This window comes from Corynebacterium tuberculostearicum (assembly GCF_046097465.1).
Lineage (GTDB): Bacteria > Actinomycetota > Actinomycetes > Mycobacteriales > Mycobacteriaceae > Corynebacterium > Corynebacterium tuberculostearicum_I.
In genome coordinates this window covers 457,054-514,056 of the sequence record NZ_CP175799.1, presented here as the reverse complement: position 1 = coordinate 514,056, position 57,003 = coordinate 457,054, and the positions used below count along the sequence as shown (strand labels likewise).

The following is a 57,003-nucleotide window of genomic DNA, read 5'->3' as shown; positions in this document are numbered from 1 at the left end:
TTCTTAGCGCTCTATTTACTTGAACGGGAAGCCGAGCTCGCGCAGGAGCTTGCGGCCCTCGTCGTCGTTAGTAGCGGTGGTAACGACGGTGATGTCCATACCACGAGGGCGATCGATCTTGTCGATGTCGATCTCGTAGAACATGGACTGCTCGGACAGGCCGAAGGTGTAGTTGCCGTGGCCGTCGAACTGCTGATCAGACAGACCGCGGAAGTCACGAATACGTGGCAGCGCGATGGTCAGCAGGCGGTCCAGGAACTCCCACATACGGTCGCCGCGCAGGGTAACGCGTGCGCCGATGGGCATGCCCTCACGAAGCTTGAAGTTCGCGATGGACTTCTTAGCGCGACGCAGCTGTGGCTTCTGACCGGTAATAGCGGTCAGGTCCTCGAGAGCGCCGTTGATGACCTTGGAGTCACGTGCAGCTTCGCCAACACCCATGTTGACGACGACCTTGGTGACACCAGGGATCTGCATGACGTTGTCGTAGTTGAACTCGTCATTCAGGGACTTGCGGATTTCCTCGCGGTAGCGAGTCTTCAGACGCGGGGTGTAGTTCTCGCTCATTTTTAGATGTCCTTCCCGTTGCTACGCGCGATACGGACCTTCTTGCCGTTCTCGTCGAAACGGTAGCCCACGCGGGTCGGGTTGCCTTCGGAGTCAACGATCGCAACGTTGGACACGTGGATCGGAGCTTCCTGGGTAACGATTCCGCCGGACTCGGCGCCACGCTCGGTAGCGGAGTTAGCGACGTGCTTCTTGATGCGGTTAACGCCCTCAACGAGGACCTTGTCACGCTTTGGGTATGCCTCGATGACCTTGCCCTTCGCGCCCTTATCTGGGCCCGAAATGACGATCACCATATCTCCCTTATGGATCTTCATAAGACTAGATCACCTCCGGTGCGAGAGAAACGATCTTCATGAAACGCTTGTCACGAAGTTCGCGAGCAACCGGTCCGAAGATACGGGTACCACGGGGCTCGCTATCGCCCTTGAGAACAACTGCAGCGTTCTCGTCGAAGCGAATGTAGGAGCCGTCCGGACGACGGGTCTCCTTCTTAGCGCGGACGATAACGGCCTTTACTACGTCGCCTTCCTTGACGTTGCCGCCTGGAACGGCGTCCTTGACAGTCGCGACGATGACGTCGCCGATGCCAGCGGAGCGTCGGACAGAGCCGCCGAGAACGCGGATGCACAGCAGTTCACGTGCACCAGAGTTGTCGGCGACGCGCAGACGCGATTCTTGCTGAATCACTATGGGTCTCCTGACCTGGATTGATGTGCGGTAAGATTTCCGTCCTTGCCGCACGCGGTCTACAAACTTGCGATGCTCAAGCCTTGACAACGGACTATGCCGAAGGGTCTCGGACCGGCGGTTCGGAAACGCACCGCTACGGGCCGACCAGCTTTTGCAACCTATACATTCAACCACACGCCAGCGCCTATACCAAAACACCGCTCAGCGCTTGCCGACGCCCCCTTTCCTCCCAAATTATTTTCGCCAACACCCCCGCCTACCCCTTGGTCCCTAAATTCGAATGCAATGACACGCATACATGGAGAAGTTGGCCGCATTATCTGCACATTTGCCCAACACCCTAAAGGTTTTCAGTGCAATTTTAGCCGAACACCCGCGCTATTCTTCCAGGTTTCCCACACCCGTAACGCATGGAAATTACAGTTGATTAATGTTTTCAGCGTGACAACTGTGAATCTTGTGACTATCGTGATTGGCGTCGAGAACGACTCATATCTTTTGGCGCGTACCTCCACCGGATGCGCGTAACAACACATTCCCTTAAGGAGAACCACATGAAGCGTTTGCCACAGACTCTGACCGCTGCAGTACTGACCGGCGCTCTCGCCTTCGGCGGCGCAGCTGTTGCCCAGGCTCAAATTCCGGATCCGGTTGAAGACAAGCCTTTGACCGAGATGCCAACCCCGACTGCAGAGGAGGAGACCGGCACCGAGGACGCCCCTGTCGTAGAGGGCGAGGGTGAAATCGAGCGCCACGATACCGCTGCCGATCCGATCAACGTCGATGGCGTTGATTACTTCAAGCAGGAAGACGGCTCTTGGCTGTCTAAGCCAGAAAATGGCAACCCTGTTCGCTTGACCGCTGAGCAAGCGGAAAAGTTCGTCAAGGAGCAGCAGGACACCAGCGCAATTCCAGGCGCAGCTACCAAAACCCTGGAAGACGGCACCGTTTGCTACCAGCACATCCAGGATAAGAGCGTTTACGTCGAGAACAGCAACGAGGTAAACACCGAGATCACCGACGAGACCGTCGGCAAGTGCAAGGATGCCAATGCTGGCGCCACCGATCCTGAGGGCTCCTCCGAGCTGAGCGATGCTGCTAAGGCAGCCATCGGCGCTGCAATCGCTCTGCCAATCTTGGGCGGCATTGTTCACTACTTCCTGAACAAGGACGGCAAGACCTGGGTTAAGAGCCAGGATCGTGTAAATGCTGAGCCTACCCCTGAGGAGAAGGCCGAGTCTGAGAAGATCGTTGCTGAGCACAAGGACGAGATCAACGCTCAGCTCGCAGAGCAGGGTCAGGGCAACAACGCTGAAGGCACCGATTCCGTTCGCGGCATGGCCGCTGAGACCGGCTCCAACTCCGTTGCACAGGCTCTGGCTGCTCTGGCCGTAGCTGCAATGGTTGCTGCTGGCGCTTTCGCCGCACGCCGCAAGTTCTTCGCTTAAGCGATTACTCCCCTACTAGGTAGGTTCTGTTACTAAAACAGGCTGCGCCGGTTGGACTACGGTCCGACCGGCGCAGTTTTGTTTCGCCTAAAACAAGATCCGCGTATACGAAAAATGAAGCCCCTACAGGATTGAAATGCCCGGACGCCGGGGAATTCTTAGTACAGTTTCTAATATGACCTACACCAAGCGCACCCTGTGGTTGCACGCCGCGCTCTTTATCCTCGCGTTTCTGGCGTTTATCCTGCCCGTAGTCTTTGGTACCGCCGCCCTACTCCCTGTCTGGTTGACCGGCGGGCTGAGTCTGGGGCTTGCGGCTTGCGCGCTTGTCGACGCCGCCTATAAATTCTTCGCCCCCTCCTCCCCGCGCAGCCTCCGCCTGCTCTCTGGTCTTGCCGGTCTCGTTCTGCTCATCGGCTGGGGCATCTGGGTCTATATCTACGGCAATATGGCCGCTGTTGGCACAGGATCCTATCGAATCGGCACCTTTTTGCTCGGCGCGGGAAGCGTGCTCAATCTTTTTGTAGTGGCAATTTCCTTGCTAGATGTACAAAGAAAGGTCAGGTAAAGCGTCTGGCACACAGCCACTATTGCCAGGTCTCTACTAATGCGCCGCTACGACGCGGCGGGGAACGATGATGGGGGCATCGCCAAGCGGATCCTCCCAGGCCTCAGCCTCGATACCGTAGGCCTGCGCCAATACCTTCGGCGACAGCGCTTGTTTCGGCGCCCCACGAGCGATGATATCGCCCGCTTTCATCACCACCATGGAATCAGAATAGTGGCCCGCCAGCATGAGATCGTGTAGGACTACAACCACTGTCTTTCCCGCCTGCGCCTGTGCGCGGGCCAGCTCCAGCATGCGCATGGCATGGGCGGGGTCGAGAAAGGTCGTGGGTTCGTCGAGAAGCAGCACGGGCGTATCTTGTGCCAGTGCCAATGCCAGCCAGACGCGCTGGCGCTGCCCGCCCGATAGCGAAGCGATATCACGATCGAGGAAGTCCACAATGTCGGTAGCCTCGCAGGCCTGCGCGATGATCTCCCGGTCCGTAGCGGAAAGGCCGCGCATCCTCCCCTGATAGGGATGACGCCCGCGCGCGACCAACTCCCCCACTCGCAGCCCATTGGGGGCCACCGGGTGCTGTGGCAGTAGCGCCACCTGCTGCGCGGCGTCCTTCGCGGACATGGCGTGTAGGTCAACTTCCCCGACCATGACGCTGCCCTGCCGCGGGGCCAGGATTTTCGAGAGAGTTTTCAGCAGCGTGGACTTGCCGCAGCCATTGGGCCCAATGAGCGTGGTGACTTCGCCGGCGCGGGCGTGCAAATCGACGCCGGCAAGGATATCCCCACCATCCTTATATCCCGCATGAATGCCGGTGGCGTGGAGGCTGCACCGAGGCTTCGGGGTAGTGGTCTGTTTAGGCTGATTAGGCTGATTATCCTTCATTTCTTTTCCTTCATCCACGTCTGACTGTCTAGCACCATCCGGCGCGATGCTTATCCGTTCCCCTGTTGTGCCGCGGCACAACGTTTAGCTGCGCCCGGCTGCATTCCACACCAATATCACCAAGGCGCAGCCGCCGATGACCGAGGAAACCGCACCCACCGGTGCATTTACCGGGATAGCACCGGCGATCACAGCACACACGGTCAGCAATGCGGAACCCGCGGCTGCCGATGCCAGCGGCGATGGCGTGGGGGTGCGCGCCACCATCCGCGCCAGGTGCGGCGCCAACAGCGCGATAAACCCAATGGGCCCCACCACCGAGACCACCACGGCACTGATACCGGTTGCCGCAATAAGCAGGAGGGCGCGCTGGCGGGAGATGTTCACGCCCAGGGTAGTTGCGGAGGAATCATCATGGGCAAGCAGCGGCAGCTCCCGCGCACACCAGATGCCTATGGCGAGAAACGGTGCTAATGCCACCAGGAGGGGGAGAATGGCCTCCATGCGCACGAAGCCAGTCGATCCCGCGAGCCAAGTTTGCGCCTCCGCAGCGCGCAGGATCTGGGCGCTGCGCATTAAATACGCGACGATGGCTTGAAACATCAGCGATAAGGCAATACCGACGATGACGATGCGGTTGCTCGTACCGATGCCACCCAGAACAGCGAGCAGGATGATAACGAGGAGAGCGCCGATCATCGCCAAGCATGCCCGCCACCAAAACTCCGGGATACCCTCGGCGAAACTGGGGTGCGAATGCACGGTACCCAAGACCACCAGCACCGACGCCCCGCCGGTAACGCCTAGAATATCCGGGGAGGCCAGCGGGTTACGAGCCATGGTTTGCGTCCAAGAACCGGCCAGGCCGAGAGCGGCGCCCACGATGACGGTGGCGATGGCAACCGGCAGGCGCAAGTCCCACACCACCCTGATGTGGTTCTTGCTGCCGCCTCCGGTGAGTACATCGATGACCTGCCGCGGACTCAATGCCATGGGACCTTGCCCCAGTAACACTAGGTACGCGCCAAGAGCGATGAGGATGAATGCCAGCGTGGAAGCGAGCACGCGCACGTGCCGGCGGCGTTGTTGAGCTTTTAAAATAGTGCCGATTGCGGTCATGCGTTATTGCCCCCATGCTCTGCCTACGCCGCGGTGAGCACCCCAAATGAGGAAAGGTGCGCCCACTATCGCGAGGACGATCGACATCTCCAGCTCCGAGTTACCCGCAATGAGGCGGCCGGTGATATCAGCGGCAAGCACGGCACAACCGCCCAAGAGCGCGGAGGGCATAAGCAAGGTGGCAACGCTAGGGCCCACCACCCGCCGAACGATGTGGGGAATGGCAAAACCGACGAAGGCAATGGGGCCCGTTGCTGCCGTTGCGCTGCCGGCCAACACCACGACGCTGAGCGCCGCGCCCACCCGCGCGGTGGTGGGGGACCCACCCAAAGCGAGGGAGGACTCCTCCCCCATTGCCAGAAGGTCGAGGGGTCTAGCGACCATCGCCGCACACGCTACACCAATAACAAGCCCTATGCCCGCGATCGCGACATCTTCTGGGCCGCGGCCAAAGGTCGAGCCGATAGTCCACCGCCGCATGCTATCGAGGACGTCCGTGGAATATAGACCGATGATCGTCGCGCCCGATCCCAAGGCTGCGGAGACGCCGGCACCCACCAGAATGAGCGTCAGGGGATCCTCAAACCGCCGCGATACGGCTAAGACCAGCAGCGTAGTAATACCCGCGCCAACGAGCGCGAGGGCGGTCCGCATACTGGTGGAGGTAGCAATGCCAATGGCCGTGCCTAAGGCAACGAAGAAGGACGCGCCTGCGGTAACGCCAATAAATCCTGGATCCGCTAGCGGGTTTCTGGTCCACGATTGCGCCAGCACACCGGCTACAGCAAGAGCCGCGCCGGCGAAATAAGCCAAGAAGGTGCGCGGCAAGCGCAGGTTCCACACGATATCGCGGATATCCTGCTCCCCTGCCCCGTGCAGGGCAGCGATAACCTCCCCGGGCGGAATCGAGCGGGATCCCACCGCCAAAGACGCCACCGCCAACACCAGGCTGGCGAGGATGAGGGCGACAAGGAGCATCTTATGACTCTGTGCCCGCGCCACTACCGGTGCGGGGGTGCCGGTGGTCGTAGGACTATCTGCTGCGGAATCCGACTGGATTTGTTGGCCGTCCATCGTGCTTGTTGACAATTACAGCTTCTCTTCAAATTTATCTACTGCCCAGGGGATGGTCACCGGGTTCGGCATACTCATGGCATTGCCGGTATCCGTATCCAAGTAGCGCACGCGATCATCCTTGACAATGTCGAGGCCTTGGAAGGTCTTATCCTTCTTCAAGACATCGGAGGAGCCGTTGTAGTCCAGGACAAAGAGGTAATCAACCTGGTTAAGCTTCGCGTAGTTTTCTGGGGCAATGTCGACGAAGAAGCTGCCTCCATCGCCCTGCAATGCATCGGGGATCTCCATGCCAAGGTTCTCGATAAATTGTCCACGCCCATCCTCCTCGGTGTATAGACCAATTTTGCCGTCATAAGGCATGACGATGGCCGCAGACTTATCCTGCAATTCCGCGTGCTCGTGGCGGAATTCCTCGAAGGCCTTTTCGGTGTCATCGATAAGCTTATCGCCTTCGTCTTTTTTGCCCACCGCATCCGCAATGGTCTCTACCTGCTTTTCCCAGGGCACCTGCCAGTCTTCATAGCCGTTCGGCTTGACGGTGGTAGGCGCGATTTCTTCCAGGGATCCCTTCGTGCGTGCATCCACCGCCTGGTTCACCGCAATGATCTGGGTGGGGTCAGCCGCGGTGACCTGCTCAAAGGTATCTGCGGTAAATCCGGTTGCGGTATTATAAATCACCTCAGGCTTTGCCTCGCCCAAGAGTTCCTTTGCCCAGGGGCCAACGCCAGAAGGATCACCATCCCCCTCAGCACCCCACGGCGCCACCGTTACGGGAGTGATCCCCAGGGCAAGCAGCGTGTCGGCATCGCCTAGACCCAGGCTAGCCACGCGCTGCTCGCTGACAGCGTCGGTCGCCTGAGCTGTTTCATCGCCCTCACCACGCGAGCAACCGCCTAAAGCTAAGGCTCCGGCGGAAAGCATTGCTACTGCGCCCATGGTGCGACGGCCGAAAATCTTCATGAGGTTAAGCCTTTCAATAAAGGTGGAAAATAGCCTTGCTTACCTTATAACGCATAGGGACGATTAGGCAAGGCTAAACTAAAATAGTAATTTATTAGACACATGAACCCTTCTCTACAATCGGCCCCAATGTCTGCGCACGAACTCATCCCCGTTACTTTGACCGCCAATAGACGGATCCGTCCGCGCTTGCACCGGCTCACGTTCTACGCCGAGGCTTTCCGGACATACACCCTCTCCGGTCCCGATGAATTCTTTGGACTCGTCATGCCCCGAGATGAACAGGAATTTACACCCTTCCCCGTCGACGGCATAAACCTCCGCTCGGCTGTGAGCGCGATCGACGAGGAGAGGCGGCCGGACCTGCGCTGGTACACCATCCGCGCGCTCCATTCGGAGGAAGCCACAGTCGATGTCGACGTGGTGACACACGGTGATTCAGGACCTGGCTCGCGGTGGATTCGCCGCGCACAAGCCGGAGATACAGCGGGATTCTTCACCTGCAACGACCTGTGGCGGCCAACCGAGAAGCCACAACTTCTAGTCGCTGACGCATCATCCTTGCCCGCGCTGCGGCACATTTTGGCCTTCCAAGAAGACCATAACCCGGAAATGCTTCGGGCCACCGACGTTATGGCCGTGGTTACCAGCAACGACGAGGTAGAACCAGGCCTCGCAGCTAGATGGGAGGCGAGCGTACGCAGCCTGCGAATTATTCATACCCAAGCGCACGAGGAAGCGGAGGATGTCGTTGCCGCCCTGAGAGCGGACTATGCTGGTGCGCTGGGGCCAGGGTACGTATGGGCTTCCGGCGAGGGGAGGCTAGCAAAAAGCGTGCGGGGTCTCGCGGTGAATGAATGGGGCCTAGATACCACCGACGTCACGTGGGTACCCTACTGGTTTTATGGAAGGGCCCGGCCGTAAAGAAGTCCTAAAACGGCGAAGGCCCCGCCCCGAACTCTAGGTTCGGTAGCGGGGGCTTAGTGTTGGCTAGGTTTTACTTAGCCTTCTCGATGATCTCAACGAGACGGAAGTGCTTGTCCTTGGACAGCGGGCGGGTCTCAGCGATGCGTACGAGATCGCCGATGCCTGCGGTTTCTTCCTCGTCGTGCGCCTTAACCTTCTTGTTAGAGCGCATGATCTTGCCGTACAGGGCGTGCTGCTTGCGGTCTTCCAGCTCGACAACGATGGTCTTGGTCATCTTGTCGGATACTACGTAGCCGGTGCGAACCTTAGGAGCGCCCTTGACCTTCTCCTTCTTCGGAGTAGGTGCCTTCTTGGAATCAGTCACGTTAGCCTCACTCATGATTAAGCCTCAGCTCCCGGAGCAACGGACAGGCCCAGCTCGCGCTCGCGCAGAACGGTGTAGATGCGGGCAATGTCGCGCTTAACCGTGCCGATGCGGCGGTTGTTGGTCAGCTGGCCAGTGGCCTTCTGGAAGCGGAGGTTGAACAGCTCTTCCTTCGCATCCTTCAGGCGGGACTGCAGCTCAGCGTTGTCGAGCTCACGGAACTCGTGGGCGGGGGTACCGGTTGCCATTAGAACTGGTCCTCCTTCTTGATGATGCGGACCTTGCAAGGAAGCTTCTGGCCTGCACGGCGCAGAGCCTCAATAGCAACGGCCTCGGTTGGGTAGCTCATCTCGAAAAGTACGCGGCCTGGCTTAACGTTAGCCACCCACTTCTCGACCGGGCCCTTACCGGAACCCATACGAACGCCGAGCGGCTTCTGGGTCAACGGACGGTCCGGGAAGATGTTGATCCACACCTTGCCACCACGCTTGACGTGGCGGTTGATGGCAATACGTGCGGCCTCAATCTGACGGTTGGTGATGTACGCCGGCTCGAGAGCCTGGATAGCGTAATCGCCGAAGTTGATGCGGTTACCGCCCTTGGACACGCCGCGACGGTTCGGGCGGTGCTGACGGCGGTACTTAACACGCTTAGGAATCAGCATGGATTAGCCCTCCTGCTTCTGCTGTGCACGCTGGCGGCGCTGGCCACCGCGGCGGGAGCGACCATTGCGGTCACGGCCACGGCCCTGTGCCGGAGCGTTCAGTTCGGACTCGCGTACGCCACCGACGACGTCACCCTTGTAGATCCACACCTTGATGCCGATGCGGCCAAAGGTGGTGTGGGCCTCTGCGGTGCCGTAGTCGATTTCGGCGCGAAGAGTGTGCAGCGGAACGCGACCCTCGTGGTAGCGCTCAACGCGGGACATTTCTGCACCGCCCAGGCGGCCGGACAGCAGGATCTTGATGCCCTTAACCTGTGGCTGGCGCATAGCGGACTGGATAGCCTTGCGCATTGCACGACGGAATGCGACACGGTTAACCAGCTGCTCCGCGATGGAGTGAGCAACCAGGGTTGCGTTTGCGTCTACCTGCTTGACCTCGAGGATGTTGAGGGCAACCATCTTGCCGGTGAGCTTTTCCAGCTCGCGGCGGATGCGGTCAGCCTCAGCACCGCGGCGGCCAATCACGATGCCCGGGCGGGCGGTGTGAATGTCGACGCGGACGCGGTCACGGGTGCGCTCGATGACGACGTCGGCAATGCCGGCGCGCTCGAGGCCCTTGTTGAGGTAGTTACGAATCTTGATGTCTTCGGCTACGTAGTTCGCGTAGTCCTTATCGGCGAACCAGTGGGTCTTCCAGTCGGAAGTGATGCCCAAACGTAGGCCGTGAGGATGGATCTTCTGGCCCATTACTTGGCCCCTTCCTGCTGGCTTTCGACAACCACGGTGATGTGGCTGGTGCGCTTACGAATCATGAATGCACGACCCTGTGCACGCGGCTGGAAACGACGCATGGTCGGACCCTCGTTGGCATAAGCCTCGGAGATGACCAGGGTGCGTGGGTCGAGGCCGAAGTTGTTCTCAGCGTTAGCGGCTGCAGAAGCAACGACCTTTGCAACTGGCTTGGAAGCACCCTGCGGTGCGTACTTCAGGATAGCCAGGGCTTCGCTTACGGACTTGCCGCGGACCAGATCGAGCACGCGACGTGCCTTCATCGGGGTGACGCGGACGTAGCGGGCCGTGGCGGATGCGGAGGTGATGGTCTCACTCATCGCTTATCGACGTCCCTTCTTGTCATCCTTGACGTGACCCTTAAAGGTCTTGGTTGGTGCAAACTCGCCCAGCTTGTGGCCGACCATGGAATCCTCGATGAAAACCGGCACGTGCTTGCGGCCGTCATGGACGGCGAAGGTGTGGCCGATGAAATCGGGGAGAATGGTCGAGCGGCGAGACCAGGTCTTGATGACCTGCTTGGTGCCTGCATCGTTCTGAGCATCCACCTTGTTGAGGAGGTGCTCATCGACGAACGGGCCCTTCTTAAGGCTGCGTGGCATTGTTTACCTCCTCTTAGCGCTTCTTGTTCGGGCGACGACGGCGCACGATCATGTTGTTGGAGTAACGGTTCGGGTTGCGGGTGCGACCCTCCTTGTGGCCCCATGGGGACACTGGGTGGCGACCACCCGAGGTCTTACCCTCACCACCACCGTGTGGGTGGTCAACCGGGTTCATAACGACACCGCGGACGGTCGGGCGTACGCCCTTCCAGCGCATACGGCCGGCCTTGCCCCAGCGGATGTTCATCTGCTCGGCGTTGCCAACCTCACCAACGGTCGCGCGGCAGCGGATGTCCACACGGCGGATTTCGGAAGACGGCATACGCAGAACTGCGTACTTGCCTTCCTTACCCAGCAGCTGGATGGAAGCACCAGCGGAGCGAGCCAGCTTAGCGCCAGCGCCCGGCTTGAGCTCCACAGCGTGGATGGTGGAACCGGTCGGGATGTTACGCAGCGGCAGGTTGTTGCCAACCTTGATATCTGCGTTCGCGCCGGACTCAACGATGGTGCCCTGCTTCAGGCCCTTAGGGGCGATGATGTAGCGCTTCTCGCCATCAACGTAGTGAAGCAGTGCGATGTTTGCGGTGCGGTTCGGGTCGTACTCGATGTGAGCGACCTTTGCCGGGATGCCGTCCTTGTCGTTACGACGGAAGTCGATGAGACGATAACGGCGCTTGTGGCCACCGCCGATGTGGCGGGTGGTGATGCGGCCGTAGTTGTTACGGCCACCAGTCTTGCTCAGCGGGCGCAGCAGGGACTTCTCCGGAGTAGAACGAGTGATCTCGTCAAACTCAGAAACGGAGGATGCGCGGCGACCCGGAGTTGTCGGCTTGTACTTACGAATAGCCATAATTCTTCCTTACTTCGTCTCCGTCTTAGGCCTGTGCGCCAAAGACGTCGATGGAGTCGCTGCCTTCACGGAGCGTCACGTATGCACGCTTGGTGGACTTACGCTGGCCGTAACCGGTGCGGGTGCGCTTACGCTTACCTGCACGGTTCACGGTGTTCACGGAGTCAACCTTTACGTCAAAGATCTGCTCTACGGCATCTTTAATCTGGGACTTGTTGGAGTCCGTGGAGACGTAGAACGTGTATACGTTCTGCTCCATCAGACCGTAGGACTTCTCGGATACAACCGGAGCGATGATGATATCGCGTGGGTTAGAAATCTTAGCCATTAGTTCTCCTCCTTATCCGCGCCGGTTGCGCGGTTGATGAAGGTGTGTAGCGCCTCAACGGAGAACACAACGTCATCGGAGTAGAGAACGTCGTAGGTGTTGAGCTGGCCAGCGTCCAGGATCTGGACGTTAGGCAGGTTATTAGCGCTACGACGAGCATTGATGTCCTCGCGGCCGATGACCAGCAGCACGTTCTTGCGCTCGGTCAGGGACTCGAGGAAGGCCTTGGCCGACTTGGTGGACGGCTTCTGGCCCGGTACGAGCTCTTCGATGACGTGGATGCGCTCGTTGCGAGCACGGTCAGACAGTGCACCGAAGAGAGCAGCCTTGATCATCTTCTTAGGGGTGCGCTGTGCGTAGTCGCGTGGCTGTGGGCCATGGACAGTGCCGCCACCGGTGTAGTGCGGTGCGCGGATGGAGCCCTGGCGTGCACGGCCGGTGCCCTTCTGACGGAAAGGCTTGCGACCACCACCGCGGACGTCGCCGCGGGTCTTGGTTGCGTGGGTGCCCTGGCGTGCAGCAGCAAGCTGAGCGTTAACAACCTGGTGCATCAAAGCAATGGATGCCTCGGTGTCAAAGATTTCAGCTGGCAGGTCTACAGAGCCGTTGGTCTTACCCTCGGAAGTGTGGACGTCTAGCTTGAGGTTGCTCATGCGTGTGCACCGCCCTTCACTGCGGTCTTAACGGTGACGAGGCCGCCGCGCGCACCAGGGATAGCACCCTTGATGAGCAGCAGGTTGGACTCGGCATCGATTTTCTGAATCTTCAGGTTCTGGGTGGTCACGCGGTCGTGGCCCATACGGCCAGCCATGCGCTTGCCCTTGAAGACGCGGCCCGGGGTAGCAGCGCCGCCGATGCCGCCAACGCGGCGGTGAGCGGCCTGGTTACCGTGAGCTGCGCCCTGGCCTGCGAAGCCGTGGCGCTTCATGGCGCCGGCGTAGCCGTGGCCCTTGGTCTTGCCGGTGACGTCAACGAAGGTGATGCCCTCGAAGATGTCAACCTTGACCTCTTGGCCAACCTCGTATGCAGAGGTGTCGTCCATGCGGATTTCCGCAACGTGACGGCGCGGGGTTACGCCAGCCTTCTTGAAGTGTCCACCAACCGGCTTGTTTGCCTTGCGTGGGTCGATTTCGCCAAAGGCGATCTGGATGGCGCTGTAGCCATCGGTTTCGGGGGTGCGAATCTGGGTGACAACGCATGGCCCTGCCTCGACGACGGTAACCGGCACAACGCGGTTGTCCTCGTCGAAGACCTGGGTCATGCCGAGCTTCTTGCCCAGAATGCCCTTGATCTCGTTTTCACTCATTATTTGTTCTCCACCAAAGTCGCTTACTGGATGTTCACGTCGACGCTTGCCGGAAGATCGATGCGCATAAGAGCATCAACGGTCTTCGGGGTTGGGTCGAGAATGTCGATCAGGCGCTTGTGAGTGCGCATCTCGAAGTGCTCGCGAGAGTCCTTGTACTTGTGCGGAGAACGAATAACTGCGTATACGTTCTTCTCGGTTGGGAGCGGCACTGGGCCAACTACACGAGCACCGGTACGGGTAACGGTCTCGACGATCTTCTTTGCAGAAGCGTCGATAGCCTCGTGGTCATAGGCCTTCAGCCGAATGCGGATTTTTTGTCCCGCCACGCTTATCCTCTTCCTCGCTTCCCCACTTTCACATTCCCGGCGTTTCCGGGGCGTGAAGCGGTGGGAAATTGCTTCTCGATTTCTCTATAACGTTGTCCGGGCTTGGGGCCTGACACAACGCCAGTGGTCTGACTGTCATGACGACCAAGAGTTGCGGTACATGGCAAGTGCCAGGACGCAGTGCTCTCGACGGGGTACAAGACCCGTAGTCAAAGTATTGTGAAGAGGACGGTTTTCACGCATTACACGTGGAGAGTGTCCAATTCGTCTACTGCCGCTGTTTATTTGCCATGCCCCTTCTCCGGTCCATCTTCTCGGGGTGTCACTGCTCTAACGCGGACCTAGCCCGATTGGATGACCTTCCAGTCAATGCTTCAGGTTTCCCTGAACCATGGCGACAACGAAGGTGTCATGTTCGCTTTACCAGCTCAGCGTCTCCCCGAGACTCATGCTTGGCGACGTCCGCCGCCATCACCGAACCTCGGTTCTCGCTGCCCTGTTAAAGCAACCTTTGTATTTAAGCATGTTGGGCTGCGGTTTTTCAAGCCGCGTATTAAACCGTGCCAAAAATCACGTTTTGGAAAAATTTGTTGCCTCGCACCCCACACTGGGCTGAGAAGTATCTAAGCTCGGAGGTAATGGCTGTGGACTCTTTGTCCTGCCTAGATAGTTGAATATCGCGTTCATGCATCACCCAATAGAGAAAGGCTCACTCGCCCATGTCTGAAAACAAGACCCCTGCACAAAACTCCGACAACCAGGTTCCTGCTTCCGAGGAGCGCGAGGTCAATAACAACCTGGAAACCCAGTACGGCACCACCACCATCGATGATGTCGTGGTCTCCAAGATCGCCGGCATCGCTGCTCGCGAGGTTTCCGGCGTGGATGCCCTAGGTGGCGGCGGAGCCCGCATGATCGGCAATATCCGCGAGTCCTTCGGTGCTTCTGAGGACGTCCGCCAGGGTGTGGACGTAGAGGTAGCGGACGGCACCGCTCGCATCGACATTGCCATCACCGCTGAGTACGGCGTGGCCATCCACGAGCTCGCCGAGGCCATCCGCCGCAACATCATGAATGCCGTTGAGCGCATGACCGGCCTGAGCGTCGAGCGCGTCAACGTTGTTGTTCACGACGTAAAGCTGCCAAAGGATGAGTCCGAGGCAGAAGACCAGGCTGCTTTGAACCAGGGTCAGGCTTAAGCCCAATGCCTGAGCCCCGAGCACGTTTCGAGCTCGAGGTAAGCCACGCCCGCGCTATTGCAGAGGCAGTCCGGAAGGTACGCGGTGTCGCCGCGCTCGACGGCGGTTCGTTCGGTTCGGTGAGTTTATACCTCCCCGGCGAGCGCATCGTCGGCATGCGGCGGCCCGACCCGCGCGATGATCGCCACCTGCAGATCAACATTCGCGTTGATATCAGCGCCGCGCCGGACCTGTATGCCTTGGCAGAAGATATTCGGTCCGCCGCCCGTGGGGCTTGTCCCGAACTGCAGCGCATTGACGTTGAGTTTTCTGACGCCGTAGATGGCTTATCCGCTGCTCCATCGAAGGAATAGATATGAAGAATTACACCACTTTGGGCATCATTTCCGGCCTTATTCTTGCCTTCTTTTTGTACCTAGGCTGGGGTCCTACTTTGCTCGCCGTACTCCTTGCCGCAATCGGCGGCATTGTGGGAGCACACTTTGATGGCCGTATCGATCTCACTTCTGTGTGGAATGGCCTCATTGGTAAGGAGAAAGGCCAAGGTTAATGACAGATAGTTCCACTCAGGGCCACACGCGTATCTCGCTGCGGACCATGGAACGCATCGTTACCGCCGCGATTGCTAGCGTGCCCGGCACCAAGGCTATAGAGGCCAAGCTAGCGGGCATCGGCGGCCGCGGTTTTCCACGGGTCTCGGTCCAGATGGACTCAGAGCGTGAGGTAGCGGCCGTTAACGCCACTATCGGCGTGGTATGGCCCTCGCCGGTTACTACGGTGGCGGAGCATACTCGTGCCGCCATCTCGGAGGCCATCGCGGCGCACACCGGTTATTCCACAACTCGCGTCAATGTCACCGTCGGCGGTTCCGTTCCGGGCGAGCGCGTGACTGCCGCAGAGGTGGAGCAGCGCCAGGTCGCTGCTGCCGTTGCGCCGCACACCAAGCCCTCGCCGGTATGGCAGCCGGTCACTGCAGAGTCGGTGAATGTACGCAGCATTGCCACACCGCAGGAGGCACCGGTGCGCACCATCGCTGCGCCGGCCGCCGGCGTCGCAGTGCAGTCCGTGGATACCCCGCGCGAGACCGAGGTACGCAACATTTCCGCTGACCTTCCAGACCACCAGCTGCGTGAGATTTCGTCCCCGAACGACCACACGGTGCGGCCGATCAGAGAGCCCAAGCCGGTCCGCGTGCAGAGCGTGGCTGCGCCTCGCCCAGCCAGGTTGGCCCCTAGTGGGCAGGTTCGTCCACTGGCACGGAAGATTCAGGTAACAACTCCTCGTCCGCAGCCGCTGCGCGAGATTGAGATTCGCCACGAGTGGTCTCCGCGCCGTGTACAGGCTCCCAAGTCTGCTCCTGCGCGCACGGTAAAGGCCCCGCGGCCGCAACCGCTCAAGCGCATTGAGGTCACGCCGGCAAATCCTCGGCCGTTGCACGTGAATGCGCCGCGTCCCGAGCCGTTGCGCGCCATTTCCATTAACCCGTATCGCCCACAAGGAGGCAATAATGGCTGATCAGCACATGCCTGAACACTTTGGGCAGCAGCCGAAGGCTTCTCCGGCGGCGCGTACTTGGGCCGTAATCCTTGGGCTCCTACTGCTCGCCGCGGGCGTCGTCGGCGTGCGCGAGACGTGGCTGGTAGGGTCCGGCTCCGATGCCCAGTCCTGGGTACAGCCGGTACTTAATCTCATTGCTACTGAAGAGCTGCAGACCTGGATGATCTGGGCCGGCGTTGCCTCAATTGTCGTTGGCCTGATTTTCCTCTTCGCGGCAGTGAAGACGCGCCGCACCACGCACATGCAACTTGCCTCCGACACCGCCTCCATGTGGATGCGACCGGTGGATATCGCCCGCCTCTCGTCGGCTACTGCTCGCCGGGTTCCGGGCGTGGCCTCGGCGCAGACCTCCGCGGATAGCAAGAAGGCCAAGGTCACCGTCAATGGCGATACGGACGATGCGGAGCTACAAGGCCGGGTAGAGACGGCGGTAACGCGCTGCCTGGCTCATCTCAAGAACCCGCCGCAGGTCACCGTGGCTGTAGAGAAGATTCCGGAGTTGGATAACAATGTCTAGAAAACTTGCTACCTTTGACCGCATTCTGCTGGGCCTGCTGGGAATCATCCTCATCGCTTTGGGCGTGTGGCCCATCTTGATCCACTTCAACGTGGAATTTGCCAAATACTTAGCCCTGTGGGTGGACCACGATACGTGGAAGAGCTTGGCGGACAATGACTGGTGGGTGTGGGCGCTGGCCGGTGGCTCCGCACTGCTCCTTATTCTGGGGTTGTGGATTGTGGTGGCTAACCTGCGCCACCGCCGCTTTAATAACGTGGAGTCCGCTTCTTCCGATGACAAGGGCTCTATCACGACGTCGATGAACGCTATCGCCGGCGCCGTGGCCCAAGATTTGGATGGAGTCAAGGGCGTAGATCACGTAGAGCGCCTCGTGGCTTATGACCGCGCGCGGCCCACGCTGCAGTACACGGTGACGGCAAATCCGGACACTCCGGTGGAGCGCCTTACCGGTGCGGTTGAAACCAATGAGCGCGATTTCCGCGCAGCGTTTCCTGACGCCGATTTGGACACCATCTACAAGCTGCAGTTCAGCAAGGTAGGTCCGATGAAGGACCTATCCGAATAGCGGGTTCGGAGTCTCCGCCACCAAGACTTCCTGAACGGCCCCAAGGCGGGCCGACTCGCCGCCCCCGAGGATCACTTCCAGTTCCTCGCCGGGGCGGCATTTTTCTAGGCGCTGCCACGAGTAGTCCTGGCGAGTTACGCGGCGGTTTTCCTTAGCGAATAGGTGCAGCCCATGATCAAGCACACCGATGGCCGCTGCGAAGCGAAGGACGAAGACGAAATCACCCAAATCCTGCCGCTTCAGGCCATTAAGGTCTGGGCGCTCGGCACTCAACCGCATAAGACTTGAGACCACGCCAAAGCGGTGTTCAAAGCCCTCGGTATCCCGAATGGTAAATGGGCGGCCAGGGCCCGTGGGACGAATGGACTCATAGGCCCACACCACGGGCTGGGTGTCAGGGCGGCGCACGATGATGTGGGTAGGGGTGGCGGTGATGCGGTAGGTGGGGGCGTCGGCAAGCACGAGCCATTCCCCCGCCGCAATGCGGCCGCCCTCCAAGGGAAGCAAGGGCGGATGCACGTCCGCCTGGCGCTCCAATTCCGCAACGAGTTCGGCGTCGGTGGCACCCCATCCAATGCCTTGATTAGCCAGCATGGCAAAGAAAGTGGGAAGGCTGAGGTCGGGCTGGCCCTCCCAGGCGCGGCGGAGGGACTCAAGCGTGGGATCGATGCGGGTGGGGTCATCCATATCCGCCAAGATTACCCAGCACCCGCGCCGGCCAGACAGCCGGGGCCGAGAGGAAAATTTTCACCCCCGAGTTAATTTCATTCAATTAAATAAATACTATAAGTGTTCAACAATCTCGAGCCACATATCGCCTGCTCACAATGTATTTATTGCAGATTTTTCCACCCTAGCTACGTTCAGTAATACCTGTCGTATTATTGGGGATTTATGTCACGGGGTTAATTTGATTGTGTTTTGGATAACAGATTATTAGATTAGTCACATACAACGATTCGCTCGTTGGATACACCTTGCACCCCGTTTCCTGCTTAACCGCGCACGGAGAATCTCTATGACTAAATATCTGATCAAAAAGACCTTGGGCTGGTTACTCATGATCTTTTTGGCTACCAACCTCGCCTATCTCTTGGCGGCCAGCTTCCTGGACCCACGGTCCAACTACACCGGCCGCCGCCCACCGCTTTCACCGGAGGAAATCAATAGCCTCCTCGAGCCCTATAACCTCAGCCCCGATACCCCGCTGGTACAACGCTGGTGGACCTGGCTGACCAATATCCTCACCAAATGGGACTGGGGCCAATCCCCGGTGGGCGAAGTGGTGAATTCAGAAATTAGCTACCGCATCTGGGTTTCCGCGCAGCTGCTCCTACTGTCCACCATTTTGTCCATTCTCATCGGCGTGGCCGTGGGCGTTTACACCGCTTCGCGCCAGTACAAGACCGGTGACCGCATCTGGCAGGGCATTTCCATCGTCGCGATGAACACCCACGTGGTGGTGGCATCCATCGCCGTGGTGTGGGGCGCGCTCAAGATCAACGAGCTCAGCGGCAAGAAGGTTTTCTATGTGGTCGGCTCCCATTCGCTGGACGTGGAAGGTTTCTTTCCCAAGCTGGTGGACTCCGCACAGCACTTGATTCTTCCCACCATTTCATTGGTCTTCATTAGCTACGCCAGCTATCACATGACCCAGCGCACCTTGCTGCTGGATAACTTGGATGCGGACTATGTGCGCACCGCCCGCGCTAAGGGCTTGACCCGCCAACAGGCGATTCGCAAGCACGCACTGCGCACCTCCATCATCCCGGTGGCAACCTCGGTGGCCTTTTCCATCCCCGGCATCTTCACCGGTGCGGTGATGACCGAGCGCATCTTTGGCTGGAACGGCATGGGCCAGTACTTCATCGAGACCATTAGCAAGAACGACGTCAACGGTGCAGCGGCTGTCGCTGCCTTTGGCGCCGCCATGACGGCCATCTCCGCGGTATTGGCGGACCTGGTTGTCGTCGCGCTTGATCCACGAGTGAGGGTGAGTTAAATGACCCCATCTAAAGACCGCAACTATTTCAAGCAGGAACCGCGCGGGGAGATCACTGCACACAGCGAGGTCACTTCGGGAGACCCCTTCTCCCCCGCCGAGGCCGAGCAGGTAGCCACCTTGGAGCAGATGCCGCGTGGCACCTCGCGCTACAAACTTTACCTGCGCCGCTTCTTTCGCAATAAGCTGGCCACCTTGGGCCTTATAATCTTGGCTTTCTTGGTCTTTGCAGCGCTTTTTGGCGGCTTCTTTGCCAAGTGGGACTACACCGAGCCGGACTTCCTTGCACTATCGGAGCCGCCGAGCCCCGAGCACTGGTTTGGCACGAATGACACCGGCAATGACCTCTATGCCCAGACCATTCACGGTTTAGGCAGGTCCCTGACCATCGCCATCGTGGTATCCCTAGCCACCTTGGTCATCTCCGCGTTCATTGGATCCGCTGCAGCCTTGTGGGGCGGTGTAGCCGAAAAGGCGGTGCTGGCCGTCATTCACTTCCTGCTCTCCATCCCTACCTTCCTGCTCATCGCACTGGTAGTGGCGGATTCCGGCGGCGATTGGAAGCTGCTTATCGTCGTGCTCATCCTCTTTGGCTGGATGTACCAGGCCCGCGTGATTTGGTCGCTGGCGCTCACTGTGCGCGAGCAAGACTACGTCCGCGCGGCGAGCTACATGGGTGTATCCAAGCTGCGCACCATCGTGCGCCACGTCATTCCCAATATTGGTTCGCTGCTCATCATCCAGTTCGTCTTCGGCGTGGTGGGCACCGTGGGCTCCGAGACGGCCCTGTCCTTCCTGGGGTTGGGCGTCAAGCTTCCCGACGTCTCCCTCGGCACCCTCCTGCAGGGCGGCACCGCCGCCGTGCAATCCTCCCCGTGGCTGTTCTACTTCCCTGCCGCAACCCTGACCTTGCTCACCGTGTCCATGGCTTTCATTGGCGATGGCCTGCGCGATGCGCTCGACCCCAACTCGAATTCCGGAGGTAAAGCATGACCTCGCCCGTCTTATCCGTCAAAGACCTGCGCGTTAACTTCCCGTCCGAAGCCGGATCCGTCTCCGCGGTCCGTGGCGTAGATTTTGATCTCTACCCTGGCCGCACGCTCGGCATCGTGGGCGAATCCGGTTCCGGTAAGTCCGTGACCTCCATGTCCATCATGGGGCTCCTGCCGGACTACGCGAAGATCACCGGGTCCGTAAAGTTCGACGGCCGCGAGCTGCTCGGTCTCAGCGATAAGCAGATGTCCGAGATTCGAGGCAACGGCATTGGCATGATCTTCCAGGATCCGCTCTCCGCGCTCACCCCGGTCTTCGATATTGGATCGCAGTTGGTGGAAGCAATTCAGGCCCATAGGGACGTCGGCAAGAAGCAGGCCCTCAAAGAGGCCACGGAGTTGCTCGATCTCGTGGGCATCCCCGATCCGCACCTGCGCCTGAAGTCTTTCCCGCACGAGTTCTCGGGCGGCATGCGCCAGCGCGTGGTAATTGCCATCGCAATCGCCAATAATCCGCGCGTACTCATCGCCGATGAGCCCACGACCGCGCTGGATGTGACCATTCAGGCGCAGATTCTGGAGGTCATTAAGCTCGCCCAGCGCGAAACCGGCGCCGCCACCATCATGATTACCCATGACATGGGCGTGGTGGCAGAAACGGCCGATGATGTCATGGTCATGTACGCCGGCCGACCCGTGGAGCGCGGCGATGTGGATACCATCTTCTCCCAACCCCGCATGCCCTATACCGTGGGCCTGCTCGGCTCTACGCCCCGCCCGGACGTGTCCGCAGAAGAGCCGCTCACACCCATCGTGGGCAGCCCGCCGGTGCTGGTGGACCTCAAGCAGCGCTGCCAGTTTGCCCCGCGCTGCCCCGTGGCGCAGCCCGCCTGCTCCGATGGTGAGCCGCCGCTTATCCCGCTTGACGACGCCCCCACACACCAGAGTGCCTGCCTGCGCGCGCCCGAGATCCACGACCGCAAAATCGGCGGCGAGCTCATGTTCAAGCCCCCGCAGCTCGCGGAGGACGTCATGGCCGGTATCCCCCGCGAGGAGCGTCCCACCACCTTGGAGGTCACGGACCTGCGCAAGGAATTCCCACTTACCAAGGGCGCGCTGGTCAAGCGCCGCGTGGGCACGGTCAAGGCAGTGGACGGCCTTACTTTTGATATTCGCAAGGGCGAATGCATGGCCATCGTGGGCGAATCCGGCTGCGGCAAGACCACCACCCTGCTAGAAATCATGGACTTAAAGCCCGAAAATGGCGCAGTCGTGCTCAACGGGAAGGACGCGGCCGGGATGAGCAATTCCGAGCGCCGCGAGGCCCGCAAGGACATTCAAATTGTCTTCCAGGACCCGATGAGCTCCCTCAACCCGCGCCTGACCGTGCGCGAGGTCATCGCCGAACCACTCAACTCCCTAGGCTATGACGGCGACGTGGATGCCCGCGTGAACGAGCTCATGGGCCTTGTCGGCTTGGACTCCTCCCAGCTGGATCGCTTCCCCAGCCACTTTTCCGGCGGACAGCGCCAGCGCATCGGCCTCGCCCGCGCGCTGGCCACCAACCCCTCGGTCTTAGTGCTGGATGAGCCCGTCTCCGCACTCGACGTCTCCATCCAGGCCGGCGTCATCAACCTCTTGGAGGACCTCAAGCGAAAGCTGGGCCTGTCCTACCTTTTCGTCGCCCATGACCTGTCCGTGGTGCGCCACCTTTCAGACCGGGTGGCCGTCATGTACAAGGGGCAGTTTGTGGAGTCTGGGCCAACCGATGAGATCTTCGAGAACCCTCAAGCGGACTACACCAAGAAGCTCCTGGATGCCATTCCGATTCCGGATCCGGAGGCTGCCCGCAGGCGACGCAAGCCCGGCCCGGCACAAGCCTCACCAATTTCCCAAAAGTGACACACCACACAGCGCGCGTTATATATAGTTAACCTCACACCTGAAGTGCTGTGGCAGCTTACCCCGCTACCGCAACCTTCACCTTCCTCTCACTCAAGGAGAAACCCCACCATGAAAAAGTTCACTCGCTTCCGGATTGCTACCGTAGCTACCCTCTCCGCCGCAGCCCTCGCCCTCACCGGCTGCGCCGCCAACTCGGACGGCGACTCCACCAAGGCAGTCGGCGGCCTCGACATCGAGGTTAATCCGGCTGGCGACTACAACGAAAAGTCCCGCGACGAACTCAAGGACGACGGCGAACTCACCCTCGCTCTCGATGAACTCACTGAGCAGCAAAACATGTTCCACGCCAACATGACCGCCGATACCCGCAAGGTCTGGGGCTGGTACAACCCACAGCTTGCGCTGTACGACGGCGAGGGAAACTACACCCCAAACCCCGACTACATCGACGAGGCCAAAGAAGACAAGAAGGGCAAGAACACCGTCGTCACCTACAAGATCAACAAGGACGCCACCTTCAACGACGGCACGCCCATCGATTGGAAGGCCTTTGAGAATACCTGGCGTTTTAACAACGGCAAGGACGAGGACGTCCAGGTAAACTCCACCGACGGCTACGAGCGCATCACCTCCGTGGAAAAGGGAGCTACCGACAAGGACGTCGTTGTCACTTTCGACGGCCCCTACCCGTGGTGGCAGGGTCTCTTCAATCAACTGCTCCACCCCGCTATTGATAGCCCAGAGAAGTTTGACAAGGCCTACCTGGGCAAGCTGAACCCGCAATACGGCGCTGGCCCATTCAAGGTCGACAACGTGGACTTCAAGGGGGGCACCCTCAGCCTCGTGCCCAACGAAAAGTGGTGGGGCGATAAGCCAAAGATGAAGAAGGTAAGCTTCCGCGTCATGGAATCCCAGGCCACCATCAACGCCTTCCAAGCCGGCGAAATCGACGCCGCCGGTGTGGCCGATAAGAACAGCCTCACCATTGCCGGCGAGATGGGCGATGACATCGACATCCGTGCCGCACTGCGCCCCGCCAACGTCATCTTCACCCTCAATTCCAAGGCGCCACAGCTCAAGGATGAGGACGTGCGCCACGCCGTCTTCTCCGCCATCGACCGCGATCAGCTGGCCGAAATCCGCTATAACGGCCTGGGCTACGAAGAGGAAATGCCGGGATCCCTTACCCTCTATTCCACCCAGGAGGGCTACAAGGACAACATCAAGGACGTCATCAAGTTCGATCCTGAGGAGTCCAAGAAGCTGCTAGAGGACGCCGGCTATCAGCAAGGCGATGATGGTATCTACGCTAAGGACGGCGAGAAGCTCTCACTGCGCTACATCCTCATCGGTGACGATGAAGTGTCGAAGTCCCTCGCCGCGGCGGTGCAAAAGATGCTCAAGGACGTCGGCGTTGACCTCAAGATTGAAGAGCGCCCTTCGTCCGAGTTCTCCAAGGTAACCTCGGAGCGAGATTTCGACCTCTTCCTTTCCGCGTTTACCTCCTCTGACCCGTTTGGCGTCGCATACTTTGGCCAGACCTACGCCAGCGATTCCACGCTGAACATGTCGAGCACCGGCACCAAGGAATTCGATAAGAAGATTGAGGAGCTGCAGAACCTGCCAACCAAGGACGAGCAGATTGACCGCGTCAATGAACTCGAGTCGGAGGCCTTCGGTCACTACGGCATCCTCCCCTTTGCCAACGGCCCACAGATGGTCGGCGTGAAGAAGGGCCTGGCCAACTTCGGCGCTAACGGCTTCGCCATCCTCCCCAAGGAAGACATCGGCTGGGAGAAGTAACAGCACTATAAGCCTCTAGCGCACTACGCTCAAGCCACCCGCGGCACTCCGAACAGGCGATGCCGCGGGAGGCTTCATTTTCCCCGAAAAGTCCACGCATACGGCATCAACTACAAACCGTTACTCCGCGCGCAGCTTCGGTGGCCAGGGATCAAAAAATCCGCCCCACCCGAAGGTGGAGCGGACTCTTTAAAGCTCTACTGAGCGGTTACGGGGTATCGATTACTCGATAACCTTGGTAACGCGGCCAGCGCCGACGGTGCGGGAGCCCTCGCGGATAGCGAAGCGCAGGCCCTCGTCCATAGCGACCGGCTGGATGAGCTCAACGGACATCTCAACGTTGTCGCCAGGCATAACCATCTCGGTGCCCTCTGGCAGGTGAACAACACCGGTAACGTCCGTGGTACGGAAGTAGAACTGCGGACGGTAGTTGTTCATGAACGGGGTGTGGCGGCCGCCCTCTTCCTTCTTCAGGACGTAGACGGAACCCTCGAACTTGGTGTGCGGGGTGTAAGCGCCCGGCTTGATAACAACCTGGCCACGCTCAACGTCCTCACGCTTGGTACCACGCAGAAGCAGACCACAGTTGTCGCCAGCCTCGGTGTAGTCCATCATCTTGCGGAACATCTCGATACCGGTAACGGTGGTGGTCTGGGACTTCTCCTGGATACCGATGATCTCAACGTCCTCGTTGACGTTCAGACGGCCACGCTCAACACGGCCGGTAACAACGGTACCGCGGCCGGTAATGGTGAAGATGTCCTCGATAGGCATCAGGAACGGCTGGTCGGTAGCGCGCTCCGGATCCGGAATAGCGTTGTCGCAAGCTTCCATCAGGTCAACGACGGACTGTACCCACTTGTCGTCGCCCTCGAGGGCCTTCAGAGCGGAGATGTGAACGATAGGAGCTTCCTCATCGTAGTCCTGCTCTGCGAGCAGCTCACGGATCTCCATCTCAACGAGCTCGATGATTTCCTCATCATCAACCATGTCGCACTTGTTCAGTGCAACGAGGATGTAAGGAACGCCAACCTGGCGAGCGAGCAGAACGTGCTCGCGGGTCTGCGGCATCGGGCCATCGGTTGCAGCAACAACCAGGATAGCGCCGTCCATCTGAGCAGCGCCGGTAATCATGTTCTTGATGTAGTCGGCGTGGCCCGGAGCGTCAACGTGTGCGTAGTGGCGCTTCGGGGTGGAGTACTCAACGTGGGAGATGTTGATGGTAATACCGCGCTCCTTCTCCTCAGGAGCCTTGTCGATCATGTCGAACGCGAATGCCTGGTTCTCCTCAGGGTACTGGTCAGCCAGAACCTTGGTGATCGCTGCGGTGGTGGTGGTCTTGCCGTGGTCGACGTGTCCGATGGTGCCGATGTTCACATGCGGCTTCGTACGCTCGAACTTCTCCTTTGCCACTGTATGTCCTCCTGGACTATATGGTGGCTACGACCTTCGCAGCCACGTGGTTGACAGTTGTCATTGGCACCCGACCCACAGTATGTGGGGCAAAGCGCTAATGACGCTTTCTTTACGTGCCAGTTACACGATCCTAGATTTATGTCGCGGTTTTTTCAAACCGCCGTTATAGGAGGTAACCCCGCGAAAAATCGCGGCCATTTCCCTCGACAAGAATCTTTTGAAAAGGATCCTGGGAGGGTAACGGCCGGCTCAACTCACAACTTAGAAGCCTAAGCTGCAAACTCAGCCCGCCGCTACCCTGGCCCAGTTGTCCCGCCCCGCGGCGGGTCTGGCATCTACTGGCGAAGAGTACCAGCCCGACTAAACCGCGGAGGAGACGGGGCTAGCGCTTAGTTAGCGCCGCCGGTGCGCTCCTCGATGATCTCCTGTGCCACGGAGGAAGGAACCTCTGCGTAGGAATCGAAGACCATGGTGAAGTTTGCGCGGCCTGCGGTGGAAGAACGCAGGTCACCGATGTAACCGAACATCTCGGACAGCGGCACCTTAGCCTTAACAACCTTCGCACCGGAGCGGTCTTCCATAGCGAAGACCTGGCCACGGCGGGAGGAGATGTCACCGTTAACGGTACCCATGTACTCCTCAGGGGTAACAACCTCAACGGCCATCATCGGCTCGAGCAGAACCGGCTTAGCCTTGGCCATTGCTTCCTTGAAGACCTGGGAGCCGGCCAGCTTGAAGGCCATCTCGGAGGAGTCGACGTCGTGGTAAGCGCCGTCTTCCAGGGTGGCCTTGATGTTGACCATCGGGAAGCCTGCCAGGTAGCCGTACTGCATAGCGTCCTGGATACCAGCGTCGACGGAAGGAATGTATTCCTTCGGAACGCGGCCACCGGTAACGGCATTCTCGAATGCGTAGGTTGCGGACTCGCCCTCTTCCAGGGTCTCTGGGTCCGGGTTGTACGGCTCGATGGTGCAGATAACCTTTGCGAACTGACCGGAACCACCGGTCTGCTTCTTGTGGGTGTATTCCATGGACTCAACCTTCTTGCGGATGGTCTCACGGTAGGCAACCTGCGGGTTACCGATATTTGCCTCGACCTTGAATTCGCGCTTCATGCGGTCAACCATAACGTCGAGGTGGAGCTCGCCCATGCCGCCGATAACGGTCTGGCCGGTCTCTTCATCCAATTCAACGGTGAAGGTTGGGTCCTCAGCAGCGAGCTTCTGGATAGCGGTACCCAGCTTCTCCTGGTCAGCCTTGGTCTTTGGCTCAATGGAAACCTTAATAACTGGATCCGGGAAGTCCATGGACTCGAGGATGATCTGGTCATCCTTGTCACACAGGGTGTCACCGGTGGTGGTTTCCTTCAGGCCGATAACCGCGTAGATGTTACCTGCGTCAGCCTGCTCAACAGGGTTCTCCTTGTTGGCGTGCATCTGGAACAGCTTGCCGATGCGCTCCTTCTTACCCTTGGTGGAGTTCATAACCTCGGTGCCCGGCAGAACCTGACCAGAGTAAACGCGGACGAAGTTGAGCTGCCCGAAGAACGGGTGTGCAGCAACCTTGAAGGACAGTGCAGAGAACGGGGACTCAACGGAAGGCTTACGCGTAACCTGCTCATCCTCGTCGCCGACAGCGTGGCCGACAACCTCGCCAACATCGAGTGGGTTCGGGAGGAAGTCAACGACAGCGTCGAGAAGCGGCTGGACGCCCTTGTTGCGGTATGCGGTACCGCAGTAAACCGGGTAAACCTCGGTGTTGATGGTCAGTTTGCGGATGCCGGCCTTGAGCTCCTCAATGGTCAGCTCCTCGCCGCCGAAGTACTTCTCCATGAGCTCTTCGTCGGACTCAGCAACGGTCTCAACCAGCTTCTCGCGGTACTCTGCAGCCTTGTCCTTGAGGTCCTCTGGGATTTCCTCGTAGGTAGGCTCAGCACCGGTCTCGACCTTGCCACGCCAGGTGATGGCCTGCATATTCAGCAGGTCGACAACGCCGTCGAAGTCATCCTCAGCGCCGATAGGCAGCTGCATAACCAATGGCTTAGCGCCCAGGCGGTCAATGATGGTCTGAACGGTGAAGTAGAAGTCAGCGCCCAGCTTGTCCATCTTGTTGACGAAGCAGATACGCGGAACGTCGTACTTAGCAGCCTGACGCCACACCTGCTCGGACTGCGGCTCAACGCCTTCCTTACCGTCGAAGACAGCAACAGCGCCATCGAGAACACGCAGGGAGCGCTCGACCTCAATGGTGAAGTCAACGTGACCCGGGGTGTCGATGATGTTGATCTGGTTGTTGTCCCAGAAACAGGTCACGGCAGCGGAGGTAATGGTGATGCCGCGTTCCTTCTCCTGTGCCATCCAGTCAGTGGTGGAAGCACCGTCGTGGGTCTCGCCCACCTTACGGTTGATACCGGTGTAGAAGAGAATACGCTCGGTGGTCGTCGTCTTACCAGCATCGATGTGGGCCATGATGCCGATGTTGCGGACCTTGTTCAGGTCCTTAAGCACTTCTTGTGCCACGTTTATACCCCAACTTAATAGTCGTCGACGCCGTGACCAGGTTTCTGGCTATGACGCCTGCATGGATAAGGTCTTTTAATTTTTGCCACTATTGGCCGTCCTAGGTGCACGCATGCGCCTAGACTTCCATCGCTTCAGTGTACTGGACACTCCACGATGTCGCTGGACTGGGCGGGCATACCGCCCAGAAATCACACCCATTAGGGCAAAAAATGACCCAAGCAAGAGATATGGAGTTTTGTGTTGCCGCGGCGGGAAAACTGCCGACAGCCAGCGCGAAACTTGTTTCTCGTTGCTTGGGCCATTGATGTGGGTGCTGAAATTACCAGCGGTAGTGGGCGAAGGCGCGGTTGGCCTCTGCCATCTTGTGAGTATCCTCACGACGCTTAACGGAAGCGCCGAGGCCGTTGGAGGCATCCAGGATCTCATTTGCGAGACGCTCGATCATGGAGTTCTCGCGACGCTGGCGGGTGAAGGTCACCATCCAGCGCAGTGCCAGGGTGTTAGCGCGGTCAGGGCGAACCTCAACCGGCACCTGGTAGGTAGCGCCACCGACACGGCGGGAGCGAACCTCGAGGTCTGGGCGGATGTTGCCCAGTGCCTTCTCCAGGGTGCCAACCGGATCGGTACCGGTCTTCTCACGGCAAGCCTCGAGAGCGCCGTAGACGATGCGCTCTGCGGTGGACTTCTTGCCGTCCTGGAGGATCTTGTTGACGAGCATGGTTACCTGCTCGGAGTTGTATACCGGGTCCTTGACTACAGGACGCTTCGGAGCAGCATTCTTACGCATTGTTTATTACTGTCCCTTCTTTGCGCCGTAACGGGAACGTGCCTGCTTACGGTCCTTGACACCCTGGGTATCCAGAGCGCCGCGGATGATCTTGTAACGAACACCAGGAAGGTCCTTCACACGGCCGCCGCGAACGAGGACCATGGAGTGCTCCTGCAGGTTGTGGCCCTCACCCGGAATGTAGGCGGAAACCTCAATACCGGTGGTCAGGCGAACACGAGCAACCTTACGCAGTGCGGAGTTCGGCTTCTTAGGAGTGGTGGTGTACACGCGGGTACACACGCCGCGACGCTGCGGGGAACCCTTCAGCGCAGCGGTGGAAACCTCTTTACGCTTATCGTGGCGGCCCTTGCGGACCAGCTGCTGAATAGTTGGCATTTAACAGTCTTTCTGTCGAATCGCACCGTAGCCAAAGGAAAGGAACCAAACATGCAAAAATAGGCGCTCTTTCCCGGGGCGCTGCCGCATGTCCAGAACTCTTCCCAAAGCCGGTGCTTTGTAAAGGATCAGACTCTTCACCGCGCGCCTAGAAAGGCACGCATAGTGAACTGACGTTTAGAGTAGCAAACCGACCGCGCTTTATACAAAACGCGATCGGCGCCTTCCTGCTGCTAGGACCATTCCCAGACCAGGTCCGCCTCGGCGGCCTTGGTGGCAAAGTAGTTCTTTTCCTGTTCTTCCCACGTTTCAAACCACGGCTCGTAGCCAGGCTCGCGGGCGATGGCGCGTTCGCGGCGTTGGTCACGGGGGCCGTCGATAAGCACGCTTACTACCGCGCCCCTCTCCTTGGCCGCGGCAATATTGGCGGCGGTTACCGAGCCCACGCCTTCCACGATGAGATCATCGCGCACATCCAGGCTGGCCCAGTCCCCCGGGGCACCTGCTTCCCAGTCCCAGCGCCAGTAGCCGGGGTTCATGGTGCGCAATACCTGCTCGGCCACCATGTCCGAGCCCTTATCCAGGCCGTGCCAGCCGGGGTAAAACTCATCGAGGTGCACCACCCGCCAATTGGTGCGCTCGGCCAGCGCGGCAGAGGTCCAGGTTTTGCCGGCGCCCGAGGGGCCGTCGATAAGCACGGTCACCGGCTTGAAGGCGCGCTTTCTGGCTGCGGCCAGCTTGACGATGTCCTCTAAAAGTCGCTCTTGTTGGCTATCAAAGTCCATGGTCGCTCAATCACTGCTTTCGCGGGTTATAGGCCGAAGAATCTCCAGGCCCCAGTGAGTACCGAAACTACCACCGGTACGAAAGCAAGGACGGCGCCGCAGACCATGATCCACCCATCGCGGGCCCGCAGCCGCGACTCACGCGCCCACGAGCGCTTCCCACCGCCAGGCGGGGTACGGCCGAAACCGCGCGCCTCCATGGCCGTTGCCAACTTGCCACCGCGGCGCAGCGCAATTACCAGAAGGCCAAAGGACATGGTCAGCAAATGCTGCAGCTTGCCGACGTCCGTCAGCCCCCTCGCCCTGCGCGCCATACCCAGCGACTGCCAGTCAGATTGAAATAGCGTCATCATACGCACCCCGGCGACCGCACCAATAACAAAGCGCGAGGGCAGCTTGAGGATCTGCGAGAGAGCATCGCCTAATTCGGTCGGATCAATATCACGGGCTAGGACCACCATGGGCAGCGCCACTGCAAAGACACGCAGCGTAATGGCGATCGCGAGGGTCAGGGAATTCTCGGTGACCTGCACCAGCCACCAACTGAAATACTCTTTACCACCAGGCTCGCCGTACAACAGCATCGAGATGCCAGAAATCGGCGCAATGAGAAACAGGAACCACCCGGATTTAAAAAGCCGCACCCATGACACCCCGCACAGCGGCGCAAGGATCAGGGTAAGCGACAGCGATACCGCGGCCGAGACCCAGTCAATGGAGGCCAATAGTGGGGTAACCCAGATAAACATCAAAAAGATGCGGCTTAGCGGGTTAGCCCCGCGCAAAAGATTAGGCACCGTGAACCTCCACTCGGTGATCCCCCAAGGCCTGGATAAATAGCGGGTCATGGGTAATAGAGGCGATGGTGGTGCCATCATCTGCCAATTGCCGCAGCAAGCGCACCAGCTCCACAAAGGTCTGGGGGTCTTGCCCAAAGGTGGGCTCATCCAAGAGCAGCACCGACGGCGCGGTGACCAAGGCAGTAGCCACCGATAGGCGCCGCTTCTCGCCGCCTGAAAGCGTAAACGGGTTGGCCTCCAAGAGATGCTCCAGCCGCAGTGATTCCACCAGCTGCGCGATCCTCTCCTCCGGCGGGTCCACGCGCATTACCTTGGGCGCAACCCGCAACTCCTCGGCCACCGTGCGGGCGACGAATTGGTGCTCCGGGTTCTGGAAGACAAAGCCAATGCGGTCCGCCAGCTCGCGCGATTTCCAGCGCAGCGGCGGCCCCTTGACCCCGCGACGCACGAAATCGGCCACCCCGATCTCACCGGATTTTGCCGGCAGCAACCCGGCCATGGTCATCAACCAGGTGGACTTACCCGTGCCATTCGGCCCGGTAATGACCGTAGATGCTCCCGCAGGCAGCGCAATCGTGCGCGGCGGACCATAGCGGGTGACGAGGTCCGTACTCCACAGCGCGGCCTCGCGCCCTGCCAATTCGGCCTCGCCCATACGGCGCGCCTGCGGCAATCCTGCAACCTGGCGGCGCTGGGCCACCTCCGCGAAGGATGTATCGGCCACGATGCGCCCGCGGTCCAGCTCCACTGCGCGGTCGAGCACGCCGTCCCACGCCGCGTGCTGGTGTTCTACCACCACGAGCGTCGCGCCGGTTTCTTCCACCAGCCTGGATACGGCGCGCACCACATCGCGTGCGCCGGCGGGGTCAAGGTTGGCCGTGGGTTCATCGAGAAGCACCACGCCCGCCCCCATAGCGATGACGCCGGCGAGCGCCAAGCGCTGCTTCTGCCCACCAGAGAGCCGCTCGGTGGGGAAATCCAGATCCACGAACGGGCCAACCAGTTCCTTAGCGGCGGCCACGCGGCGCCAGATTTCCTCGCGCGGATACGCCAAATTCTCGCAGCCAAAGGCAATGTCATCGCCCACGCGCGCGGAGATCACCTGCGAATCCGGGTCCTGGAGCACCAGCCCCACCGGGATGGTGTGCCCCGGCTCCTCCACCCGGCCGCTGGAATCCTCCAAAAGAAGCTCACCCGTGCGGGTTCCTTCCTCATCGGAGCCCAATACACCGGCCATCGCCGCAAGGAAGGTGGACTTGCCCGATCCGGAGTCACCGCATAAAAGCACGCGTTCGCCCGGCTCGATAACTACGTCAATATCGGACAGGGCCGGCTCGCTGCGCCCGGCATGGGTCCAGCCGAATCCGCGGGCCGTTATCTTGGTGGCGTTTCCCGCCAATGATGCACAATCAGACACGTACGCAACACGCCCTAAGCGCGCTGTTCACGGCCTGCGGCAAAGCGATCCAAGCCACCGGTCTTGGCCAGGGCCTTCACCAGGAAGAAGCCCAGCGCACCGGCCAAGATAGCGCCGGAGATACTCAAGGTAACCAAGTAGATGAGGTTGAACTCAAATGAGCGAGCCAGGTTGCCGGAGGTAAACAGCTCCAGGATAAAGGCACCCCAGCCCGCTGCCATGCCAGCCAGAATAGATACCCCCAGGCCAAACTTGCGGTATAGGAAGATCGCCAGGATGATTTCCACGCCGATACCCTGCGCCAAGCCCGAGTACAGGGTGCTAATGCCCCACTGGGAGCCCAGCACCGCCGATACGGTGGCGGCCAAAACCTCAACATAGATGGCCGCACCCGGCTTGCGAATAATCAGGCCACCCAGCACACCACCGATAAGCCAAATGCCAGTAGCAATGCCTCCCAGGCCCGGGGTCACGGCATCCATAGCCTCAAACCAGGCATAACCCACTGCATTCCATACCAGGAATAAAACTCCGCAGGCCACGCCCAAAACGGACGCCACCACAATATCGACCACGCGCCAGTTCAGGCTGCGCTTCGGGGCAGCGGACACACGTGTATTAGTAGTCATAATTTCCTCCCTCTCGCCGGCATTACCCGGATCAGGTTCTACGGTTCACCGCGCATCTGGCGGCGTCTCAGCCCATCGCAGCTACCCAATAGCAGCGGACGAGCACCCGTGATGTGTGTAGTTCTCAAACGCTTGCGCCAGGAGTTTAAGACAACCTGACCAAAAGCTGCATTCATCCTAGCAAGCCCTCCCCAGCGCACCAGCATTAGTTTCCCCACAAGCCCCCGCTTGCCGACGCCCCCTTCTCCCCCACCCAAGCAGCCCAGAACAAAAATGAGCCCCGCCGCGGCCTCTTACTTCCGCGACGGGGCTCCATGGATCCTCTAGTCAAAGGTTCTAAGGAAAGGAAAAAATACCTCAGGAGAATCCAAGTCCCATGAAATTACTAAGCCGCATTGGGCGAGAATTTCAGCAAAATATTTACTTCGATGTTAACGCCAGAAACAATACAGGAGTTTTCGCAATTCCGAAACTGAAACCACATTCCTCGGCCCTAGCAGGAAAGACACCCACCAGAACCGGGACTCACCCCGGCTCCGGCAGCATCTCATTCCCTAGCAGACGGGAAGCTAACGCCCTTCCCGTGGCGCGGAAGTGTGGGGCCGAAGCCCCACACGGAACCGATTACTTAGAGGAGCTGGAGGAGCTGGAAGAACCGCCGTTCGGAGAACAAGCGTTTGCCACCAGACCCAGAGCCAGAGCACCAGCGGCTGCCAGTGCAATGCCACCTCCAATGCGGCCAGCCTCAGGGCTAACCTTCTTCAGCATCAGGTTAATCTGATTTGCCTGCTGAGCCAGCGGGCCATTGTAGATGCCCAGCTGCTTCTGCAGCGCAGTGTTCTGCGCACCCAGCTGACGGTTGATGCCATCAATCTGAGCAGAAACCTGCTTCACCAGCGGGGAGAAGCCCGGGATGTTCATCTGGGAAGCCAGACCAATCGGCAGCAGGAACAGCAGCGGGATGCCTACACCAGCAGCAGCCGGCGCACAGCGCTTCCAATCAACATTGGAAGAACCAGAAGACAGGTCCGGCAAGGAGGAGCCGCCAGTCAGGTCGGAAGAACCGCCCTGATTGTCCGGCTCTTCGCCCTTAACGCCGACCTCAACCTCGGCCTTACCACCATCAAGGTCTTCGTCCTCGATGACTACGGTAATTGGGCCTTCAACGTCCTCACCCGGAGTAACAACAACGTTGCCGTTGTCATCAATCTTGGCAGGAACGTCCTTGCCATTCTTATCCGTAGCAGAAACCTTGGTGCCCTCATCAGGGTTGGTCACCTTGATGCCGGTGTTCTGGTCTTCACCGGAAGGCTTTACATCCTTCACACCGGACTTATCAACGGAGGTTGCTCCCTGGTCATCACCAGGCTTGGCTTCCGGCTTGGAATTTGCATCCTTCGGATCGGTGCCTGCCTCAGTTTCTTCTGCATCGGTAGCACCGTCATTGTCGTCATCGGTGTCGGTGACATCCGGCTGGCCATCGCCATCGGTATCACGCTGAACCGTAACAGTCTTGGTATCCTGAGCAACTTCCTTGCCATCGGAATCGGTGACAGAAACAGTTACCTCAACATCGCGCTCTTCTTCATCCTTACCCCAGTCAGAAACCGACGGAGTACCGGTGACCTCACCAGTGGACTCATCAACGCTCAAGCCGTCAGGCAGACCCTCAGCAGCAACCTTGCCACCCTCTGGGATGTTCTTTGCAACCTCGAACGGGTCAGCTTCCTGACCATCGACAACGGTTACCTTATCGGTAACAACCGAAGGCTCATCAGTCAGAGCAGGCTTAGAAGAATCATCCTTCGGATCGGTGCCTGCCTTTTCTTCTTCTGCATCGGTAGCACCGTCATTGTCGTCATCGGTGTCGGTGACATCCGGCTGGCCATCGCCATCGGTATCACGCTGAACCGTAACAGTCTTGGTATCCTGAGCAACTTCCTTGCCATCCTTATCGGTGACAGAAACAGTTACCTCAACATCGCGCTCTTCTTCATCCTTACCCCAGTCAGAAATCTTGGCTGGAGTACCGGTGACCTCACCAGTGGAAGGGTTCACGGTCAAACCAGCCGGCAGACCCTCAGCCTTAACTTGGCCGCCCTCTGGGATGTCCTTAGCAACCTCGAACGGCTTAGCCTCCTGACCCTCAACAACGGTCACAGTGTCAGGCACTACAGAAGCATTAGAGGTGTCTGGGGCATCGGTCTTCGGCTCGGTGATCTTCACATCAATCGGATCACCAACCGGCTTGCCATCCTTGTCCTTAACAACAACCTTGGCATCCTGCGGCTTAGTACCCTTCGGCACCGTCACCTTGACGTCACCAGTCTTCGGATCAATCTCAACCTTGGCACCATCAATCGGATTGCCGTCCTTGTCCTGGACCTCACCAGTCATGCCCTCAGTCGGGTTCTTAACCTTGTCATCCAAGGTCTTCTCCGAACCATCAGCCGGAACCTCATCGGTCTCAGAACCAGTGGTAATCGACGGAGCCGGAGTTTCACCCTTCGGTTCAGTGATCTTCACATCAATCGGATCACCAACCGGCTTGCCATCCTTGTCCTTAACAACAACCTTGGCATCCTGCGGATCAGTACCCTTCGGCACCGTCACCTTGACGTCACCAGTCTTCGGATCAATCTCAACCTTGGCACCATCAATCGGATTGCCGTCCTTGTCCTGGACCTCACCAGTCATGCCCTCAGTCGGGTTCTTAACCTTGTCATCCAAGGTCTTCTCCGAACCATCAGCCGGAACCTCATCCGTCTCAGAACCAGTGGTAATCGACGGAGCCGGAGTTTCACCCTTCGGTTCAGTGATCTTCACATCAATCGGATCACCAACCGGCTTGCCATCCTTGTCCTTAACAACAACCTTGGCATCCTGCGGCTTAGTACCCTTCGGCACCGTCACCTTGACGTCACCAGTCTTCGGATCAATCTCAACCTTGGCACCATCAATCGGATTGCCGTCCTTGTCCTGGACCTCACCAGTCATGCCCTCAGTCGGGTTCTTAACCTTGTCATCCAAGGTCTTCTCCGAACCATCAGCCGGAACCTCATCGGTCTCAGAACCAGTGGTAATCGACGGAGCCGGAGTTTCACCCTTCGGTTCAGTGATCTTCACATCAATCGGATCACCAACCGGCTTGCCATCCTTGTCCTTAACAACAACCTTGGCATCCTGCGGCTTAGTACCCTTCGGCACCGTCACCTTGATGTCACCAGTCTTCGGATCAATCTCAACCTTGGCACCATCAATCGGATTGCCGTCCTTGTCCTGGACCTCACCAGTCATGCCCTCAGTCGGGTTCTTAACCTTGTCATCCAAGGTCTTCTCCGAACCATCAGCCGGAACCTCATCCGTCTCAGAACCAGTGGTAATCGACGGAGCCGGAGTTTCACCCTTCGGTTCAGTGATCTTCACATCAATCGGATCACCAACCGGCTTGCCATCCTTGTCCTTAACAACAACCTTGGCATCCTGCGGATCAGTACCCTCCGGCACCGTCACCTTGATGTCACCAGTCTCCGGATCAACCTCAACCTTGGCACCGTCAATCGGGTCACCGGACTCATCCAAGACCTCACCAGTCATGCCCTCAGTCGGGTTCTTAACCTTGTCATCCAAGGTCTTCTCCGAACCATCAGCCGGAACCTCATCCGTCTCAGAACCAGTGGTAATCGACGGAGCCGGAGTTTCACCCTTCGGTTCAGTGATCTTCACATCAATCGGATCACCAACCGGCTTGCCATCCTTGTCCTTAACAACAACCTTGGCATCCTGCGGATCAGTACCCTCCGGCACCGTCACCTTGACGTCACCAGTCTTCGGATCAACCTCAACCTTGGCACCATCAATCGGATTGCCGTCCTTGTCCTGGACCTCACCAGTCATGTCCTCAGTCGGGTTCTTAACCTTGTCATCCAAGGTCTTCTCCGAACCATCAGCCGGAACCTCATCCGTCTCAGAACCAGTGGTAATCGACGGAGCCGGAGTTTCACCCTTCGGTTCAGTGATCTTCACATCAATCGGATCACCAACCGGCTTGCCATCCTTGTCCTTAACAACAACCTTGGCATCCTGCGGATCAGTACCCTCCGGCACCGTCACCTTGACGTCACCAGTCTCCGGATCAACCTCAACCTTGGCACCGTCAATCGGGTCACCGGACTCATCCAAGACCTCACCAGTCATGCCCTCAGTCGGGTTCTTAACCTTGTCATCCAAGGTCTTCTCCGAACCATCAGCCGGAACCTCATCCGTCTCAGAACCAGTGGTAATCGACGGAGCAGAAGACACAACAAAGGAGTCCGAAGCTGTAACGTTGCCATCTACCTCGAGCTCAACACGAATAGTCTGCGGTTTTTGATGTCCTTCGGAATATCCAAGGAGCACGCTTCAGCACTGGCCGTATCAGTCAAACCGTCACAAGCCTTCAGCTCACGACCACGCTCGTCACGCCATACAACTCGAACCGGATTGGTCTCGTCAAAGACGCGGGTTACATCAATATCAGCCTTCTGACCAGGCGCGGCCACGCCAGTAGCATCCTGCCCGTCAAACTTGACAACTTTGATCTGATCGACGAAGCGAACCGCAACAGGAAGGTGAGAGTTATACCAACCAGGACGCCCTAAGGGGTTCTTCACCGCACCAGAAGTCTTTTGGTTCAAAGGCTGGAAAAGGTTCGCACCGTGGGCACCGTAAGTCGGCTTCCAGTTACCTTCGGGGTCCTGAACGAACTGGTAAGCGTACTTCAGTGCCTCTTCGTTTTCCGTGTCAAAGTGAGCACGGTAGTAGCCGTCTTTATTCGTCTCATTAACCACCGTCTGCGCGATGAACTTTTCGCGGTTAGCGTCGTTCTCAAACAGCTGACGAATCTTGTCAGCACGCACGTCAGGGCGCTCACCGTCAAACTGCTTCACGGCCTGGAGGCCTTCATCAGTCAAAATCGTAGAAACGACCTTGTAGCCTTCAACGAATCGCTCACCCGCAGACGTCGGAAGTCCGATATGCCCACGCTCCTGCTCGGATTCCAGCCACACGCGACCCTCAATGTAGAACTGGTTCGGATCCTCACGGCTATCCGGAGCGACATCGTAGCCGTCAGTGTCAATCTTCCACTCACTAGGATCAGCCGTCATGTACGGCGCAGGCGCTTCAACGACGTCAAGAGCGGTACGCGCCATATATTGGCCCGCAAGACCAAACGCACCATTCGGCTCATTACCGACCGGACCGTAAAAACCAGGGAAACGGCCGGGCCACTGGTACACCTGCTGCAATGGCTGGCCAGCGCGACCAGTTTGACCCTCGGCAAGCCAAATGCGCGCCTTTGCATTCATACGGTAAGTGTGTTCCTTACCGTTTTTATCGGTCCAAGATCCCGGAGCGAAAACAAAAGTACCCGGGCCAGAGGTGGTGCCATCCCCGCCATACTCCAAGAAGTGGGTCTTTGCCGAGTACACCGGGCTAACTGCGCCGTCGTCATCAATCCACTGGAACAACACCGTTGTGCCATCCGGAACGTGCGCCTTACCATCGTTTTCGGAGGTCTGAGAGTTCTGCCCCGCCAGCAGGTACACGTGACCGTTATAAACTGGAGCACCATTGACCTTCTTCAGGCCACTTCCGCTGGTCACATCTCCACTAGCGATGGCGTCGGCGTCAATCGGGTTATTGCCAGAGCTGCCGGGAACAGAAGCATCAGCAGTGTCTTGAGCCTGTGCAACCGCAGCGTTCTGCGGAGCAACAACCGGGTGAACGAATGGAGCTACGAGAGCAACAGAGAGAGCAGCGGCAGCGATTGTAGTGCCGCGACGGCGAGTTACACCGTTAAAACTCTTCATTTTCATGAAAAGCCCTTCCTTAGAATGAGAATAGGGATTGTCCAAAGAACAGCAACATAGACAACACTCATACCTGGAGCCAAATATTGACTTTTGTATTGATGTTGGCTGTCTCCAACCTGAATCATATTAATGTTCACTGGGAACCGCAACACTCGAAACATTAAGAGTTCACAGCCTTTTCGCAGGTTAACGGCGTAATCATAAAACGTTTACTATAGCTACCGGTACGGGCCCCATGGATACGCCTATAAAATGTTATGGGTGTTATCCCATATAACTGGAACATATACGAAAACACCCCCACCATCTTGACTACTTCAAGACAGCGGAGGTGTTTCTCGCGCTCTATATTGAGCTTGCTTCTTCTCGTTTAGAAGGTGAAGTCCTCATCCAGCGGGACGGAAGCACCGGTGAATTCACCGAAGCCGTCATCGCCGTAGATGGAATCGCCGTAAGTCGGAATCGAGTATGCAGCGTTGCGTGCAGCCTCGGTCGGCTTGACGGAGATGTTGCGGTAGCGGGAGATACCGGTACCGGCTGGGATCAGCTTACCAATGATGACGTTCTCCTTGAGGCCAATGAGCTTATCGGAGCGCTTGTTAATAGCGGCGTCGGTAAGCACGCGAGTGGTCTCCTGGAACGATGCAGCGGACAGCCAGGACTCGGTAGCCAAGGAAGCCTTGGTAATACCCATGATCTCCGAGCGCAGCTGAGCCGGCTCGCCGCCCTCTGCAACCTGGGCAGCGTTGAGCTGCTTGGCCTCAGAGAGGTCGATGAGGTTACCCGGCAGCAAGTCCGTGGTACCCGCATCGATGACGGTGCCACGGCGCAGCATCTGGCGGATGATGATCTCGATGTGCTTATCGTGGATAGCCACACCCTGGGTACGGTACACAGCCTGAACCTCATTGATGAGGTGCTGCTCCACGCCACGGCGGCCGAGGACCTCGAGCACGTCGTGCGGGTCAGCCGCACCACGCATCAGGCGGTCACCCGTCTCAACATGGTCGCCGTCCTTGAGGGAACGCTCAATCATGGCGTCTGGGTTGGACTCCATCGGGCGACGAACCTGAGCCAGGCCCTGACGCTTGGAGAGCTTCTCATAGACCACGTCATCAGAGCCGTCATCCGGGGTGATGGTCAAGGTCCAGAAGTTGCCCTCATCGGACAGGGAAACGGTGCCGTCAACGGAGGCGATAGGAGCGCGGTTCTTCGGGTTACGGGCCTCGAAGAGCTCCTGAACACGCGGCAGACCGCCGGTAATATCGCCACCGACACCACCCTGGTGGAACGTACGCATGGTCAGCTGGGTACCCGGCTCACCAATGGACTGTGCAGCCACGATGCCGACGGCCTCGCCGATATCGACGAGCTGGCCGGAAGCCATGGACTTGCCGTAGCACTTAGCACAAACGCCGGCCGGGGTCTGGCAGGTCAGCACGGAGCGAACCTTGACCTCGGTGACCTTAGCGTCAAGCAGCTTCTGGGTGAGCTCCTCGGTGAGGTCGGAGCCGGCCTCGGCCACAACCTCGCCGTTGGCGTCTTTGACGTCGGTCGCGATAACGCGGCCGGATGCGGAGGTCTCCCACAGCTCGGAGAGAACAACCTTGTCGCCGGACTCCTCGCCGATTGGGACGCGGACGCCCTGGCGGGTGCCACAGTCCTCTTCGCGGACGATGACGTCCTGGGCCACGTCCACCAGACGACGGGTGAGGTAGCCGGAGTCAGCGGTACGCAGTGCGGTATCGGCCAGGCCCTTACGGGAACCGTGGGAGTTGTTGAAGTACTCCAGCACGGACAGGCCTTCGCGGAAGGAGGTCTTAATCGGACGGGTGATGTAATCACCGTGCGAGTTCACAACCATGCCCTTCATACCGGCCAGCGTCCAGATCTGACGCATGTTACCGGCAGCACCAGACTTCACAATCATCGGAATCGGGTTGTGGTCCGGGTACATGTTCTCGACGGCCTCACCGACGGTATCGGTAGCGTCCTTCCACAGCTCAACCAGGCGGTCGTAGCGCTCGCGCTCGGTCAGGGCGCCCTGCTCCCAGTACTTGCGCTCGATGCGCTCTGCTTCCTTCTCATAAGACTCGAGGATCTCGGTCTTATTCGGCAGAACCAGAACGTCAGACATGGTGATGGTCACGCCGGAACGGGTTGCCCAGTAGAAGCCGGCATCCTTCATGTTGTCCAGCACCTGAGCAACGGTGATCATCGGGTACTTATTGGCCAAGTCATTGACCACGTCACCGATGAGGACCTTGTTGCCGGAGCCGCCGCCCTTACGGACCATGATGCCCTCGAGGTACGGGTAGTTCCATGGCAGCAGCTCGTTGAACATGACGCGGCCGATGGTGGTGTAGCCCATCCATGCCTGGCCCTTGGTCCAGCCATCCGGGAACTGCTCTTCCTCGATCTCCTTCGGCGGGCGAAGGTGATCGATGCGGACCTTGATCGGAGCCTGCAGGCCAACGGTGCCGCGGTCATAGGCCATGAGGGCCTCAGCGTAGGAGGAGAAGACGCCGGTAGCTGGCTTGTCCTCCTCTGCCTCGCGGAAGCGACCATTGCCGCCGATCTCGTCCTCGGACTTGTCCATGGTCAGGTAGTACAGGCCGGTAACCATGTCCAGACGTGGCATGGCCAGCGGCTTACCGGATGCCGGGGACAGAATGTTGTTGGACGCCAGCATCAGGACGCGGGCCTCAGCCTGTGCCTCAGCGGACAGCGGCAGGTGGACTGCCATCTGGTCACCGTCGAAGTCGGCGTTGAACGCCTCACAAGCCAGCGGGTGCAGCTGAATAGCCTTACCCTCAACCAGCTTCGGCTCGAAGGCCTGAATACCCAGGCGGTGCAGCGTAGGTGCACGGTTGAGCATCACTGGGTGCTCAGAAATGGCCTGCTCCAGAACGTCCCACACCTCTGGGCGCTGGCGCTCAACCATGCGCTTGGCGGACTTGATGTTCTGAGCGTAGTCGTTTTCTACCAGGCGCTTCATGACGAACGGCTTGAACAGCTCGAGCGCCATGAGCTTCGGCAGACCACACTCGTGCAGCTTCAGCTGCGGACCAACGATAATAACGGAACGGCCGGAATAGTCCACACGCTTACCCAGCAGGTTCTGGCGGAAGCGGCCCTGCTTGCCCTTGAGCAAGTCAGACAGGGACTTCAGCGGACGGTTGCCCGGGCCGGTAACCGGACGGCCACGGCGGCCGTTATCGAAGAGCGCGTCTACAGACTCCTGCAGCATGCGCTTCTCGTTGTTCACGATGATCTCTGGAGCGCCCAGGTCGATCATGCGCTTCAAACGGTTATTGCGGTTGATTACGCGGCGGTAGAGGTCGTTCAGGTCGGAGGTAGCGAAGCGGCCACCGTCCAGCTGCACCATCGGGCGCAGCTCTGGCGGGATAACCGGGATGGCGTCCAGCACCATGCCTGCCGGATCGTTGCCGGAGCGCAGGAAGGCAGCAACGACCTTCAGGCGCTTCAGGGCACGCATCTTCTTCTGGCCCTTGCCGTTGTTGATGATCTCGCGCAGTTCCTCGGCCTCAGCCTCGAGGTCGAAGTTGCGGACCAGGGTCTGGATGGCTTCTGCACCCATGCCGCCGGTGAAGTAATCCTCGTAGCGGTCAACCAGCTCTTCGTAGATGGTCTCATCAATGATCATCTGCTTCGGAGCCAGCTTGATGAAGGTGTTCCAGATTTCATCCAGGCGGGCGATTTCGCGCTCGCCGCGCTCACGGATGTGCTGCATCTCCTTATCGGCAGCGTTTTGTACCTTCTTGCGGGCATCTGCCTTGGCGCCGGCTGCTTCCAACTCAGCCAAGTCAGACTCCAGCTTGGAGGCGCGCTCTGCGATCTCGGACTCGGTATCGTCCTCAACGTCCTTCTTCTCCAGAAGCATCTCTGCTTCCAGAGTGGACTGGTCGTTGTGGCGGGCCTCTTCATCCACGGAGGTGATGATGTTGGCTGCGAAGTAGATGATGCGCTCGAGATCCTTCGGAGCCAGGTCCAGCAGGTAGCCCAGGCGGGAAGGAACGCCCTTGAAGTACCAGATGTGGGTTACCGGAGCAGCCAGCTCGATGTGGCCCATGCGCTCACGGCGAACCTTGGACTTGGTCACCTCAACGCCACAGCGCTCACAGATGATGCCCTTGTAGCGGACGCGCTTGTACTTGCCACAAGCGCACTCCCAGTCACGGGTGGGGCCGAAGATGCGCTCGCAGAAGAGGCCGTCCTTCTCCGGCTTCAGGGTGCGGTAGTTAATGGTCTCGGGCTTTTTGACCTCGCCCTTGGACCAGCGACGAATATCGTCTGCGGTGGCCAGACCGATGCGGAGCTCGTCGAAGAGATTTACGTCAAACACGTAATGTCTCCCTTTCATCCTCGTTGTCGAGGAATTGATGGCTTTCTATGAATGAAACGTTTATGCCCTGCCGCGGGGATTTTCCCGCGGTGGACCAAGAAACTAACTAGGCGATGTCAGCGGAAGAACCCTCATCGCGGGACAGGTTAATGCCAAGCGATGGGCTATCCATGTCATCGTCATCAGAGCCAGACAGCTCCATCGGCGTGCCGTCGGTGGAGAGAACCTCCACGTTCAGGCACAGGGACTGCAGCTCCTTGAGCAACACCTTGAAGGACTCAGGGATGCCCGGATCTGGAATATTGTCGCCCTTAACAATGGCTTCGTAGACCTTCACACGGCCGACGACGTCATCGGACTTGATGGTCAGCAGCTCCTGCAGGGTGTAGGCAGCGCCGTATGCCTGCATTGCCCACACCTCCATCTCGCCGAAGCGCTGGCCACCGAACTGGGCCTTACCACCCAGCGGCTGCTGGGTAATCATGGAGTAAGGACCGGTGGAACGGGCGTGAATCTTCTCATCGACCAAGTGGTGCAGCTTGAGCATGTACATGTAGCCGACAGAGATCGGGTACTTGTATGGCTCGCCCGAGCGGCCGTCGAAAAGCGTGGCCTTGCCATGCTCATCCACCAGCACATCGCCGTCGCGGTTAGGACGGGAAGAAGCCAGCAGGCGCTCGATCTCATGGTTGGTAGCACCGTCGAAGACCGGGGTCGCCGTCAAGGAATCCGCAGGAACGTCATAGAGCTCTTCCGGCAGGGTCTTGAGCAGCTCGGCGTTCTTTGGATCCTCGGTATCGACCTTCCAGCCAGCGTGTGCCAGCCAGCCCAAGTGAACCTCAAGGACCTGGCCAATGTTCATACGACGCGGCACACCGTGGGTGTTCAGCAGGATGTCGACCGGGGTGCCGTCTTCCATGAACGGCATATCCTCTGGCGGTAGAATCTTGCCCACAACACCCTTGTTGCCGTGGCGGCCGGCCATCTTATCGCCGTCCTGGATCTTGCGCTTCTGGGCAACGTAGACACGAATCATCTCGTTGACGCCAGGGGCCAGATCGTCATCATCGTCGCGGGAGAAGCGAGCAACGCCAATGACCTTGCCTACCTCACCGTGCGGCACCTTCATGGAGGTATCGCGGACCTCGCGGGCCTTCTCGCCGAAGATGGCGCGCAGCAGGCGCTCCTCCGGGGTCAGCTCGGTCTCGCCCTTCGGGGTGACCTTACCCACCAGGATGTCGCCGGCGCGGACGTCGGCACCGATGCGGATGATGCCGCGCTCGTCCAGGTCGCTCAGGACGTCCTCGGAGACGTTCGGGATCTCGCGGGTAATTTCCTCGGCGCCCAACTTGGTATCGCGAGCATCGATCTCGTGCTCCTCGATGTGGACGGAGGTCAGGATGTCCTCTTCCACGATGCGCTGGTTGAGGATGATGGCGTCCTCGTAGTTGTGGCCTTCCCACGGCATGAAGGCAACCAGCAGGTTGCGGCCGAGGGACATCTCACCGTTGTGGGTACCCGGGCCATCGGCCAGAACCTGGCCGGCCTCTACGCGCTCGCCCATGGAAACCAGCGGGGTCTGGTTGTAGTTGGTGCCCTGGTTGGTGCGCTCGAACTTACGCAGGATGTAGGTATCGCGCTGGCCCTCATCATCCATGATGGTGATGACATCAGCGGTGACGTTTTCGACCACACCGGCCTTCGGGGTGATGACAACGTCGCCAGCGTCGTACGCAGCGCGCTGCTCCATGCCGGTACCAACCAGCGGGGCCTCGGAGCGCACCAGCGGCACTGCCTGCTTCTGCATGTTCGCACCCATCAGGGCACGGTTAGCATCGTCGTGCTCCAAGAACGGAATCATGGCGGTACCCACGGAAACCATCTGGCGCGGGGAGACGTCAACGTAGTCCACACCGGCGGCGTCGGTAAGCCCGATGTCGCCGTCCTTCAGGCGGACCTCAATACGCTCGCCGGTGAGGTTGCCCTCTGCGTCCTGCTCGACCTCGGCCTGAGCAATAGCGAAGCGGTCCTCTTCATCGGCGGTGAGGTACTCCACCTGGTCGGTGATCTTGCCGTCCACAACCTTGCGGTACGGAGTCTCAATGAAGCCGAAAGCATTCACGCGGGCGTAGGACGCCAGCGCACCAATCAGGCCAATGTTCGGGCCCTCAGGGGTCTCGATCGGGCACATACGGCCGTAGTGAGAAGCGTGAACGTCTCGCACCTCAATGCCGGCGCGCTCACGAGACAGACCGCCCGGGCCCAGCGCGGACAGGCGGCGCTTGTGGGTCAGGCCGGACAACGAGTTGTTGTGGTCCATGAACTGGGACAGCTGCGAGGTACCGAAGAACTCGCGGATAGCAGCAGAGACCGGGCGCACGTTAATCAGGGAGGTCGGAGTGATGGACTCCGCGTCCTGGGTGGTCATGCGCTCGCGCACAACGCGCTCCATACGGGACAGGCCGACGCGGACCTGGTTCTGGATGAGCTCACCCACGGTACGCAGGCGACGGTTACCAAAGTGGTCGATGTCGTCTGTGTGCAGGGCGATCATCTCACCGTTCGGTGCCTTCATCTCGCGCTCGCCTACGTGCAGGCGGACCAGGTACTCGAGGGTGACGGCAATGTCTTCCTCGGTCAGGGTCATCAGACCATCGTGGTCGCCGCCGAGCCCCAGCTTGCGGTTGACCTTGTAGCGGCCGACCTTAGCCAGGTCGTAACGCTTTGCACGGAAGAAGGAGTTATCCAGCAGGGACTGAGCCAGCTCACGGGTGGGCTGCTCACCTGGGCGCTGCTTGCGGTAAATCTCCAGCAGTGCCTCGTCGGTGTTTGCTACACCGTCGGACTCCAGGGTGGACATCATGAGCTCGGAGAAGCCGAAGCGATCCTTGATCTGCTCCTCGCTCCAGCCCAGTGCCTTAAGCAGCACGGTTACCGGCTGGCGGCGCTTGCGGTCAATGCGTACGCCGACGGTGTCGCGCTTGTCGACGTCGAACTCCAACCATGCACCGCGGGAAGGAATAACCTTCACGGAGTGCAGCGGGCGCTCGGTCGACTTATCGATCGAGCGATCGAAGTACACGCCCGGGGAGCGCACCAGCTGAGAGACGACGACGCGCTCGGTACCGTTCACGATGAACGTGCCCATATCCGTCATGATCGGGAAATCGCCGATGAAGACGGTCTGCGACTTAATCTCTTGGGTGTCGTTATTAATAAACTCTGCGGTCACGTACAGCGGCGCGGAGTAGTTGATGTCCTTTTCCTTGCACTCATCCACGGTGTTTTTCACCGGTTCAAAGCGCGGCTCCGACAAGGACAGGGACATATTGCCCGAGTAGTCCTCAATCGGCGAGAGCTCTTCGAGGATGTCCTCGAGGCCGCTCGTCACGCGGGCGTCATCGCCGCGCTCAGCCTGCTCGCGCTCGCGCCACTCCGGCGCGCCAACGAGCCAATCAAAGGAATCAAGTTGTACGTCAAGGAGACCCGGCAGGGCGATAGGCTCGCTGATTTTTGCAAACGAGTATCGCTTCGGGGCTCCGGGGATATTGGCCACTGACTTGGTCTGGCGGGAGACTGCCAAGATGGGTCCTTCCAGCACCTCACGCGGATTGCCTGCTCGCCCTGGCCGACGAGCCGCAAAACCGCTGGTAATTCTAGCATTCGGTCTGCTGTGGAGTGTCTGGGTTCAGAATGCACAAAATCACCTTGTCAAGTCGGTTTTGCCATCACCGGCCTGAAAGGCTAAATGTGCACCGAAGATCCAGATTCCAGCGCAACGAAATAGCTTATAGGAAAAGACCTGCCATGTAAAGACACACCACTCTTGGGGCGTGTCGCTACCGCGCTAGGGGGCAAGCTCGTGCTCGCCGCGGCGCTAACGCGTCCATGCCGCGCGACTGTGCGCGACAACCACCGAGCACCCTACCACTAAAATCTCAATACACCGCAACCCCAGCCGCGATTTTGTTTTCCAGCTGCGCTTTTACCGGCTCGCCGGCACCGCGCGTCCACCGATGCGCCCGCGGTTATGGCGCGAGCGGGCATGCTTATTCTTGCCGCCAAAAAGGCCGAGTGCGCCGATGATTCCGAGCAGGGTCAACAGTGCGCCGAGGCCGATGGCGGCCCACCGCACGATCTCCGCTACGCGGTCGCGCGGGAAATCTGCCGCCTCTTTGAGCAGCGCCTGTCGGTCCTCTTCAGAGGTAGAGCCATTAAAGACGAAGGCGCGTTCACGGCCCACGCCCTCGCGGTCCGCGTAGTAATCATCGATATCCATATCCATGCCCACCACGAGGCCGGTTTGTTGGTCCACGTAGAAGTCGCGGCTGCCAGAGTGGGTCAGGTAGCCCTGCTCCTCGCCGCCGCCTTCCTTGGGCAGGCTGGTGGTATTGCCATCGGCCGCAAATAGCTGCGCCACGTTAGTCGGCTCAATTTCTTGGTGGTAGCGGTAGACCGTGCGGCCGTCCATCGTGGTTTCTTCTTCAAAGACTGCATCGACGGCCTTGCGCAGGATCGGGTCAAAGACCGGGTAGTTGGTCTTTTCCGCGTCCGCTGGGAACTTGAGCCAATATCCGTCCACGGTCACCGTGTCGGACGGCGTCGCGAGCGTGTGGCTCAACGTGGCCTCCCCTGCTGCCTCGCCGCTCAGGCGATCTACGGGGTACGTCCACACCTGGGCCTGGCTCAGGTCATTGAGGCCCTCTCCCTCACCGCGCATGCGGGTCTCACCGATGCGTACGGTGGCCTTCTCCTCGTCCGAGGGCTCTTGGATATCCATGTTGATTTGGTAGGTCATGGGGCCCGAATACGGCGTCGTGCCGTCCTTGGACAGCTGCTGCGAATCCGCAGAATCATCCTGCAGTGTCCACGTGCTGTTTTTCAGGTTCAGCGGCAGCCGCGGGGAGTAATCCAAAAACGCCGGCGCCACAATACCGGCGGCGATGAGCGCGACGCCGAGGCCTAGGAGCAGGACGGAAAAAATGCGGGACTTGGGCAGCATGGGGGCTAATTCTACAACCCGTGGCGGCGATTCCCTGTTTCTACAGGCCGCCCCGCCACGCCGGATTGGTTTTAGGCCGTCTGCGTATTCCAAGCGATGATGCTGCTGGTATCCGTGGTCTGCCGCGCGCACCAGAGATCAAACTCTTCTTGCAGCCCCAGCCAAAACTCCGCCGAATTGCCAAAATAGGCGGAAAGACGGAGTGCCATTTCCGCACTAATCCCAATGCGCCCACGCACCAGCTTGGAAATTTGAGACTTGGAGGTAAAAATATCCTTGGCTAAGCGGTATTGAGTCAGTCCGAGCGGCTCCAGAAATTCCTCGCGCAGAACCTCTCCAGGGTGTGGAACGGGGACGATATCCGAGGCTTCCTCTCCCTCATTTGTGATAGTCGATGAAGTCAACGTCCACAGCTCCTTTCCCTGTCCACCGGAAGACTACTCTCCACTGCGCATTAACACGGATGGAATAAAATCCGTCCCACTGCCCTTTCAACCTCTCTAAGTGATTCGCTGGTGGAATCCTCAAATCAGCAAGAGAGGCTGCGCGGTCAATCATGATGAGTTTGCGACGCAGTATCCTTCGCAGTTCAGGGGGCACGTACTTTGGCGCCTTACCATCTGTGTGAAAGCGCTCTAAGCTACCCCTCCTGAACTCCACAATGCCATAGTGTCACACTTTGACACTACTGGCCATTGCTGTACTACCCGCATAGCGCCCGCGAGCATAAAACGAGGAAACCCCCAGCTCCCACCGCGCGCGGCGGTAAGAGTGGGGGTTTGAAAGCGTAAAGCTCAGTGAAATTACTTGAGCTCGACGGAAGCGCCAGCCTCTTCCAGCTTAGCCTTAGCAGCCTCAGCGTCGTCCTTGGAAGCGCCCTCGAGGATAGCCTTAGGAGCACCCTCGACCATTTCCTTAGCTTCCTTCAGGCCCAGGCCGGAGACGATCTCGCGGACAGCCTTAATAACGCCAATCTTCTTAGCGCCAGCGTCGGTCAGAACGACGTCGAACTCGGTCTTCTCCTCAGCGGCACCAGCGCCGCCCTCAGCCGGAGCGCCAGCTGCAACAGCAGCAACCGGAGCAGCAGCCTCAACGTCGAATACCTCTTCAAATTCCTTAACGAACTCGGACAGTTCGATGAGGGTCATTTCCTTGAAAGCTTCAATGAGCTCGTCCTTGGTGAGCTTAGCCATGATGGCAAGTCCTTTCTGTGTTGTGTGTGCGCTGCGCGTATTTTATGCCGCGCACACGGTGTTGTAATTGTGCGTCTTTTGTGACGACTTAAGCTTCTGCTTCCTTCTTGTCCTGCAGGGCTGCGACGGTGCGTACAGCCTTGGTTGCAGGAGCGTTGAAGAGAGCGGCTGCCTTCGCCATAGAACCCTTCATAGCGCCAGCCAGCTTTGCGAGGGTGGTCTCGCGGTTGTCCAGCTTGGCGATGGCCTCAACCTGGTCGGCAGACAGTGCGTTGCCGTCCATGTAGCCACCCTTGATGATGAGTGCCTTGTTGTCATCAGCGAACTTGGTGATGACCTTCGCAGCATCCACTGCCTCGCCCTTGATGAACGCAATTGCGGTCGGGCCAGTCAGCAAATCATCAAGACCTTCGATGCCAGCTTCCTTGGCAGCGATCTTGAAAAGGGTGTTCTTGGCGACGGAGTATTCAACGTCAAAGCCCAGATCGTTACGCAGCTCCTGCAGCTGGGATACGGTCAGGCCGCGGTACTCGGTCAATACAACAGAGTTAGCGCCAGCCAGCTTCTCCTTCAGCTCTGCCAGGTCTGCAGTGTTCTTTGGGTTTGCCATTGTCTCTCGCCTCCTTCCAAAACATCTCTTTTATTATTCCGCCGGGGCCTTCCTCGCTTCGGTTGCCCGAAACAACAAAAGCCCCGTGCAAGAGCACAGGGCGCGCGACATAAGAGAATGCCGCGAAAAATCGCAAAGTGTCTCCTGCGTGGGCCGCCTCCTAGGATGGAGAACCTTCGATCCAAATGGATGACCAACGGTCTTCGGTGAACTTTGACTCGGCCGTGAAGTGGCCGTTCAAACTTCGTGGAAAACACTACCTCCCCACCCGCGGTTTCTCCAAATCGCCGTTTCCGCCGCGTAGGATGGCCGCCATGACCAGCCTGATGTGGTTTCGCGATGACCTGCGCCTGCACGATAACCAGGCCCTTTCCCGCGCGGCCGAGGCCGCCGCGCTTGGCGACGCCCCCTTGGTCGCCGTCGTCCTCGACGAGCCTGCCTATCCCGGCACCCGCCCACTGGGCGGCGCGAGCACGTGGTGGCGCGAGCGTTCCCTCTACGCCCTCGCCCGCGACCTTGCCGGCCGCGGCGTAGAACTCATTCGCGCCGCCGGCGATGCCCGCGAGGAAATCCCCCGCCTAGCCGCAGAACTGGGTGCCACCACCGTCACGTGGACCCGCCGCTACCACGGCCCCTTGCGCGAGGTCGATGCGAGCGTCAAGGAAACCCTAACCTCCCAGGGCACTACTGCCACCTCCTTGCCCGGCTTCACCTTGGTCGAACCCTGGGAGGTCACCAATGGCCAAGGCCAGCCCTATAAGGTCTTTACTCCCTTCTCCAAGGCCGCCGCCTCCCAGGTGGCGGGAGATGAACCGGAGGGGGTGCCGGAGATGGGGGCGTCGGCAAGCAGTGCATCTGCCTGGCCCCAGCCCACCGAACCGGCATGGGCGGCATCGCTGGCCGAGCACTGGACGCCCGGCGAGGCCGGCGCGCGCGAGCGACTAGCCCAGCTGGACCTAGCCAACTATGCCGAGGAGCGCGATATCCCCGCGCTCAATGCCACCTCCCTACTCTCGCCCCACCTGCGCTTTGGCGAAGTCTCCCCGCGCGAGGTGTGGTTCGCCGCGGCCGAGGAGCCAGAGGCCGCCAAGTTCCACTCCGAGCTGCTGTGGCGCGACTTTGCCTGGCACCGCCTCTACTACCTGCCCAATCTCGCGACCGAAAACGTGCGGGAGAAATTCGACCGCTTCGACTGGTCCTGGGATGACCCGCGACTCAAGGACTGGCAGGCCGGCGCTACCGGCATTCCGCTTGTCGACGCCGGAATGCGCGAACTATGGGCCACCGGGTACATGCACAATCGCGTGCGCATGGTGGTGGGCTCCTTCCTCACCAAGAACCTGGGCATCCACTGGCGCCTGGGCGAGGAATGGTTCTGGGACACGTTGGTGGACGCCGATGCCGCCTCCAACCCGTTTAATTGGCAGTGGGTGGCCGGCTGCGGCGATGACGCCGCGCCCTTCTTCCGCATCTTCAACCCCGAAACGCAGGCCCAGCGCTTCGACCCCGACGGCGAGTACGTGCGCCGCTGGGCACCGGCGCTGTCCGCCCCGCCCATCGTGGACCTGCAGGAATCGCGCCAAGCTGCCCTCGATGCCTATGCGGAGATCAAGGACTAAGCCGGCGGAAAAGGTGGACGTAAAGGTCTACCATGGGGCCAATGATGAGCCCTAGGATTCATTCTCAAGCGCATCCGCCCATTGGCAACACCCCACTCATGCGTGTGGAGGCGATTAGTCCCCGGCCGGATGTCCACCTTTATCTCAAACTCGAACAATTCAACCTCGGCGGTTCTGCAAAAGACCGGACGGCACGAGCCCTTATCCAGGCGGCGCTTGCAGCCGGCGATATCCGCCCGGGTTCGACGCTGGTGGAATCTTCCTCCGGCAACCTGGGCATGGCTCTAGCTCGCCAGGCCCCGCTGCAAGGAATGAAGTTCCATTGCGTGGTGGATCCGCGGGTCAACGCCTCCACGGTGGCTACCATGCGGGCCTACGGCGCACACGTGGAATTGCTCGACCACCCCGATCCAGAAACCGGCGATTGGCTCACCGCCCGCCGCACCCGCGTGGCCGAGCTTTTGGAAGAGATCCCTGATTCTTTCAACCTCAACCAGTACTCCAATGAAGCCGCCTTCCACGCCCACGCGGAGGGCACTATGGCGGAGATTCTGGACCAGCTCGGCCAGGCGCCCAGCCACCTGCTCGTGGCTATGAGCACCACCGGAACCCTTGGCGGTTGCGTACGCAAGCTCTCCGAGCTGGGCGCCGACACCCACACAATCGGCGTTGATGCGGAAGGCTCCGTGCTTTTTGGTGGTGAGCGTGGCACCCGCATGCTGCCTGGCTATGGCGCCGGAATCGTAACCGAACTATCCACCAAGTTTTCGCCTTCGTCCGTGGAGAGGGTTCCGGACCTCGATGCCATCGTTGCCGCCCGACAGCTCGCCCAAGCAGAGGGCCTACTGCCTGGCGCTTCCGGCGGTGCCGTCATCGCCGCCTTCCAACGCCTCGCGCCCTCCCTGCCGGCAGGGGCTGAAGTGGTTGCCGTGCTGCACGACGCCGGCCAGCCTTACCTCGACACCATCTATAACGACTCCTGGGTGTGCGAAAACTTCGACATTTCGCCCGCTGAACTTGCCGCGCGCATCGAGGGGTCGGCGCAGTGACTTCTCCTCGTCCTGCCCGCCGCATTGCCATCATTGGAGCTGGCCCGCGCGGCCTGTGGGCCGTAGAGGAACTCATCGAGCGCGCCCGCGTTCCGCTCGATGTCACCGTTTTTGACCCCTACCCCGCCGGTGCTGGCGCCGTCTACCGTCCGCAGCAGCCGCTACAGTGGCGCCTCAACGTCAACTGCGCCATCGTCACCACTGCCCACGATAGTTTCAACGCCTGGCGCACCCGCCGCGGTGAAGACACCACCGATGCCTTCCCGCCGCGGGCCCAGGTGGGCCAATTCCTCGCCGATACCTGGTCCGCAGCAGTGCGCCGCGCGCCGGCCCACGTTCGCATCCGGCACCTGCCGCACCGCGTGACCGCGGTAAGCGCCGACGGAGAAGGTTTCATGGTCGATGGCTCCCCCTTCGACGAGGTCCTAGTCTGTACCGGCCACGACCATCTCCACGCTGGTTCTTTGGCCTATGAGGCCTCCTGCGTACCGGTCACCGGTCTCTACTTCGGTGCCGATCTCCCCAGCTCCGCACGGCGGATCGGCGTACGCGGTGCTGCCTTGAGCTTCATCGATGTGTGCCTGCTGTATGGCGATACCGCCGAAACCATCTACCCGGTTAGCCGCAGCGGGCGCTTCATGGAGGTAAAGCCCTCCCCAGAGACACCGCTGCCGGAGGTATCACCGCGGTGGCGGCAGGCCTGCGCGCATATCGACAACGCTGCGGAGCTGCGTGAGATCCTCATCGGGGCTGCAGGCGAGTTCGGTGACTTCTCAACTGCGGACCTCGCCTCAGTTATCGACGGTCAGGATTTCACTGGCGATGCCGTCGCTGAGCTCGAGGCTTCCCTACGTGCGGCCGAAGGTACCGGTCCGCTCACCCCGGCCGCGGCCGTGGGCGCAGCGTTTCGTGGGGTATTCCAAGAATGCGTCGATTGGCACAAGGTGCATGGCCCCATGCCCGGCTTTCGCGAGCTTTCACGCACCCTTGAGCGCGTGGCTTTTGGTCCGCCACCGGTCACAGCTAGGCGTCTGCTCGAGCTGATCCACTCCGGTGTGGTCAATACCCACTACCTAGGCACGCCTGAGCAGATAGATTCCTGGCGGGAGAAGGGCGGCGTGGACCTGCTTATTGACGCCACCGTTGCTCCCCAAGCCACCCCCTCCCCCTTCCACGACGTTCCTGGCGTGGTGGAGATTGGCCGGATGAATGAGATCTCCCTGCCCGGCCATGACTCCCTTAACCGTTCCGTGCACGATGACATCCCCCGCTGGGCGGAGAAAGTAGGAAACCCATGACCACCACCCCTGTAGAACCACTACCCGTCCACGGCACCGTCCCCTTGCGCGCCCGGTGGGAACGGTGGATGCGTGAGCTCGTCGAAAACCCGCAGCACGTCAGCGCATTGACCTCGCGCTACGGTTCGCCGGTGAACGCGTTGAATCCCGCGCCGCTGCGCCACAATGCCCAGGAGTTGCTCAATGCGGGCGCTTCCCACGACGTGGAGACCCAGGTGTTTTTCGCACGCAAGGCCAATAAGGCGCTGTGTTTTGTCGATGCTGCGCGCGATGCCGGGCTCGGGGTGGATGTAGCCAGCGAGAACGAGCTCCGCCAAGTGCTTGACCGCGGTGTCGCCCCAGAGCGCATCATCCTCAGCGCCGCTATTAAAACCGATGGCTTGCTCCGCCTCGCGGTGTCGCGGGGAGTTACTATCTCCTGTGATTCTCGCGCCGAATCCCACCGCATCGCCGCCATCGCGCAGGCATTAGACACCACCGCCCACGTGGCGCCACGCCTGGCTCCAGATCCGGACTCCCTACCTCCCACCCGCTTCGGGGAAAGGCTGCCGGCATGGCGGCAAGCCGAGTGGCCACAGGAACTTCGTGTTGCGGGCGTCCACGTGCACCTGCATGGCTATAGCGAGGCCGACCGCCGAACCGCCCTTGCAGAGGCAATTGCCTTGATCGAGCATGTACGCGCATTGGGCCAGCCCGCAGGTTTCATCGATATCGGCGGCGGGGTGCCCATGAGCTACCTGGAATCCCGCGAGCAGTGGGAGAATTACCTCGAGCGCATCGCCTCCCAACGCGCTGGTACCGGTGAACCGTTCACGTGGAAAGCGGATCCGCTCTCCAATACTTACCCCTTCTGGCAGGAGCCAACGCGCGGTCAGTGGCTGGACCAGCTCCTCTCCGGTGATGTCCCCGTCTACGGCACCGCTGGCACGGCGCTGCGCGAGCGGGACATCGCACTTCACCTGGAGCCCGGCCGCAGCCTCCTCGACGGCTGCGGAGTCATCCTCACCGAGGTGAGCTTCCTCAAAGAACGCTCCGATGGCCTGCCCCTTATCGGCGTGGCGATGAATCGCACCCAATGCCGGACCGCCGCAGATGACATCCTGCTCGACCCCCTCCTGGTACCCACGGCCGGCCCGGCAAAGGAAATCTCCCGCGAGCCACGCACTGGGTTTGTGGTAGGTGCCTACTGCATTGAAGACGAGGTTATCCTCCGCCGCGAACTGGACTTCCCGGATGGCATTGCTGTAGGAGATACCCTCGCCATTCCGAATACAGCCGGGTATTTTATGCACATCCTGGAGTCTGCTTCGCACCAAATTCCTTTGGCACGCAACGTCTACTACGACGGCGGCGATTGGGTGCCAGACGATATTGACGCCAGATAACTGCCGGCGGTTCACAACATAGGAAAAGGGCTTCGAGACAATCCTCGAAGCCCTTTAACTTTGAACGCAGTGCGTTAGAACTGCTTACGCGGTGTAGTCCTTAACCACGGAACCGTCAACCGGGATGCCCGGGCCGGAGGTGGTGGAGATGGTAGCGCGCTTGATGTAGATGCCCTTAGCGGAAGAAGGCTTCAGACGCTGGATCTCGTCCATGAGGGCGCCGTAGTTCTCAGCCAGCTTCTCAGCATCGAAGGATGCCTTGCCGATGATGGCGTGCAGGTTAGCAGCCTTATCAACGCGGAAGGAGATCTTGCCGCCCTTAACCTCAGCGATTGCCTTAGCAACATCTGCGGTAACGGTGCCGGTCTTCGGGTTCGGCATCAGACCACGCGGGCCCAGGACGCGAGCAACGCGGCCAACCTTGGCCATCTGATCCGGGGTAGCGATAGCAACGTCGAAATCGATGTTGCCCTCGTTGATCTGCTCGATCAGTTCAGCGGTGCCAACGATGTCAGCGCCAGCTTCCTGAGCGGCGGTAGCCTTCTCGCCCTCAGCGAAGACAGCAACGCGAACGTCCTTACCGGTGCCGTTAGGCAGGGAAACGGTGCCGCGAACCAGCTGGTCAGCCTTGCGCGGATCAACGCCCAGACGGAAGACGACGTCAACGGTGGCGTCGAAGTTCTTGGAGGAGGTCTCCTTGGCCAGCTTGGTAGCCTCGATCGGACGGTACAGGCGGGACTTATCTACCAGTTCCGCAGCGGCCTTATAAGCCTTAGACTTGGTGCTCATTTAACAATTCCTTTTCTGGATTGGTGTGGTGTTCGGCGGGCCGTAGCTGGCCCTACCACATAAAGTTTTTACTTCTCCGGTGCGCCATCAACGGTGATGCCCATGGAGCGGGCGGTACCGGCGATGATGCGAGCGCCGTTCTCGATGTCACGTGCGTTCAGGTCCGCAAACTTGGTCTCTGCGATTTCCTTGCACTGATCCCAAGACACAGAGCCGACCTTGTCGGTGTGTGGGACGCCGGAGCCCTTCTTGATGCCAGCGGCCTTCAGCAGCAGCTTAGCTGCCGGCGGGGTCTTCAGCTTGAAGTCGAAGGAACGGTCCTCGTAGACGGTGATCTCAACCGGAACCACGTTGCCACGCTGGTTCTCGGTAGCGGCGTTATAAGCCTTGCAGAACTCCATGATGTTGACGCCGTGGGCACCCAGTGCCGGGCCAACTGGCGGTGCCGGGTTAGCGGCGCCTGCCTCGATCTGCAGCTTGATGAAGCCGGATACCTTCTTCTTAGGAGCCATCGAATTACCTCTTTCCTGTGTTACCGGGATGTCCGCCACGATGAATAACGGGATCCCGTCCGGATGCTCACCTTCAGTGGGCCACCGGAGGATGAAACGTTTTCTTATACGCACGCCAAAGGCGCACGGCGTTCCAGTTTAGAACACCGTGCGCCCTGCACAAAATCACTTTTAGGAGATGCGCTCGATCTCGGTCGGCGACAGCTCCACCGGGGTCTCGCGGCCAAAGATGGACACCAAGCCCTGCATCTTGCCGGTCTCTGGGTCAATCTCGGAAATGGTCGCAGATACGGCGGCCAGCGGGCCGGACAGGATAGTCACTGCCTCGCCCACCTCGAAGTCGTGCGCGTACTTCTTGGCCTCTTCCTTCTCCGGCATAGCCACAACCTGCTCGCCCTCTGCCTCGTTCGGGGCAGCATCGCCCTTGGTGGACGGAGCCTCGTTGGGCATGAGGAACTTTGCCACGTCGCGGGTCTTGACCGGGGTGGCGTTGCCTTCGTTGCCCACGAAGGAGGTCACGCCTGGGGTTTCGCGGATGACGGACCATGCGGCGTCGTTAAGCTCAGCGCGAACCAGGA

Annotated in this window: 56 protein-coding genes and 1 riboswitch (1 of these 57 only partly in view); of the genes, 17 read left to right on the top strand and 39 right to left on the bottom strand. The window is 59.5% G+C overall.

Translation table 11 applies throughout. From position 1 onward, the window contains the following. Positions 1-15: 15 nt before the first annotated feature. From rplE to rplN, 3 genes are read right to left on the bottom strand one after another with little or no spacing between them, the layout of a single operon-like run. The gene (gene rplE, locus ACKFRX_RS02475) at positions 16-567 is read right to left on the bottom strand and encodes a 50S ribosomal protein L5 (protein ID WP_200436216.1); all 552 of its coding nucleotides are present in this window, start codon (positions 565-567) and stop codon (positions 16-18) included. 2 nt (positions 568-569) lie between these two features. Next, on the bottom strand, positions 570-884 hold the full coding sequence (rplX, locus tag ACKFRX_RS02470) for a 50S ribosomal protein L24 (protein ID WP_005322810.1): 315 nt from the start codon (positions 882-884) through the stop codon (positions 570-572). A 4-nt stretch (positions 885-888) separates the two neighbouring features. Then, complete coding sequence (rplN, locus tag ACKFRX_RS02465) at positions 889-1,257, bottom strand: 50S ribosomal protein L14 (protein ID WP_005322812.1); 369 nt, start codon at positions 1,255-1,257, stop codon at positions 889-891. 557 nt (positions 1,258-1,814) lie between these two features. Between rplN and ACKFRX_RS02460 the strand changes: the two genes are divergently transcribed. Further along, a complete protein-coding gene (locus tag ACKFRX_RS02460) occupies positions 1,815-2,708 on the top strand; it encodes a hypothetical protein (RefSeq protein ID WP_408928051.1) in 894 nt (297 codons plus the stop codon). A 175-nt stretch (positions 2,709-2,883) separates the two neighbouring features. Then, positions 2,884-3,276: a multidrug transporter gene (locus ACKFRX_RS02455; RefSeq protein WP_408928050.1), complete on the top strand. Its 393-nt coding sequence runs from the start codon at positions 2,884-2,886 to the stop codon at positions 3,274-3,276. A gap of 36 nt (positions 3,277-3,312) precedes the next feature. Here the strand turns inward: ACKFRX_RS02455 and ACKFRX_RS02450 are convergent, their stop codons facing one another. The 4 genes from ACKFRX_RS02450 to ACKFRX_RS02435 form a co-directional block, all read right to left on the bottom strand. Beyond that, complete coding sequence (locus ACKFRX_RS02450; protein ID WP_284597001.1) at positions 3,313-4,155, bottom strand: ABC transporter ATP-binding protein; 843 nt, start codon at positions 4,153-4,155, stop codon at positions 3,313-3,315. Between the two features lie 84 nt (positions 4,156-4,239). Next, positions 4,240-5,274 carry a FecCD family ABC transporter permease gene (locus ACKFRX_RS02445; protein WP_408928049.1) on the bottom strand — a complete coding sequence of 345 codons (1,035 nt, stop codon included), beginning with the start codon at positions 5,272-5,274 and terminating at the stop codon, positions 4,240-4,242. 3 nt (positions 5,275-5,277) lie between these two features. After that, complete coding sequence (locus ACKFRX_RS02440) at positions 5,278-6,348, bottom strand: FecCD family ABC transporter permease (RefSeq protein ID WP_408928048.1); 1,071 nt, start codon at positions 6,346-6,348, stop codon at positions 5,278-5,280. 15 nt (positions 6,349-6,363) lie between these two features. Continuing rightward, positions 6,364-7,311 (bottom strand): ABC transporter substrate-binding protein, encoded by a 948-nt coding sequence (locus ACKFRX_RS02435; protein WP_269954332.1) that lies wholly within the window; start codon positions 7,309-7,311, stop codon positions 6,364-6,366. A gap of 129 nt (positions 7,312-7,440) precedes the next feature. Between ACKFRX_RS02435 and ACKFRX_RS02430 the strand changes: the two genes are divergently transcribed. After that, a complete protein-coding gene (locus tag ACKFRX_RS02430; protein WP_408928047.1) occupies positions 7,441-8,235 on the top strand; it encodes a siderophore-interacting protein in 795 nt (264 codons plus the stop codon). A 73-nt stretch (positions 8,236-8,308) separates the two neighbouring features. On the opposite strand, the gene rpsQ is transcribed toward ACKFRX_RS02430, so the two are convergent. The 11 genes from rpsQ to rpsJ are packed head-to-tail and all read right to left on the bottom strand — an operon-like array spanning position 8,309 to position 13,470. Then, positions 8,309-8,617: a 30S ribosomal protein S17 gene (rpsQ, locus tag ACKFRX_RS02425; RefSeq protein ID WP_005322841.1), complete on the bottom strand. Its 309-nt coding sequence runs from the start codon at positions 8,615-8,617 to the stop codon at positions 8,309-8,311. Positions 8,618-8,619: 2 nt separating this feature from the next. Continuing rightward, on the bottom strand, positions 8,620-8,850 hold the full coding sequence (rpmC, locus tag ACKFRX_RS02420; RefSeq protein WP_005322842.1) for a 50S ribosomal protein L29: 231 nt from the start codon (positions 8,848-8,850) through the stop codon (positions 8,620-8,622). Continuing rightward, entirely contained in the window at positions 8,850-9,266 is a 417-nt protein-coding gene (gene rplP / locus ACKFRX_RS02415; RefSeq protein WP_005322843.1) for a 50S ribosomal protein L16, read from the bottom strand. Before rplP ends, rpmC begins: the two co-directional genes overlap by 1 nt. A gap of 3 nt (positions 9,267-9,269) precedes the next feature. Continuing rightward, positions 9,270-10,013 (bottom strand): 30S ribosomal protein S3, encoded by a 744-nt coding sequence (gene rpsC, locus ACKFRX_RS02410; RefSeq protein WP_023027807.1) that lies wholly within the window; start codon positions 10,011-10,013, stop codon positions 9,270-9,272. Continuing rightward, complete coding sequence (gene rplV / locus ACKFRX_RS02405; RefSeq protein ID WP_005276938.1) at positions 10,013-10,375, bottom strand: 50S ribosomal protein L22; 363 nt, start codon at positions 10,373-10,375, stop codon at positions 10,013-10,015. Before rplV ends, rpsC begins: the two co-directional genes overlap by 1 nt. A 3-nt stretch (positions 10,376-10,378) precedes the next feature. Beyond that, on the bottom strand, positions 10,379-10,657 hold the full coding sequence (gene rpsS / locus ACKFRX_RS02400) for a 30S ribosomal protein S19 (RefSeq protein ID WP_005276936.1): 279 nt from the start codon (positions 10,655-10,657) through the stop codon (positions 10,379-10,381). Positions 10,658-10,670: 13 nt separating this feature from the next. After that, the gene (gene rplB / locus ACKFRX_RS02395) at positions 10,671-11,507 is read right to left on the bottom strand and encodes a 50S ribosomal protein L2 (RefSeq protein WP_005322845.1); all 837 of its coding nucleotides are present in this window, start codon (positions 11,505-11,507) and stop codon (positions 10,671-10,673) included. Between the two features lie 25 nt (positions 11,508-11,532). Further along, positions 11,533-11,835 (bottom strand): 50S ribosomal protein L23, encoded by a 303-nt coding sequence (rplW, locus tag ACKFRX_RS02390; RefSeq protein WP_005322846.1) that lies wholly within the window; start codon positions 11,833-11,835, stop codon positions 11,533-11,535. Next, positions 11,835-12,488, bottom strand: a complete 654-nt coding sequence (gene rplD / locus ACKFRX_RS02385) for a 50S ribosomal protein L4 (protein ID WP_005322847.1) — start codon at positions 12,486-12,488, stop codon at positions 11,835-11,837. Before rplD ends, rplW begins: the two co-directional genes overlap by 1 nt. Then, positions 12,485-13,141 (bottom strand): 50S ribosomal protein L3, encoded by a 657-nt coding sequence (gene rplC, locus ACKFRX_RS02380; protein WP_005322848.1) that lies wholly within the window; start codon positions 13,139-13,141, stop codon positions 12,485-12,487. Before rplC ends, rplD begins: the two co-directional genes overlap by 4 nt. 23 nt (positions 13,142-13,164) lie before the next feature. Then, the gene (rpsJ, locus tag ACKFRX_RS02375) at positions 13,165-13,470 is read right to left on the bottom strand and encodes a 30S ribosomal protein S10 (protein ID WP_003848085.1); all 306 of its coding nucleotides are present in this window, start codon (positions 13,468-13,470) and stop codon (positions 13,165-13,167) included. Positions 13,471-14,189: 719 nt separating this feature from the next. Between rpsJ and ACKFRX_RS02370 the strand changes: the two genes are divergently transcribed. From ACKFRX_RS02370 to amaP, 6 genes are read left to right on the top strand one after another with little or no spacing between them, the layout of a single operon-like run. Then, a complete protein-coding gene (locus ACKFRX_RS02370; protein WP_005322849.1) occupies positions 14,190-14,669 on the top strand; it encodes an Asp23/Gls24 family envelope stress response protein in 480 nt (159 codons plus the stop codon). A gap of 5 nt (positions 14,670-14,674) precedes the next feature. Beyond that, positions 14,675-15,022, top strand: coding sequence for a hypothetical protein (locus tag ACKFRX_RS02365; protein ID WP_005322850.1), 348 nt, complete (start codon positions 14,675-14,677; stop codon positions 15,020-15,022). A 2-nt stretch (positions 15,023-15,024) separates the two neighbouring features. Then, positions 15,025-15,219, top strand: a complete 195-nt coding sequence (locus ACKFRX_RS02360) for a hypothetical protein (RefSeq protein WP_005322852.1) — start codon at positions 15,025-15,027, stop codon at positions 15,217-15,219. Continuing rightward, entirely contained in the window at positions 15,219-16,184 is a 966-nt protein-coding gene (locus ACKFRX_RS02355; protein ID WP_200436208.1) for an Asp23/Gls24 family envelope stress response protein, read from the top strand. The genes ACKFRX_RS02360 and ACKFRX_RS02355 overlap by 1 nt, the downstream gene beginning before the upstream one ends. Next, positions 16,177-16,743 carry a DUF6286 domain-containing protein gene (locus tag ACKFRX_RS02350; protein WP_150850532.1) on the top strand — a complete coding sequence of 189 codons (567 nt, stop codon included), beginning with the start codon at positions 16,177-16,179 and terminating at the stop codon, positions 16,741-16,743. The genes ACKFRX_RS02355 and ACKFRX_RS02350 overlap by 8 nt, the downstream gene beginning before the upstream one ends. Then, positions 16,736-17,311: an alkaline shock response membrane anchor protein AmaP gene (gene amaP, locus ACKFRX_RS02345; protein ID WP_150850533.1), complete on the top strand. Its 576-nt coding sequence runs from the start codon at positions 16,736-16,738 to the stop codon at positions 17,309-17,311. Before ACKFRX_RS02350 ends, amaP begins: the two co-directional genes overlap by 8 nt. On the opposite strand, the gene ACKFRX_RS02340 is transcribed toward amaP, so the two are convergent. Further along, positions 17,300-17,998, bottom strand: coding sequence for a hypothetical protein (locus tag ACKFRX_RS02340; RefSeq protein WP_250409607.1), 699 nt, complete (start codon positions 17,996-17,998; stop codon positions 17,300-17,302). The genes amaP and ACKFRX_RS02340 overlap by 12 nt on opposite strands. A gap of 331 nt (positions 17,999-18,329) precedes the next feature. Here ACKFRX_RS02340 and ACKFRX_RS02335 point away from each other — a divergent pair, with 331 nt between their 5' ends. The 4 genes from ACKFRX_RS02335 to ACKFRX_RS02320 all read left to right on the top strand — a co-directional run bounded on the left by ACKFRX_RS02335 (position 18,330) and on the right by ACKFRX_RS02320 (position 24,013). Further along, positions 18,330-19,313 carry an ABC transporter permease gene (locus tag ACKFRX_RS02335; protein ID WP_408928046.1) on the top strand — a complete coding sequence of 328 codons (984 nt, stop codon included), beginning with the start codon at positions 18,330-18,332 and terminating at the stop codon, positions 19,311-19,313. Beyond that, positions 19,314-20,306 carry an ABC transporter permease gene (locus ACKFRX_RS02330; RefSeq protein ID WP_200436207.1) on the top strand — a complete coding sequence of 331 codons (993 nt, stop codon included), beginning with the start codon at positions 19,314-19,316 and terminating at the stop codon, positions 20,304-20,306. It begins immediately after the preceding gene. Further along, positions 20,303-22,207 (top strand): ABC transporter ATP-binding protein, encoded by a 1,905-nt coding sequence (locus tag ACKFRX_RS02325; protein ID WP_005322861.1) that lies wholly within the window; start codon positions 20,303-20,305, stop codon positions 22,205-22,207. Before ACKFRX_RS02330 ends, ACKFRX_RS02325 begins: the two co-directional genes overlap by 4 nt. Before the next feature lie 111 nt (positions 22,208-22,318). Next, positions 22,319-24,013 carry an ABC transporter family substrate-binding protein gene (locus ACKFRX_RS02320; protein ID WP_005322862.1) on the top strand — a complete coding sequence of 565 codons (1,695 nt, stop codon included), beginning with the start codon at positions 22,319-22,321 and terminating at the stop codon, positions 24,011-24,013. A gap of 222 nt (positions 24,014-24,235) precedes the next feature. Here ACKFRX_RS02320 and tuf read toward each other — a convergent pair whose 3' ends face one another. The 17 genes from tuf to rplJ all read right to left on the bottom strand — a co-directional run bounded on the left by tuf (position 24,236) and on the right by rplJ (position 49,773). Next, entirely contained in the window at positions 24,236-25,426 is a 1,191-nt protein-coding gene (gene tuf / locus ACKFRX_RS02315; RefSeq protein ID WP_408928045.1) for an elongation factor Tu, read from the bottom strand. 392 nt (positions 25,427-25,818) lie between these two features. Beyond that, complete coding sequence (fusA, locus tag ACKFRX_RS02310) at positions 25,819-27,948, bottom strand: elongation factor G (protein WP_269954323.1); 2,130 nt, start codon at positions 27,946-27,948, stop codon at positions 25,819-25,821. A 322-nt stretch (positions 27,949-28,270) separates the two neighbouring features. Further along, positions 28,271-28,738 carry a 30S ribosomal protein S7 gene (gene rpsG / locus ACKFRX_RS02305; RefSeq protein ID WP_005322865.1) on the bottom strand — a complete coding sequence of 156 codons (468 nt, stop codon included), beginning with the start codon at positions 28,736-28,738 and terminating at the stop codon, positions 28,271-28,273. 6 nt (positions 28,739-28,744) lie between these two features. Further along, a complete protein-coding gene (gene rpsL, locus ACKFRX_RS02300) occupies positions 28,745-29,116 on the bottom strand; it encodes a 30S ribosomal protein S12 (protein ID WP_005322866.1) in 372 nt (123 codons plus the stop codon). 233 nt (positions 29,117-29,349) lie between these two features. Next, positions 29,350-29,901: a hypothetical protein gene (locus tag ACKFRX_RS02295; RefSeq protein WP_150850536.1), complete on the bottom strand. Its 552-nt coding sequence runs from the start codon at positions 29,899-29,901 to the stop codon at positions 29,350-29,352. Positions 29,902-29,927: 26 nt separating this feature from the next. Beyond that, entirely contained in the window at positions 29,928-30,698 is a 771-nt protein-coding gene (locus ACKFRX_RS02290) for an energy-coupling factor transporter transmembrane protein EcfT (RefSeq protein WP_005322868.1), read from the bottom strand. Beyond that, positions 30,691-32,118 (bottom strand): ABC transporter ATP-binding protein, encoded by a 1,428-nt coding sequence (locus ACKFRX_RS02285; protein WP_408928044.1) that lies wholly within the window; start codon positions 32,116-32,118, stop codon positions 30,691-30,693. Before ACKFRX_RS02285 ends, ACKFRX_RS02290 begins: the two co-directional genes overlap by 8 nt. Positions 32,119-32,132: 14 nt before the next feature. Continuing rightward, positions 32,133-32,747 (bottom strand): ECF transporter S component, encoded by a 615-nt coding sequence (locus ACKFRX_RS02280; protein WP_005322871.1) that lies wholly within the window; start codon positions 32,745-32,747, stop codon positions 32,133-32,135. Then, positions 32,737-32,867, bottom strand: a riboswitch (TPP riboswitch). (Overlaps the previous gene by 11 nt.) Positions 32,868-33,371: 504 nt before the next feature. Then, a complete protein-coding gene (locus ACKFRX_RS02275) occupies positions 33,372-37,049 on the bottom strand; it encodes a putative Ig domain-containing protein (RefSeq protein WP_408928043.1) in 3,678 nt (1,225 codons plus the stop codon). 32 nt (positions 37,050-37,081) lie between these two features. Next, a complete protein-coding gene (locus ACKFRX_RS02270) occupies positions 37,082-38,605 on the bottom strand; it encodes a hypothetical protein (RefSeq protein WP_408919260.1) in 1,524 nt (507 codons plus the stop codon). Between the two features lie 367 nt (positions 38,606-38,972). Beyond that, positions 38,973-42,968, bottom strand: a complete 3,996-nt coding sequence (locus ACKFRX_RS02265) for a DNA-directed RNA polymerase subunit beta' (RefSeq protein ID WP_179387368.1) — start codon at positions 42,966-42,968, stop codon at positions 38,973-38,975. 106 nt (positions 42,969-43,074) lie between these two features. Continuing rightward, positions 43,075-46,569 (bottom strand): DNA-directed RNA polymerase subunit beta, encoded by a 3,495-nt coding sequence (locus ACKFRX_RS02260; RefSeq protein WP_005322877.1) that lies wholly within the window; start codon positions 46,567-46,569, stop codon positions 43,075-43,077. 384 nt (positions 46,570-46,953) lie between these two features. Then, positions 46,954-47,970, bottom strand: coding sequence for a DUF3068 domain-containing protein (locus tag ACKFRX_RS02255; protein ID WP_150851004.1), 1,017 nt, complete (start codon positions 47,968-47,970; stop codon positions 46,954-46,956). A 71-nt stretch (positions 47,971-48,041) separates the two neighbouring features. Then, complete coding sequence (locus ACKFRX_RS02250) at positions 48,042-48,374, bottom strand: HigA family addiction module antitoxin (protein ID WP_150851003.1); 333 nt, start codon at positions 48,372-48,374, stop codon at positions 48,042-48,044. Continuing rightward, positions 48,349-48,570, bottom strand: a complete 222-nt coding sequence (locus ACKFRX_RS02245) for a type II toxin-antitoxin system RelE/ParE family toxin (protein WP_232619486.1) — start codon at positions 48,568-48,570, stop codon at positions 48,349-48,351. Before ACKFRX_RS02245 ends, ACKFRX_RS02250 begins: the two co-directional genes overlap by 26 nt. A gap of 203 nt (positions 48,571-48,773) precedes the next feature. Further along, complete coding sequence (gene rplL, locus ACKFRX_RS02240; protein WP_150851002.1) at positions 48,774-49,163, bottom strand: 50S ribosomal protein L7/L12; 390 nt, start codon at positions 49,161-49,163, stop codon at positions 48,774-48,776. 88 nt (positions 49,164-49,251) lie between these two features. After that, positions 49,252-49,773 (bottom strand): 50S ribosomal protein L10, encoded by a 522-nt coding sequence (rplJ, locus tag ACKFRX_RS02235; protein ID WP_005322886.1) that lies wholly within the window; start codon positions 49,771-49,773, stop codon positions 49,252-49,254. A gap of 314 nt (positions 49,774-50,087) precedes the next feature. Between rplJ and ACKFRX_RS02230 the strand changes: the two genes are divergently transcribed. Genes ACKFRX_RS02230 through ACKFRX_RS02215 form a run of 4 tightly spaced genes read left to right on the top strand, consistent with a single transcriptional unit; the run spans position 50,088 to position 55,124 of the window. After that, positions 50,088-51,392 carry a deoxyribodipyrimidine photo-lyase gene (locus tag ACKFRX_RS02230; protein ID WP_150851001.1) on the top strand — a complete coding sequence of 435 codons (1,305 nt, stop codon included), beginning with the start codon at positions 50,088-50,090 and terminating at the stop codon, positions 51,390-51,392. A 32-nt stretch (positions 51,393-51,424) separates the two neighbouring features. Further along, positions 51,425-52,441 carry a pyridoxal-phosphate dependent enzyme gene (locus ACKFRX_RS02225; RefSeq protein WP_005327969.1) on the top strand — a complete coding sequence of 339 codons (1,017 nt, stop codon included), beginning with the start codon at positions 51,425-51,427 and terminating at the stop codon, positions 52,439-52,441. Further along, positions 52,438-53,739, top strand: coding sequence for an FAD/NAD(P)-binding protein (locus ACKFRX_RS02220; RefSeq protein ID WP_408928042.1), 1,302 nt, complete (start codon positions 52,438-52,440; stop codon positions 53,737-53,739). The genes ACKFRX_RS02225 and ACKFRX_RS02220 overlap by 4 nt, the downstream gene beginning before the upstream one ends. Further along, positions 53,736-55,124 carry a Y4yA family PLP-dependent enzyme gene (locus ACKFRX_RS02215; protein ID WP_408919263.1) on the top strand — a complete coding sequence of 463 codons (1,389 nt, stop codon included), beginning with the start codon at positions 53,736-53,738 and terminating at the stop codon, positions 55,122-55,124. The genes ACKFRX_RS02220 and ACKFRX_RS02215 overlap by 4 nt, the downstream gene beginning before the upstream one ends. Before the next feature lie 84 nt (positions 55,125-55,208). On the opposite strand, the gene rplA is transcribed toward ACKFRX_RS02215, so the two are convergent. From rplA to nusG, 3 genes are all read right to left on the bottom strand, one after another. Continuing rightward, entirely contained in the window at positions 55,209-55,913 is a 705-nt protein-coding gene (gene rplA / locus ACKFRX_RS02210) for a 50S ribosomal protein L1 (protein WP_005327963.1), read from the bottom strand. A 68-nt stretch (positions 55,914-55,981) separates the two neighbouring features. Continuing rightward, positions 55,982-56,425, bottom strand: a complete 444-nt coding sequence (rplK, locus tag ACKFRX_RS02205) for a 50S ribosomal protein L11 (protein ID WP_005327961.1) — start codon at positions 56,423-56,425, stop codon at positions 55,982-55,984. 171 nt (positions 56,426-56,596) lie between these two features. Next, a protein-coding gene (nusG, locus tag ACKFRX_RS02200; RefSeq protein ID WP_408919264.1) for a transcription termination/antitermination protein NusG crosses the window boundary here: on the bottom strand, positions 56,597-57,003 show its end. 523 nt of this gene lie beyond the right edge of the window; only the last 407 of its 930 coding nucleotides appear in the window; the start codon falls outside the window, past its right edge; it ends in the stop codon at positions 56,597-56,599.

Bases quoted from the DNA above. Each gene is read 5' to 3' on its own strand.
- rplE (WP_200436216.1), bottom strand. From the start codon at position 567: ATGAGCGAGAACTACACCCCGCGTCTGAAGACTCGCTACCGCGAGGAA.
- rplX (WP_005322810.1), bottom strand. From the start codon at position 884: ATGAAGATCCATAAGGGAGATATGGTGATCGTCATTTCGGGCCCAGAT.
- ACKFRX_RS02460 (WP_408928051.1), top strand. From the start codon at position 1,815: ATGAAGCGTTTGCCACAGACTCTGACCGCTGCAGTACTGACCGGCGCT.
- ACKFRX_RS02455 (WP_408928050.1), top strand. From the start codon at position 2,884: ATGACCTACACCAAGCGCACCCTGTGGTTGCACGCCGCGCTCTTTATC.
- ACKFRX_RS02450 (WP_284597001.1), bottom strand. From the start codon at position 4,155: ATGAAGGATAATCAGCCTAATCAGCCTAAACAGACCACTACCCCGAAG.
- ACKFRX_RS02445 (WP_408928049.1), bottom strand. From the start codon at position 5,274: ATGACCGCAATCGGCACTATTTTAAAAGCTCAACAACGCCGCCGGCAC.
- ACKFRX_RS02440 (WP_408928048.1), bottom strand. From the start codon at position 6,348: ATGGACGGCCAACAAATCCAGTCGGATTCCGCAGCAGATAGTCCTACG.
- ACKFRX_RS02435 (WP_269954332.1), bottom strand. From the start codon at position 7,311: ATGAAGATTTTCGGCCGTCGCACCATGGGCGCAGTAGCAATGCTTTCC.
- ACKFRX_RS02430 (WP_408928047.1), top strand. From the start codon at position 7,441: ATGTCTGCGCACGAACTCATCCCCGTTACTTTGACCGCCAATAGACGG.
- rpsQ (WP_005322841.1), bottom strand. From the start codon at position 8,617: ATGAGTGAGGCTAACGTGACTGATTCCAAGAAGGCACCTACTCCGAAG.
- rpmC (WP_005322842.1), bottom strand. From the start codon at position 8,850: ATGGCAACCGGTACCCCCGCCCACGAGTTCCGTGAGCTCGACAACGCT.
- rplP (WP_005322843.1), bottom strand. From the start codon at position 9,266: ATGCTGATTCCTAAGCGTGTTAAGTACCGCCGTCAGCACCGCCCGAAC.
- rpsC (WP_023027807.1), bottom strand. From the start codon at position 10,013: ATGGGCCAGAAGATCCATCCTCACGGCCTACGTTTGGGCATCACTTCC.
- rplV (WP_005276938.1), bottom strand. From the start codon at position 10,375: ATGAGTGAGACCATCACCTCCGCATCCGCCACGGCCCGCTACGTCCGC.
- rpsS (WP_005276936.1), bottom strand. From the start codon at position 10,657: ATGCCACGCAGCCTTAAGAAGGGCCCGTTCGTCGATGAGCACCTCCTC.
- rplB (WP_005322845.1), bottom strand. From the start codon at position 11,507: ATGGCTATTCGTAAGTACAAGCCGACAACTCCGGGTCGCCGCGCATCC.
- rplW (WP_005322846.1), bottom strand. From the start codon at position 11,835: ATGGCTAAGATTTCTAACCCACGCGATATCATCATCGCTCCGGTTGTA.
- rplD (WP_005322847.1), bottom strand. From the start codon at position 12,488: ATGAGCAACCTCAAGCTAGACGTCCACACTTCCGAGGGTAAGACCAAC.
- rplC (WP_005322848.1), bottom strand. From the start codon at position 13,141: ATGAGTGAAAACGAGATCAAGGGCATTCTGGGCAAGAAGCTCGGCATG.
- ACKFRX_RS02370 (WP_005322849.1), top strand. From the start codon at position 14,190: ATGTCTGAAAACAAGACCCCTGCACAAAACTCCGACAACCAGGTTCCT.
- ACKFRX_RS02365 (WP_005322850.1), top strand. From the start codon at position 14,675: ATGCCTGAGCCCCGAGCACGTTTCGAGCTCGAGGTAAGCCACGCCCGC.
- ACKFRX_RS02360 (WP_005322852.1), top strand. From the start codon at position 15,025: ATGAAGAATTACACCACTTTGGGCATCATTTCCGGCCTTATTCTTGCC.
- ACKFRX_RS02355 (WP_200436208.1), top strand. From the start codon at position 15,219: ATGACAGATAGTTCCACTCAGGGCCACACGCGTATCTCGCTGCGGACC.
- ACKFRX_RS02350 (WP_150850532.1), top strand. From the start codon at position 16,177: ATGGCTGATCAGCACATGCCTGAACACTTTGGGCAGCAGCCGAAGGCT.
- amaP (WP_150850533.1), top strand. From the start codon at position 16,736: ATGTCTAGAAAACTTGCTACCTTTGACCGCATTCTGCTGGGCCTGCTG.
- ACKFRX_RS02340 (WP_250409607.1), bottom strand. From the start codon at position 17,998: ATGGATGACCCCACCCGCATCGATCCCACGCTTGAGTCCCTCCGCCGC.
- ACKFRX_RS02335 (WP_408928046.1), top strand. From the start codon at position 18,330: ATGACTAAATATCTGATCAAAAAGACCTTGGGCTGGTTACTCATGATC.
- ACKFRX_RS02330 (WP_200436207.1), top strand. From the start codon at position 19,314: ATGACCCCATCTAAAGACCGCAACTATTTCAAGCAGGAACCGCGCGGG.
- ACKFRX_RS02325 (WP_005322861.1), top strand. From the start codon at position 20,303: ATGACCTCGCCCGTCTTATCCGTCAAAGACCTGCGCGTTAACTTCCCG.
- ACKFRX_RS02320 (WP_005322862.1), top strand. From the start codon at position 22,319: ATGAAAAAGTTCACTCGCTTCCGGATTGCTACCGTAGCTACCCTCTCC.
- rpsG (WP_005322865.1), bottom strand. From the start codon at position 28,738: ATGCGTAAGAATGCTGCTCCGAAGCGTCCTGTAGTCAAGGACCCGGTA.
- rpsL (WP_005322866.1), bottom strand. From the start codon at position 29,116: ATGCCAACTATTCAGCAGCTGGTCCGCAAGGGCCGCCACGATAAGCGT.
- ACKFRX_RS02295 (WP_150850536.1), bottom strand. From the start codon at position 29,901: ATGGACTTTGATAGCCAACAAGAGCGACTTTTAGAGGACATCGTCAAG.
- ACKFRX_RS02280 (WP_005322871.1), bottom strand. From the start codon at position 32,747: ATGACTACTAATACACGTGTGTCCGCTGCCCCGAAGCGCAGCCTGAAC.
- ACKFRX_RS02270 (WP_408919260.1), bottom strand. From the start codon at position 38,605: ATGAAAATGAAGAGTTTTAACGGTGTAACTCGCCGTCGCGGCACTACA.
- ACKFRX_RS02255 (WP_150851004.1), bottom strand. From the start codon at position 47,970: ATGCTGCCCAAGTCCCGCATTTTTTCCGTCCTGCTCCTAGGCCTCGGC.
- rplL (WP_150851002.1), bottom strand. From the start codon at position 49,163: ATGGCTAAGCTCACCAAGGACGAGCTCATTGAAGCTTTCAAGGAAATG.
- rplJ (WP_005322886.1), bottom strand. From the start codon at position 49,773: ATGGCAAACCCAAAGAACACTGCAGACCTGGCAGAGCTGAAGGAGAAG.
- ACKFRX_RS02230 (WP_150851001.1), top strand. From the start codon at position 50,088: ATGACCAGCCTGATGTGGTTTCGCGATGACCTGCGCCTGCACGATAAC.
- ACKFRX_RS02225 (WP_005327969.1), top strand. From the start codon at position 51,425: ATGGGGCCAATGATGAGCCCTAGGATTCATTCTCAAGCGCATCCGCCC.
- ACKFRX_RS02215 (WP_408919263.1), top strand. From the start codon at position 53,736: ATGACCACCACCCCTGTAGAACCACTACCCGTCCACGGCACCGTCCCC.
- rplA (WP_005327963.1), bottom strand. From the start codon at position 55,913: ATGAGCACCAAGTCTAAGGCTTATAAGGCCGCTGCGGAACTGGTAGAT.
- rplK (WP_005327961.1), bottom strand. From the start codon at position 56,425: ATGGCTCCTAAGAAGAAGGTATCCGGCTTCATCAAGCTGCAGATCGAG.